The organism is Ramlibacter sp. (assembly GCF_029866045.1).
Taxonomy (GTDB): Bacteria; Pseudomonadota; Gammaproteobacteria; order Burkholderiales; family Burkholderiaceae_C; genus Ramlibacter.
Genome location: NZ_JARXAB010000027.1, coordinates 1 through 55814 on the forward strand (window position 1 = coordinate 1; position 55814 = coordinate 55814).

The 55814-nt window shown below is 63.7% G+C and carries 53 protein-coding genes and 1 tRNA gene (1 of these 54 running past the window's edge); 34 read left to right on the forward strand and 20 right to left on the reverse strand.

Going from position 1 to position 55814, the window contains the following annotated elements:
* Nucleotides 1–22: 22 nt before the first annotated feature.
* The 3 genes from QE494_RS02940 to QE494_RS02950 are packed head-to-tail and all read left to right on the forward strand — an operon-like array spanning nucleotide 23 to nucleotide 3489.
* Nucleotides 23–1111: an aminopeptidase P family N-terminal domain-containing protein gene (locus QE494_RS02940; protein ID WP_300041392.1), complete on the forward strand. Its 1089-nt coding sequence runs from the start codon at nucleotides 23–25 to the stop codon at nucleotides 1109–1111.
* Nucleotides 1112–1117: 6 nt separating this feature from the next.
* The gene (locus tag QE494_RS02945) at nucleotides 1118–2461 is read left to right on the forward strand and encodes an MmgE/PrpD family protein (protein ID WP_300041394.1); all 1344 of its coding nucleotides are present in this window, start codon (nucleotides 1118–1120) and stop codon (nucleotides 2459–2461) included.
* A gap of 29 nt (nucleotides 2462–2490) precedes the next feature.
* Entirely contained in the window at nucleotides 2491–3489 is a 999-nt protein-coding gene (locus QE494_RS02950; RefSeq protein WP_300041396.1) for an amidohydrolase family protein, read from the forward strand.
* On the opposite strand, the gene QE494_RS02955 is transcribed toward QE494_RS02950, so the two are convergent.
* The gene (locus QE494_RS02955) at nucleotides 3490–4518 is read right to left on the reverse strand and encodes a tripartite tricarboxylate transporter substrate binding protein (protein ID WP_300041398.1); all 1029 of its coding nucleotides are present in this window, start codon (nucleotides 4516–4518) and stop codon (nucleotides 3490–3492) included. It lies immediately after the preceding gene.
* 233 nt (nucleotides 4519–4751) lie between these two features.
* On the opposite strand from QE494_RS02955, the gene QE494_RS02960 reads away from it, so the two are divergent.
* Nucleotides 4752–4842 (forward strand) — tRNA-Ser (locus tag QE494_RS02960).
* A 60-nt stretch (nucleotides 4843–4902) separates the two neighbouring features.
* Here QE494_RS02960 and QE494_RS02965 read toward each other — a convergent pair.
* The 6 genes from QE494_RS02965 to QE494_RS02990 all read right to left on the reverse strand — a co-directional run bounded on the left by QE494_RS02965 (nucleotide 4903) and on the right by QE494_RS02990 (nucleotide 12597).
* Complete coding sequence (locus tag QE494_RS02965; protein ID WP_300041400.1) at nucleotides 4903–5922, reverse strand: tripartite tricarboxylate transporter substrate binding protein; 1020 nt, start codon at nucleotides 5920–5922, stop codon at nucleotides 4903–4905.
* A gap of 70 nt (nucleotides 5923–5992) precedes the next feature.
* The gene (locus tag QE494_RS02970) at nucleotides 5993–7354 is read right to left on the reverse strand and encodes an MmgE/PrpD family protein (protein WP_300041402.1); all 1362 of its coding nucleotides are present in this window, start codon (nucleotides 7352–7354) and stop codon (nucleotides 5993–5995) included.
* The gene (locus QE494_RS02975; RefSeq protein ID WP_300041404.1) at nucleotides 7348–8118 is read right to left on the reverse strand and encodes an SDR family NAD(P)-dependent oxidoreductase; all 771 of its coding nucleotides are present in this window, start codon (nucleotides 8116–8118) and stop codon (nucleotides 7348–7350) included. The genes QE494_RS02970 and QE494_RS02975 overlap by 7 nt, the downstream gene beginning before the upstream one ends.
* Nucleotides 8119–8361: 243 nt before the next feature.
* Entirely contained in the window at nucleotides 8362–10299 is a 1938-nt protein-coding gene (cysN, locus tag QE494_RS02980; RefSeq protein ID WP_300041406.1) for a sulfate adenylyltransferase subunit CysN, read from the reverse strand.
* On the reverse strand, nucleotides 10299–11294 hold the full coding sequence (gene cysD / locus QE494_RS02985) for a sulfate adenylyltransferase subunit CysD (protein ID WP_300041408.1): 996 nt from the start codon (nucleotides 11292–11294) through the stop codon (nucleotides 10299–10301). Before cysD ends, cysN begins: the two co-directional genes overlap by 1 nt.
* A gap of 115 nt (nucleotides 11295–11409) precedes the next feature.
* The gene (locus QE494_RS02990) at nucleotides 11410–12597 is read right to left on the reverse strand and encodes a serine hydrolase (protein ID WP_300041410.1); all 1188 of its coding nucleotides are present in this window, start codon (nucleotides 12595–12597) and stop codon (nucleotides 11410–11412) included.
* A 726-nt stretch (nucleotides 12598–13323) separates the two neighbouring features.
* Between QE494_RS02990 and QE494_RS02995 the strand changes: the two genes are divergently transcribed.
* The 3 genes from QE494_RS02995 to QE494_RS03005 all read left to right on the forward strand — a co-directional run bounded on the left by QE494_RS02995 (nucleotide 13324) and on the right by QE494_RS03005 (nucleotide 17620).
* Nucleotides 13324–13647: a high-potential iron-sulfur protein gene (locus tag QE494_RS02995; RefSeq protein ID WP_300041412.1), complete on the forward strand. Its 324-nt coding sequence runs from the start codon at nucleotides 13324–13326 to the stop codon at nucleotides 13645–13647.
* A 147-nt stretch (nucleotides 13648–13794) separates the two neighbouring features.
* A complete protein-coding gene (locus QE494_RS03000) occupies nucleotides 13795–15228 on the forward strand; it encodes a hypothetical protein (protein ID WP_300041414.1) in 1434 nt (477 codons plus the stop codon).
* Between the two features lie 127 nt (nucleotides 15229–15355).
* Complete coding sequence (locus QE494_RS03005) at nucleotides 15356–17620, forward strand: arginine/lysine/ornithine decarboxylase (RefSeq protein ID WP_300041416.1); 2265 nt, start codon at nucleotides 15356–15358, stop codon at nucleotides 17618–17620.
* A gap of 126 nt (nucleotides 17621–17746) precedes the next feature.
* Here QE494_RS03005 and fabI read toward each other — a convergent pair whose 3' ends face one another.
* The gene (gene fabI / locus QE494_RS03010; protein ID WP_300041418.1) at nucleotides 17747–18541 is read right to left on the reverse strand and encodes an enoyl-ACP reductase FabI; all 795 of its coding nucleotides are present in this window, start codon (nucleotides 18539–18541) and stop codon (nucleotides 17747–17749) included.
* A 38-nt stretch (nucleotides 18542–18579) separates the two neighbouring features.
* Between fabI and QE494_RS03015 the strand changes: the two genes are divergently transcribed.
* From QE494_RS03015 to QE494_RS03030, 4 genes are read left to right on the forward strand one after another with little or no spacing between them, the layout of a single operon-like run.
* Entirely contained in the window at nucleotides 18580–20424 is a 1845-nt protein-coding gene (locus QE494_RS03015) for an extracellular solute-binding protein (RefSeq protein ID WP_300041420.1), read from the forward strand.
* Nucleotides 20425–20432: 8 nt separating this feature from the next.
* Complete coding sequence (locus tag QE494_RS03020; protein WP_300041422.1) at nucleotides 20433–21467, forward strand: microcin C ABC transporter permease YejB; 1035 nt, start codon at nucleotides 20433–20435, stop codon at nucleotides 21465–21467.
* On the forward strand, nucleotides 21451–22521 hold the full coding sequence (locus tag QE494_RS03025) for an ABC transporter permease (protein ID WP_300041423.1): 1071 nt from the start codon (nucleotides 21451–21453) through the stop codon (nucleotides 22519–22521). Before QE494_RS03020 ends, QE494_RS03025 begins: the two co-directional genes overlap by 17 nt.
* Nucleotides 22522–22544: 23 nt before the next feature.
* Nucleotides 22545–24188, forward strand: a complete 1644-nt coding sequence (locus QE494_RS03030) for an ABC transporter ATP-binding protein (protein WP_300041482.1) — start codon at nucleotides 22545–22547, stop codon at nucleotides 24186–24188.
* 49 nt (nucleotides 24189–24237) lie between these two features.
* Here QE494_RS03030 and QE494_RS03035 read toward each other — a convergent pair whose 3' ends face one another.
* A complete protein-coding gene (locus QE494_RS03035) occupies nucleotides 24238–24987 on the reverse strand; it encodes a hypothetical protein (RefSeq protein ID WP_300041424.1) in 750 nt (249 codons plus the stop codon).
* Nucleotides 24988–25656: 669 nt separating this feature from the next.
* Between QE494_RS03035 and rimP the strand changes: the two genes are divergently transcribed.
* From rimP to QE494_RS03075, 8 genes are read left to right on the forward strand one after another with little or no spacing between them, the layout of a single operon-like run.
* Nucleotides 25657–26229 (forward strand): ribosome maturation factor RimP, encoded by a 573-nt coding sequence (gene rimP, locus QE494_RS03040; protein WP_300041425.1) that lies wholly within the window; start codon nucleotides 25657–25659, stop codon nucleotides 26227–26229.
* A 2-nt stretch (nucleotides 26230–26231) separates the two neighbouring features.
* Entirely contained in the window at nucleotides 26232–27722 is a 1491-nt protein-coding gene (gene nusA, locus QE494_RS03045) for a transcription termination factor NusA (protein ID WP_300041426.1), read from the forward strand.
* 23 nt (nucleotides 27723–27745) lie between these two features.
* Nucleotides 27746–30583, forward strand: a complete 2838-nt coding sequence (gene infB, locus QE494_RS03050) for a translation initiation factor IF-2 (RefSeq protein WP_300041427.1) — start codon at nucleotides 27746–27748, stop codon at nucleotides 30581–30583.
* A gap of 28 nt (nucleotides 30584–30611) precedes the next feature.
* Complete coding sequence (rbfA, locus tag QE494_RS03055; RefSeq protein ID WP_300041428.1) at nucleotides 30612–30983, forward strand: 30S ribosome-binding factor RbfA; 372 nt, start codon at nucleotides 30612–30614, stop codon at nucleotides 30981–30983.
* Nucleotides 30984–30985: 2 nt separating this feature from the next.
* Nucleotides 30986–31972: a tRNA pseudouridine(55) synthase TruB gene (truB, locus tag QE494_RS03060; RefSeq protein ID WP_300041429.1), complete on the forward strand. Its 987-nt coding sequence runs from the start codon at nucleotides 30986–30988 to the stop codon at nucleotides 31970–31972.
* On the forward strand, nucleotides 31969–33798 hold the full coding sequence (gene typA / locus QE494_RS03065) for a translational GTPase TypA (protein WP_300041430.1): 1830 nt from the start codon (nucleotides 31969–31971) through the stop codon (nucleotides 33796–33798). Before truB ends, typA begins: the two co-directional genes overlap by 4 nt.
* A gap of 20 nt (nucleotides 33799–33818) precedes the next feature.
* Entirely contained in the window at nucleotides 33819–34700 is an 882-nt protein-coding gene (locus QE494_RS03070) for a DMT family transporter (RefSeq protein WP_300041431.1), read from the forward strand.
* Nucleotides 34697–35863 carry an enoyl-CoA hydratase/isomerase family protein gene (locus tag QE494_RS03075; RefSeq protein ID WP_300041432.1) on the forward strand — a complete coding sequence of 389 codons (1167 nt, stop codon included), beginning with the start codon at nucleotides 34697–34699 and terminating at the stop codon, nucleotides 35861–35863. Before QE494_RS03070 ends, QE494_RS03075 begins: the two co-directional genes overlap by 4 nt.
* A 23-nt stretch (nucleotides 35864–35886) precedes the next feature.
* On the opposite strand, the gene smpB is transcribed toward QE494_RS03075, so the two are convergent.
* Nucleotides 35887–36360 (reverse strand): SsrA-binding protein SmpB, encoded by a 474-nt coding sequence (gene smpB, locus QE494_RS03080; protein WP_300041433.1) that lies wholly within the window; start codon nucleotides 36358–36360, stop codon nucleotides 35887–35889.
* Nucleotides 36361–36491: 131 nt separating this feature from the next.
* Here smpB and QE494_RS03085 point away from each other — a divergent pair, with 131 nt between their 5' ends.
* Together QE494_RS03085 and QE494_RS03090 are read left to right on the forward strand one after the other, a co-directional pair.
* Nucleotides 36492–36935 carry a type II toxin-antitoxin system RatA family toxin gene (locus tag QE494_RS03085; RefSeq protein WP_300041434.1) on the forward strand — a complete coding sequence of 148 codons (444 nt, stop codon included), beginning with the start codon at nucleotides 36492–36494 and terminating at the stop codon, nucleotides 36933–36935.
* A gap of 75 nt (nucleotides 36936–37010) precedes the next feature.
* The gene (locus QE494_RS03090; RefSeq protein ID WP_300041435.1) at nucleotides 37011–37364 is read left to right on the forward strand and encodes an RnfH family protein; all 354 of its coding nucleotides are present in this window, start codon (nucleotides 37011–37013) and stop codon (nucleotides 37362–37364) included.
* A 26-nt stretch (nucleotides 37365–37390) separates the two neighbouring features.
* On the opposite strand, the gene QE494_RS03095 is transcribed toward QE494_RS03090, so the two are convergent.
* A complete protein-coding gene (locus tag QE494_RS03095; RefSeq protein WP_300041436.1) occupies nucleotides 37391–37969 on the reverse strand; it encodes a DUF4124 domain-containing protein in 579 nt (192 codons plus the stop codon).
* Between the two features lie 150 nt (nucleotides 37970–38119).
* Between QE494_RS03095 and guaB the strand changes: the two genes are divergently transcribed.
* From guaB to QE494_RS03125, 6 genes are read left to right on the forward strand one after another with little or no spacing between them, the layout of a single operon-like run.
* Nucleotides 38120–39595, forward strand: a complete 1476-nt coding sequence (gene guaB, locus QE494_RS03100) for an IMP dehydrogenase (RefSeq protein WP_300041437.1) — start codon at nucleotides 38120–38122, stop codon at nucleotides 39593–39595.
* Nucleotides 39596–39641: 46 nt separating this feature from the next.
* A complete protein-coding gene (locus QE494_RS03105; RefSeq protein ID WP_300041438.1) occupies nucleotides 39642–39863 on the forward strand; it encodes an AbrB/MazE/SpoVT family DNA-binding domain-containing protein in 222 nt (73 codons plus the stop codon).
* Nucleotides 39856–40308, forward strand: a complete 453-nt coding sequence (locus QE494_RS03110) for a putative toxin-antitoxin system toxin component, PIN family (RefSeq protein WP_300041439.1) — start codon at nucleotides 39856–39858, stop codon at nucleotides 40306–40308. Before QE494_RS03105 ends, QE494_RS03110 begins: the two co-directional genes overlap by 8 nt.
* Before the next feature lies 1 nt (nucleotide 40309).
* Nucleotides 40310–41959, forward strand: a complete 1650-nt coding sequence (gene guaA, locus QE494_RS03115) for a glutamine-hydrolyzing GMP synthase (protein ID WP_300041440.1) — start codon at nucleotides 40310–40312, stop codon at nucleotides 41957–41959.
* Nucleotides 41960–41966: 7 nt separating this feature from the next.
* Entirely contained in the window at nucleotides 41967–42785 is an 819-nt protein-coding gene (locus QE494_RS03120; RefSeq protein ID WP_300041441.1) for a dienelactone hydrolase family protein, read from the forward strand.
* A gap of 52 nt (nucleotides 42786–42837) precedes the next feature.
* Nucleotides 42838–43638, forward strand: a complete 801-nt coding sequence (locus QE494_RS03125; protein ID WP_300041442.1) for an outer membrane protein — start codon at nucleotides 42838–42840, stop codon at nucleotides 43636–43638.
* A gap of 203 nt (nucleotides 43639–43841) precedes the next feature.
* Here QE494_RS03125 and QE494_RS03130 read toward each other — a convergent pair whose 3' ends face one another.
* Nucleotides 43842–44552, reverse strand: coding sequence for a 2OG-Fe(II) oxygenase (locus tag QE494_RS03130; protein ID WP_300041443.1), 711 nt, complete (start codon nucleotides 44550–44552; stop codon nucleotides 43842–43844).
* On the reverse strand, nucleotides 44545–45033 hold the full coding sequence (locus tag QE494_RS03135) for a hypothetical protein (protein WP_300041444.1): 489 nt from the start codon (nucleotides 45031–45033) through the stop codon (nucleotides 44545–44547). The genes QE494_RS03130 and QE494_RS03135 overlap by 8 nt, the downstream gene beginning before the upstream one ends.
* A gap of 137 nt (nucleotides 45034–45170) precedes the next feature.
* Here QE494_RS03135 and QE494_RS03140 point away from each other — a divergent pair, with 137 nt between their 5' ends.
* Nucleotides 45171–46121, forward strand: a complete 951-nt coding sequence (locus QE494_RS03140; RefSeq protein ID WP_300041445.1) for an alpha/beta fold hydrolase — start codon at nucleotides 45171–45173, stop codon at nucleotides 46119–46121.
* Nucleotides 46122–46208: 87 nt separating this feature from the next.
* Here the strand turns inward: QE494_RS03140 and QE494_RS03145 are convergent, their stop codons facing one another.
* Nucleotides 46209–47195 carry a tripartite tricarboxylate transporter substrate binding protein gene (locus QE494_RS03145; protein WP_300041446.1) on the reverse strand — a complete coding sequence of 329 codons (987 nt, stop codon included), beginning with the start codon at nucleotides 47193–47195 and terminating at the stop codon, nucleotides 46209–46211.
* 254 nt (nucleotides 47196–47449) lie between these two features.
* Here QE494_RS03145 and QE494_RS03150 point away from each other — a divergent pair, with 254 nt between their 5' ends.
* Nucleotides 47450–48310: an alpha/beta fold hydrolase gene (locus QE494_RS03150; RefSeq protein ID WP_300041447.1), complete on the forward strand. Its 861-nt coding sequence runs from the start codon at nucleotides 47450–47452 to the stop codon at nucleotides 48308–48310.
* Nucleotides 48311–48496: 186 nt separating this feature from the next.
* Here QE494_RS03150 and QE494_RS03155 read toward each other — a convergent pair whose 3' ends face one another.
* Nucleotides 48497–48709 (reverse strand): heme-binding protein, encoded by a 213-nt coding sequence (locus QE494_RS03155; protein ID WP_300041448.1) that lies wholly within the window; start codon nucleotides 48707–48709, stop codon nucleotides 48497–48499.
* 412 nt (nucleotides 48710–49121) lie between these two features.
* On the opposite strand from QE494_RS03155, the gene QE494_RS03160 reads away from it, so the two are divergent.
* A complete protein-coding gene (locus tag QE494_RS03160) occupies nucleotides 49122–49391 on the forward strand; it encodes a hypothetical protein (protein WP_300041449.1) in 270 nt (89 codons plus the stop codon).
* Entirely contained in the window at nucleotides 49391–49669 is a 279-nt protein-coding gene (locus QE494_RS03165; RefSeq protein WP_300041450.1) for a hypothetical protein, read from the forward strand. Before QE494_RS03160 ends, QE494_RS03165 begins: the two co-directional genes overlap by 1 nt.
* A 2-nt stretch (nucleotides 49670–49671) precedes the next feature.
* On the opposite strand, the gene QE494_RS03170 is transcribed toward QE494_RS03165, so the two are convergent.
* Nucleotides 49672–50277, reverse strand: coding sequence for a heme-binding protein (locus QE494_RS03170; RefSeq protein ID WP_300041451.1), 606 nt, complete (start codon nucleotides 50275–50277; stop codon nucleotides 49672–49674).
* Between the two features lie 349 nt (nucleotides 50278–50626).
* Here QE494_RS03170 and QE494_RS03175 point away from each other — a divergent pair, with 349 nt between their 5' ends.
* The 3 genes from QE494_RS03175 to QE494_RS03185 all read left to right on the forward strand — a co-directional run bounded on the left by QE494_RS03175 (nucleotide 50627) and on the right by QE494_RS03185 (nucleotide 51785).
* Nucleotides 50627–50788 carry a hypothetical protein gene (locus QE494_RS03175; RefSeq protein WP_300041452.1) on the forward strand — a complete coding sequence of 54 codons (162 nt, stop codon included), beginning with the start codon at nucleotides 50627–50629 and terminating at the stop codon, nucleotides 50786–50788.
* Nucleotides 50785–51228: a DUF3429 domain-containing protein gene (locus QE494_RS03180; protein ID WP_300041453.1), complete on the forward strand. Its 444-nt coding sequence runs from the start codon at nucleotides 50785–50787 to the stop codon at nucleotides 51226–51228. The genes QE494_RS03175 and QE494_RS03180 overlap by 4 nt, the downstream gene beginning before the upstream one ends.
* A gap of 206 nt (nucleotides 51229–51434) precedes the next feature.
* Nucleotides 51435–51785, forward strand: coding sequence for a hypothetical protein (locus QE494_RS03185; RefSeq protein WP_300041454.1), 351 nt, complete (start codon nucleotides 51435–51437; stop codon nucleotides 51783–51785).
* Nucleotides 51786–51866: 81 nt separating this feature from the next.
* Here the strand turns inward: QE494_RS03185 and QE494_RS03190 are convergent, their stop codons facing one another.
* The 4 genes from QE494_RS03190 to QE494_RS03205 form a co-directional block, all read right to left on the reverse strand.
* Nucleotides 51867–52760: a dienelactone hydrolase family protein gene (locus QE494_RS03190; protein WP_300041455.1), complete on the reverse strand. Its 894-nt coding sequence runs from the start codon at nucleotides 52758–52760 to the stop codon at nucleotides 51867–51869.
* A 234-nt stretch (nucleotides 52761–52994) separates the two neighbouring features.
* Entirely contained in the window at nucleotides 52995–53774 is a 780-nt protein-coding gene (locus tag QE494_RS03195) for an SDR family oxidoreductase (protein WP_300041456.1), read from the reverse strand.
* Between the two features lie 16 nt (nucleotides 53775–53790).
* Nucleotides 53791–55158: a 3-hydroxyacyl-CoA dehydrogenase gene (locus QE494_RS03200; RefSeq protein WP_300041457.1), complete on the reverse strand. Its 1368-nt coding sequence runs from the start codon at nucleotides 55156–55158 to the stop codon at nucleotides 53791–53793.
* 8 nt (nucleotides 55159–55166) lie between these two features.
* On the reverse strand, nucleotides 55167–55814 hold the 3' portion of the coding sequence (locus tag QE494_RS03205) for a crotonase/enoyl-CoA hydratase family protein (protein WP_300041458.1). The gene runs 144 nt beyond the window's last position; 648 of the gene's 792 nt are visible here — the last part of the coding sequence; its start codon lies beyond the right edge, outside the window; it ends in the stop codon at nucleotides 55167–55169.

A 55814-nucleotide genomic window follows, 5' to 3' on the forward strand; every position in this document is an offset into this window, starting at 1 on the left:
CTGAAATAAGGAACACTGCTTTATGCGTCGCGGACTCATTCATTGGTCTCTAGAGGAATTGCCCGCCGCCGCGCTCGAAGCGCGGGTGGCGCGTCTGCAAGCAGGCATGCGTGCCGAAGGTTTGGGGGCGGTGCTGGTTTACTCCTCATTTGCGCAACCGGCGCCGCTGCAGTGGCTGTGTAACTACGTCCCGTACTGGAGCGAGGCGCTCCTCGTGGTGTGGGCTGAGGGTGCCCCCACGATGCTCGTGGCAGGCACGCCGCGTACGCACAGCTGGATCCGCTCGGTGTCGCATATGGGTGAACTGGTCGCCGCGCCCAAGCCCGGCGCGCAGGCGGCCGACCTGCTGACCAAGATGCTGCCGGCCGATGCGCGTGTCGGGGTGATCGCGCTCGATGCGCTGCCCTGGACCGTGGCCGAGCCCCTTCTCAAGGGTGGTTGGGGCGCCCGTTTGATTGATGCCACCGCCTTGTATGTCGCTGCGCGGCACCCGGGTGACGACGCCGAACACGGCATGGCACGCACGGCGCTGGGCATCGCCGAACGCGCCATCGCTGGTGTGCCGGCGGCTGCGCGCAAGGTGTCCGAGGTGCTTGCGGCGATCGATGGCGCGGCGCGTCTGGCCGGTGCCGAAGAGGTTTTGCTGCGCATGGCACCGGACCTGGCGCGAGACGCCACGCTGCTGCGCATGGAAGGCGACCCCGACCTGGGCGCCCGTTACGCGATCGAATGCTCTGTGGCGTACAAGGGCGTGTGGGTGCGCGTGGGGCGTAACGTCACGAACGCTGCGCCGCCGTCCTCATGGGCGGCTGCCGATGCCTGGTTTGACCACGCCCTGCAGCAAATCGGTGGCCCCCAGGCGGTGGCCGACCTCGCTGCAACAGCGCCGGGCAAACTGACGGGCTGGACTCTGGAGGCTAGCATCGGCCCGGCGCCGCTGTCTGTGGTGGCAAGCCATGACCAGCCTGCTGCGCGCGCCCTGCCAAAGAGCAGCCTGGTGGTGTTCTCGATGCATCTGGTGCTGGAGGGCGGAGCCTGGCAGCGCAGCGCACCGCTACGACTGGGCGCCGGTGCACTTGCCCCCGCGACAGCGATTGCGGTGGCGGCCTGAGCTACCATGACAAATTCTCCGGTGGCCCCGGCCATCGACGCACTCGCGCAGTTCGCCGCCACCGCGTCGGCAGCCGATTGCATGTCCCATCTGGCCCTGCACACAGCCGACGCCATGGTTGCCCTGCGGGCCGGCGCTGCTACGGCGGAAGGCCAAGCGCTGCTGCGTTTTGTCGCGGGTGCGGATGCCAGCCCGCTCGGCCGCGTGGTGGCCAACGCCTCGGTCATGCGCCTGACCGAAATCGATGACATCCATCGCGCGTCCTGCGTGACCGTGAGTGCATTGACGGTGCCTGTGGCGGTGGCGTTTGCCACCGACGACACGTCACCCGCCCAGTTCTTCGACGCGCTGCACGTTGGCCATGAACTCGCGCTGCGCCTCGCGCTGGCAGCGGGCGGCGCCCGCTTGTTGACCCGCGGCCAGTGGCCCAGCCTGATCGTCGCGCCGTTTGGCGCAGCCGCCACGGCCGGCCGCCTGCTGGGCCTCTCGCCCGCGCGCATCCGCCACGCCTTGGCCCTTGCCGTGTCCTCTGCGCCTCGCCAACCCGGGCGCTTCCAGGGCACGCGCTCAGGCCGCTGGTGGCTGGTTGGCGAGGCGGTGCGCAGCGGTTGCATGGCTGCCCTGGCGGCCGCCGATGGCATCGACGGTGACCCGGAAATGCTCAGCGCTGAGTGGTTGAAAAGTGTGGGCGGCGACCTGGCCGCACCTGACCAACTGACGCCCACCGGGCTGCTGACCCAGGGCCTCAGCATCAAGCCCCACGCATCGGCCAAGCAGGCGCTGGCAGCCATCCACGGACTGCGTCAGTTGATTGCGCAGCATCAACTCGTGCCCGAACAGATCGATGCCATCGAGGTTCAGGTGCCACCGCCGTATGCCGCGATGCTCGATCGCGATCCGCCACGCACCAACCGTCTGGCCACGCTGGTCAACGCGCCCTGGCAACTGGCGCTGGCGGCCTTGCACCCTGCGCTGCTCGACGACGTTGGCCGCGAGGTGTGGCCCGAAGATCCCCGCTTGCCGGCACTGGCTGCACGGATACGGGTGGTGGCCGACCCGACGCTCGACGCCCTGTACCCAGTCGCCTTTCCTGCACGCGTGATCGTGCGCGTCGGCGGCACCCACCACGAGATCCTAGTAACCGACAGCCCAGGGGACCCGGCGCTCGCCTACGACGCTGCCCAGTTAATCGACAAGGCGCGCCGCATGCTTGGCACTGGGGCCGAACTCGACTCGGTGCGCTCTGTCCTGGGCCTGCCCGGGAACGCGTCTGCCATGGCCAGCTTGCGCGCCGTCTTCGGCTATGCTGCGAATGAGCACATTGACCGGGGTCTTTCCATTCATCCTTAGCCCTGTAGCAAATAAGAGAAGTCACAACCATGCGCATCATCGATTCCCACTTCCACTGGTGGCCACGCTCGGTGTTCGAGGAAGCCCTTCGCGCCGAGCGCACCAGCTACCCGCGTATTGAGCGCAATGCCAATGGCGGCTATGACCTGTGCCGCAACCCTGGCACCACCGGGCGCTCCCGTCAGAACGCTGAGTGGTTTGACCTCGATGAGCAGTTCGCCCACATGGCGACACTGGGACACGATGTGGACGTGATCTGTTCCATCGGGCCGTTTTCGCTCTATTTTTCCGAGGTGCCCGTGGAAGAGGGCAGGGCGCTCGCGATGCGCTGGAACGAAGAGATGGCTGCCGCCCAGCGTCGTTACCCCGGTCGCCTGTGGGCCAGCGCCGCGCTCCCCCTGCAGGACACGCAGGTGGCGCTCGAGGTGCTCGAGCATGCAGTGGGCCTGGGCCTGATGGGCGTCAACATCCCCGGCAGCGTCGGCCCCCATGAGAACATCGATGCCCCGCGCCTGGAGCCGCTGTACGCCCGCATCGAGGCCCTGGGCCTGCCGATCTTCATGCACCCAACCGACGCCCAGTTCCCGGACATCCTGGAGGGCTATAACGGCGCGCTCTATTCAAGCGTGGGGCGCGTGGTCGATGTGACCGTGTCTGCCTACCGGCTGGTGCTGTCGGGGATCATGGAGCGCCATCCGGACCTCAAGGTGGTAATTTCCCATACCGGCGGCGCCTTGCCTTATCAGGCCGGCCGCATGGACAAGAACTCTGGCAGGGCCAACCTGCCCAAGTCGCCCACGACGTACCTCAAGCGCATGGTCACCGACACCGTGTCGCCGCACGCGATGGGTGTGCGGTTCGCGCTCGAGTTCTATGGCGTCGACCACGTCATGTACGGCACCGACTACCCGTGCTGGAGTCCTGCGGCCTGCCTCCAAGTGCTGGAGGAGGTCGGCATGTCGGCTGAGGACCGCCAGAAGGTGATGTACGACAACGCGCGCAGGTTTTTCAACCTCGACAAGTACTGATCACTCCGGCGTCACGCCCGCCTTCAGCAGCACTTTCGACAGTTGGGGCGTCTCGACCTTGATCTGATTCGTCAGTGCGGCCGGCGTGCTGGTCACGATCTCGACACCCATCTGTGTGGCCCGCTCTTTCATCGCCGGCGACTTGAGCACGGCAACGAACTCGCGGTTCAGACGGTCGACCAGAGGCCGCGGCATGCCCGCCGGGCCAAACAGCCCGAACCAGGGCAGCAGGTCCACACCGGGCACACCTGCCTCGGCGATCGTCGCCAGATCCGGACGCTCTTCGGAGCGTTTGACCCCGGCCGAGGCAATCACACGGGCCTTGCCCTGCTTGACCTGCGCCATGCTGTTGTTGCCGTTGAAGAAGATGTCGACCTGCCCCGAAATCAGTGCGTTGGTCGCCTCGGGACCGCCCTTGAAGGGCACGTGCAGCATGTCCACACCAGCTTCGGACTTGAACATCTCGCCGAGCACATGCGCAGCGGTGACGGGACCAATCGAAGCAAAGGTCAGTTTACCCGGCTTTGATTTGGCCAGCGCGATCAGTTCTGCCGTGTTCTTGGCGGGCACCGAAGGATTGACATACAGGTACATCGGTGTCACGAACATCATGGTGATCGGGGAGAAGTCCGCGATCGGGTCATAGGGCAGCTTCTTGCGCACGACCGCGTTCAGCACCAAGCCGCCCTGTGTGCCAAGGTACAGCGTGTAGCCGTCCGGCGCAGCCCGCGCCGCGAGTTCGGCGCCAATGACCTGGCTGGCGCCCGGCTTGTTATCGACCACGATCGGTTGACCCAACTGCACGGTCATCAGCTGCGCAACGGAGCGAACGAACAGGTCACCGATGCTGCCCGGCGTGAACCCGACGATGATCTTCAACGGGCGGCTGGGATAGGCGTCCGCTGCTGTTTGCGCCCCGGCGCTGGAAAGCATCCACGGTGCAGCCGAAGCACCCAGCAGGAGGGCGCGCCGACTCATCCGCTCGTTGGCGTGCTGAATGTGCGGACTCTGTTTGGTGGGTGCAGGCATGGTGTCTCCTCGGTTTGTATAGGGCGGTATTTCACGGGTTGCCCTGGCGTTTGGCAATGGTGCAATGCCCTATGGCACGATAACAATGTGGTTATGACTCCGGCCACTGCAGGCGTTTCGACAACAAAGACAGGTGTCACGGCGAATTGCAGGGATGGCGAAATGCCGCGGATCCCGGCGTGTTGGGCCCCTGAGTCAGGGCCCCCACCTGGCCTGCTACACTCGCAGGCTCCGGAGAGGTGGATGAGCGGTTTAAGTCGCACGCCTGGAAAGCGTGTGAGGGTTAATAGCCCTCCGCGGGTTCGAATCCCGCCCTCTCCGCCAGACCGCCAGAAAAAAAGCGCCCCAAAGGGCGCTTTTTTTGTCCCTTTCAGGGCAGCACCTTCAGCTCGCTGTGATGCCGCGGGCCCTTACCACCTGCCGCCACTTGGTGATTTCGGCGGTGAGGAAGGCGCGCAGTTCCGCCGGAGTGCCCGTGGAGGGCTCCAGTCCCTCGGCCTTGAGCAACTTGAGTGCTTCCGGCGAGTTCATGGCGCGCCGGATCTCCGTGTTGAGGCGGTTCACGATAGGAGCCGGCGTGCCCGCTGGCGCCAAGAAGCAGGCCCAGCCGCTTGCATCAAAGCCGGGGAGCCCCGACTCGGCCATGGTGGGCACGTCGGGCATGACGCTGATGCGCTTGCGCGTCGACACCGCAAGGGCCCGCAATTTCCCGCTGGCGACCTGGGGCAGTGCCGTGGTCGACGAGGCAAAAGCGAACTGGATGTGGCCAGCGAGCAGGTCCGCCATCATGGGGCCGCCGCCCTTGTACGGAACGTGCACAAACTGCACATCCTCCATGCTGGCCGCCAACTCGGCCGCCAGGTGGCCCGCCGTGCCGCTGCCGGACGAGCCGTAGGCCAGCGTCGCTGGCTTGGCTCGGGCCTGCGCAATCAGTTCGCCAACGGTGCGAGCAGACATACTCGGGTGCACCACCAGAACGTTGCTCGCTTCCAGCGCCAAGGTGATCGGCTCGAAGTCCTTCAAGCTGTCGTAGGGCGTCGATTTGACAAGGATGGGCGCCATCGCGATGGGCGCGATCGCACCCACCAGGAGGGTGTAGCCATCTGCCGGGGCGCGCGCCACAAACTCTGACGCAATCGCCCCGTTCGCGCCGGCCTTGTTGTCGACGACGACCGACTGGCCCAGGCTCTCCGCGAGCCGGGCTGCCACCAAGCGCCCGAGCAGATCTGCCGTCCCGCCGGGGCTGGAAGGAATCACCATGCGCAAGGGCCGTGACGGGTACCCGGCTTGGGCCTGGGCCACGCCATGCAGGCCCAGGCCCACTGTGATGATCGCCTCGCGGCGGGAAATCATGGATCCCTGAGGACGGGTGGCAACGGCAGATTTCTGATCGTGTGTCGGCATGGTCGTTCCTTGGTGTTGGAAATGGGTGAGAAGGGCAGAGTTTTGAATGGGAAATAGCAGCGCCTGATCCTCAGGCGTGGACGCTGTTCGGGGTCAACAGACCATCAAGCTCTCGCACGTTGGCGACGTGCTCTAAGCCCAGGATCCGGTCAGCCAGTGTCTGTGCCCGCTGTGCGCCCAGGATAGGCTGCATGAGGTCCACCGCCTTGTGAGTGACCTCCGACGTGCTCATCGGGTTATCGGGCGTGCCGCGCACATGTTGCACACGCTGTGTCAGGACGCGACCACCTCGCAGATGTACGTGGACGATGGCCTGCCGCGGGTGGCTTTCAAACTCAGCGTTGTCTTGCGGGTCGATGGAGATCCGGCGACGCAGAGAAATCACGGCTTCCTCGTTGAACCGCTGTAGGTCGTGGGTCGAGTGGAACGTCACGTCGCCATCGAGCAGCATGAGTGACAGCTGGTGCTGCAGGTTCACGGCGGGCATGGCCCGGTTATCCACCACCGGAGCAGCCGCGCGCGGCAGCGCCACGACGATGCGTTCGACTTCACTCGCGGTAAAGCGGTACTCCTGCAGAAGCAGCTCCAGCGCGTCGAGTGCCGCCTGGATCGGCGAGCCCACGCACCATTTTTTGATCGCCGTGCGCATGACCTCGTAGCGCTCGCCGAGCAGCTCAATGGCCAGCTCCGGCCGCGTCGTGGCCGGATGGGCGGCGAACAAACCCGGTTTTCCTTCGAGAGCGTCGGCGACACCGGTGAAGCCTTGGGAGGCCATGATGGCAGCCAGGACGCCGTTGTGCGCCGGCATGCCGCCGAAGTCGAAGGCCTTCTCGATGTGGTCGGGGTCGCGCCGCCAACAGGTATTGCCTGACGCGAGCTGCACGGCATAGGCCAGCGCCCAGACGGCCTGGCGCGTATCAGGGCGCAACAGGGCAGTGGCGGCGGCGACCGCTCCGAAGACGCCCCCGATGGCATGGGAGCTGTGGTGGCGGTCGAAGATCTCGACACCGCCCAGCGCCTCGGCGATGCGCGGCCCCACGTCGTAACCCGCGACCACCGCACGCAGCAAGGCCTGCCCGTGGGCGTTTTCACGGGACGCCACCGCCAGAGCCGCCGGCACGATGGCACAACCCGGGTGCGTGAGGGAGGGCGCATGGGAGTCGTCGGTTTCGTCGGCGTGCGCCAGCATGCCGTTGGCAAGTGCCGCGTGCAGGACGCCAACGCGGGTGTTCGTACCAATGACCAGTGCGTCCGGGTTCCCTCCGAAAGACAAGGCCAAGGGAATTGCCTTCGCAGCGGCCTCCAGCTGCGTGCCGGAGACCATCGCAGCGACGGTGTCCAGAATGTGTAGCTTGGCCTTCTCCCTCACTTCCGGCGGCAGCTCGCGTTGCTGCGCCGTCGCCATGTGCTCGGCGATTCGCTGAGTCAGCACAGGAAGATTCCGCCGTTGACGTGAACGGTCTGTCCGGTGACCCAGGAGAACTGATCGCTGCACAGAGCAGCAATGACGCCAGAGAGGTCCTGAGGGACGCCGGTGCGGCCCATGGGGATGGATTCGGGCGGGAAGTGGTTGCGGCGAAACCGGGTGGCATCGGCATCGTCGGCCGGATCCTCGATCAGGCCTGGCGCGACGCAGTTGACGGTAACCCGAGGCCCAAGCTCGAGCGCCAGTGCCTTGGTCAAACCGACCAGCCCCGCTTTCGCCGCCACGACGTGCACGCGGTCGCGGGCGCCCACGTGGGCGGTGACGCCGCCGATATTGATGATGCGACCGGCTGCGCTTTGAACCAGGTGCGGGTAGGCCGCGTGGGCGCAGAAAAAAGCGCCGTCCAGAATGACGCCCATGGCCTCTCGCCATTCCCGGGGGCCCAATTGGTCCAGCTTGACCGTACGTCGGACAGCTGCGTTATTGACCAGAATGTCGAGACCGCCGAACTCGGCGACGGCGAAGTCAACGAGCCGCTGCGCCTCCTCAGGTATGGAGATGTCTGCCAGTTGCAGCATCGCGCGGCCTCCCGCAGCATGGATCAATTCGACGGTTTGCTCGCAATTGGCCCGATCGCTGCGTGCATGCACCACCACCGCGGCGCCTCGGGACGCCAGTTCTAGCGCAATCGCCCGTCCAATTCGCCTGGCGCTACCGGTCACCAGCGCTACGCGCCCGATCAGATTCTTTTCATGTGAGACGGTTGTCATCGGTTCCTTCAACGGGATGAGGTGGACTGAAGCGAGCCCTTAAATTCCGCTCACCGGATTCAGTTTCTGCTCTTTCGGAAAAAGTATAGCCCTCACAGGACCGGAATGCCCTGCAGCCAAGACCCGGCAGCTTTCCGTTGGGACACTTCGTGACCTCGCGCAAGCGCGTCTGCCTGCGCGCTGCTCAGAAAGGAGGAACTGGGGGTCTGGTGCTGGCGAGCACTGCACCCGCCATGCGATTCCTCAAAGCACAGCCTTTTCACTGGCCACCAACGCGGCAAGCCTTCTGACGATTTCCTCGACCGACTCGCTGCCTGCATTGGCTTCAAATTCGGCAGCATCTGGCACTTCGTACGGGCTGTTGACGCCGGTCAGGTTCGGGATCTTGCCGGCCCTCGCCTGTTTGTAGAGCCCCTTCACATCGCGCTGCTCGCATACCTCCAGGGGCGTGCTGACATAGACCTCCAGAAAATGCGCGTCCCCGATGAGCTCTCTTGACATTTCTCGATCGCGTTTGAAGGGCGAAATGAACGCAGTGATCACAATAAGACCTGCATCCATCATGAGCTTGGCAACCTCAGCAACCCGCCTGATGTTTTCAACACGGTCTGCCTCTGTGAACCCCAAATCTTTGTTGAGCCCTTGGCGCACGTTGTCGCCGTCCAGAACGTAGGTCCTTTTGCCCTGGGTGTGGAATTCTTTTTCAAGGGCATTTGCAATGGTTGATTTGCCAGAGCCGGAGAGTCCTGTGAACCAGATGACCTTCGCTCTGTGACCATTGAGCCGTTCCCGATCGACCTGAGTGATGCTGAGTGCCTGCCGGTGCACATTCCGGGCGCGCCTCAAGCTGTGTCTGATCATGCCGGCGCCTACCGTCGCGTGAGAGAACCTGTCGACCAGAATGAAGCCACCCAGACAAACACTCTCGTCATAGGGTGCGCATGCCAGAGGCTTGCTCAGGGCCAGATTGGCGACAGAAATGTCGTTCAAGGCCAGCTGGCCACATGATTCATGCGCCTGCGTGTTCACATCGATACGGTATTTCAGCCTGGTGATGCTGGCGCTCGCCCACTGGCTGGCCAGTTTCAACTCATAGGTGCGCCCGACCAAGCCTGGTTCATCGTGCAGCCACACCAGCGTAGCCTCGAATTGGTCGGTCATCTCGACGGGCGCGTCTGCCAGGGCAATGACATCTCCCCGCGAGACGTCAACCTCCTTGTCCAATACCAGGGTCAAGGCCGCACCAGCCTCGGCAGTCTCCAATTGACCTTCGGCGGTCACGATCTGCGCGAGTGTGGCGGTCTGCCCGGATGCCGTCACCCGAAGTGCGTCACCGACCGTCAAGCGTCCCGTTGCCAGGGTGCCGCTGAACCCGCGGAAATTGGCATTCGGCCGGTTCACCCATTGGACGGGGAACACTGTGGCGTTCTGGCTTGGTTTTGCAACCGGCAAGGTCTCCAGGCAACCCATCAGGGTTGGGCCGTGATGCCAGGCGATGCGTGCCGATCGCTCAGTGATGTTGTCACCTTTGAGGGCAGACACCGGGACGGGTGTGATGCTCGCGAGCGCCAGCGACTTCGCGACGTTGGTGAAATCGGCAACGATGGTGTCAAAAACCTTTTTGTCATAGCCCACCAAGTCCATTTTGTTCACGGCCAGAACGACATGGCGGATGCCCACCAAAGAGGCTAAAAAGGCATGCCTCCGGGTCTGCGTGACAACGCCCTGGCGGGCATCAACAAGCAGTACCGCCGCGTCGGCTGTTGAGGCCCCAGTGACCATGTTGCGGGTGTACTGCTCATGGCCAGGCGTATCGGCCACGATGAACTTTCGTCGGGGCGTGGAGAAGAAACGGTATGCCACATCGATCGTGATGCCTTGCTCACGCTCCGCAGCCAATCCATCGACGAGCAGCGCAAAGTCGATGTCTCGCCCCTGTGTACCGTGCTGTCTGGAGTCAGCCTGCAAAGCCGCCAGTTGGTCATCAAAGACTTGTTGCGACTCCCAAAGCAATCTGCCAATGAGCGTGCTTTTTCCGTCGTCCACACTGCCGCAGGTAATGAATCGCAGCAATTGCTGCCGGGCTTGATGGTCCAGCCAATCCTGGATCGTTTCAAATCTTGGCGCGGAGTAAGTGGCGCTTCCCGCATCAGTCAAGGTTATTGGGGAGTGGCTGAGCATCAGAAGTAGCCCTCCTGCTTTTTCTTCTCCATGGAGCTTGCGCTGTCAGTGTCAATCTTGCGACCCTGGCGTTCGGACTGCCGGGCACGAATGGTTTCCAGCAAGATGTCCTCCAAAGTTTCGGCCTCCGACTCGACAGCGCCTGTCAACGGGTAGCAACCCAGCGTTCGGAAGCGGACTTTCTTGACCTGGATTTCTTCGCCGGGCAGGAGTCGACAGCGGTCGTCATCGACCATCATGATCATCTCTGGCCGCACCACCACCGGCCGAGGCTTGGCGAAGTACAACGGCACTACGGGGATCGCCTCTTGATAGATGTATTGCCAGATGTCCAGTTCTGTCCAGTTGCTCAAGGGAAAGACCCTGATACTTTCTCCAGGGCTTGTTCGGGTGTTGTAGAGGTTCCATAGCTCTGGGCGCTGGTTCTTCGGGTCCCAGCGGTGAGAAGCGGTCCGGAAAGAAAACACCCGTTCCTTGGCTCTGGCTTTTTCCTCATCGCGGCGGGCACCACCAAAGACCAAGTCGAACTTGTGATGATCCAGCGCCTGCTTAAGCCCTTCCGTCTTGGTCACATCGGTGTGCAGCGCAGACCCGTGATCAAAGGGGTTGATGTTTTTCTCAATCGCTTCCGGATTGGTGTGAACGAGCAGATCCATCCCACATTCCCGAGCCATGAAATCCCGAAACGCATACATCTCCCGAAACTTCCATCGCGTATCAATGTGGAGCAGAGGAAACGGCGGCGGCGTTGGGTAAAAGGCTTTGCGTGCCAAGTGCAGCATGACACCGCTGTCCTTGCCAATCGAGTACAGCATCACCGGATTTCGGGCCTCGGCCACCGCCTCGCGCAACACATGAATACTCTCGGCTTCGAGCAGTCGCAGGTGCGGGGAGGGCGTCAGATCAGGCTTGCGAATTCCGCTGCGGTACAACCCTTCGGTCGACCCTTCGAATGAGGCGGGTTGGCATGCGGGCAGAGAGTGTTGGCTGTTCATTGCGGTCGGATTTGCTCGAAGGTGGCACGCGTGCGCGCGAAGAGGTAAACATGGCTATATCGGGTGAGAAATCCGACCGCTCCGAGACCAGCCAAACAAAGGACAAAGACCGCCCTCAGGGAAGCCTGGACCAGTCCCGATAAAGGTTGCCCAGGTCATTGGCCGGCGCGTCGTTTGAAAACGCTACCAGGATTCGCTTGTTTCTTTTGTTCCAGGCCACGATCTGGCCACCGACCCCGTGGGCATAGAAGGAATTCGGAACGAGCTTGTGTTCAACCCAAGTGAAGAAACCGAAATGGCTGAACAAGTTGAACGGCCCGTTGGGCCCGCGCGTGGCGATCTGTGGCTTGGCCGCCTCCCGCAAAAATTTTCCCAGACAGGTCTCTTCGTCGTAGGACTCGCGGACCCACACTGCAAAACGCGCCCAGTCGTTCAAAGTCATCTGGAGCGCACCGGATGCAAATGCGAAGTTACGTCGATCGGTCCGCAAAATGGCTGGGCCTGCGATCGAAGCCGCCTTGAGGACAGATTGATCCACCCAGTCCGAGAAGTGCATACCAGCGACCTTCGACACCATTAGGGCGACCATTTCCGGATCTGAATTTCGGTAGGCAAACACAGATCCCGGCTGACGTGGCCGGCCTGAGAGATCCTTTTCGGCCGTGTGGACCTTTGGCGTGAGCATCAGATCCTTGATCGTCATCCGACCAGACCAGATTTCTCGAAACTGATCGGGTGTCGCCACATTGGAGTCTCGCAAGCCGACCCAGGTTCCCGAGCCCATGGTCAGCAGGTCCTTCAAGGAAGCACCGCCCATATCAGTGCCTGAAAACTCGGGCAATACCTCGCTAACCTTTGATTCCATCGTGATCAGATTTCGACAAACAGCCTGTCCAGCAGCGATGGCTGTGACGGTCTTGCCGATGCTCAGGCCATAAAACAGCGCGTCCTGAGGGATACCGTCCTTCCAACTCGCATGAATGACCTTGTCGCCATGAATGAGCGCCAGCCCCCTGATGCTTGAGGCGCTAAATACGCGCTTGGCTGCGTCAACGACGGACTGCTCCTGCGGGTCTGGTGCTCGAGCATTGAGGGCACGGGGGGTTCCGTTAACGCCCACTTGGTAATCCCAGGGTCGCCCCTTGTTGATCAAGAGAGCGTCACAGGCACCGCTGCTGCCCTCGCATGGGTTTTGGGCCGCCACAGTGCTTGCCAGGAGGATGGCCCCAAAAAACAGTAACGACCGGATCAGGCCGGCGGCTACCGACTGCATGCGCCTTGTTTGATTGAAGGGTGTTGACATCAGAAAGCTCATTGGGTGAAGGACTAGATGAGCTCACTTTAGCCTGTTTGGATTACCTGGAAACCCATAAACGACCCATAGAGAAACCACTCGCGAACGCGCAATAGAGAAAGCAAATCACTGGGTAGCGCCGGGGCCAGAGCCGAAGGCGCTGTCGCTGATGCGTTGATGCGTGGCGAGTTCTCAATCCACTTTGCGATGGCCTCACGATGGCCGGATGCAGGAGACAGCTGGCTGCCGATAAAGATCAACCTCATCGCAATTCATTTCTTTGTATTAATTTATCCTTTGAACAGATTGATAAGAACTCAATCAGCTTCTCGGCGATGGAGGAAACGGCAGTCTACTGGATCAATCAGTGAGCCATTGCTAGTTGAAACCACTAGTTGTTTTTGAAAACGTATCCAATTTCGGATTTGTATCGGCCCCTTCTGATCCACTCTCTTCACCCCACCGGGTCAGGTTTCAGGACCCACTTTTTTTCTCGGGGGCTGGCGCATGCGCACTGCGCGGTTTATCCACTCGTGCCTCGGCCCCCACAGGGGTCCGACGCACGAGGCCCGAGGCAAGCTACGGGAAATTAGTTCAAAAGAGTCCATGGGCGTGCGAATGCATCGAACGACCCCTGAACTTCGCAAATCAGGTCAACCGGCTGCGTCGGAAATCCGTTTGAGTACCATCAGGCTTGGTCTCTCATCTTTCAATCATCACTACAAGGGAAACACCATGAACGGTTCATCTAGCACCTCCAACCGCCGCACCTTCATCCTTCACTCCATCGCCGCCACCGGCCTCGTCGCCGCCGCTGGCGCCGCACAGGCCCAGCCCATGGCCTCCGAGAAGGACCCGGCCGCCGCCGGACTGGGCTACAAGGAAGACGCGACCAAGGTCGACAAGGCCAAGTTCCCCAAGTACGCCCCAGGCCAGAACTGTGCCAACTGCGCTCTGTATCAGGCCAAGGCCGGCGCTCCCGCCGGTGGCTGCCCACTGTTCGCCGGCAAGCAGGTTTCTGCCAAAGCCTGGTGCAACTCCTGGGTCAAGAAGGGCTGATCCACTTTTCGATGTAAGCCCAAGGGCTGGCCAGGGTGACCTGGCCAGCCCTTCTTCATTGGGGCGTGGCTCGGCTTGGGCCGCTGTCCGACATGCCTTTGGTGGGCGTATTCCTATCGTCGGGCCTTCCGACTTCAGGAGCGCCCCATGCAGATTCCCGCCGACCCCCATGCCCCACTTGACCACTCCCCACTGGCCCATTCTCCAGGGCTGGCAAGGCGCCAGTTCAATGCCTTCGGGCTTGCCGCCCTTTCCGGGCTCGGAACCGGCCTAGCAGGCTGTGGGGGCGGCACGCCGGGCCAGGCAAACCTCGCAGGAGCGGGCGAGGGCGGCCAGGCGCAGGAAGAGGCACACCCCCGGGCTTTGAGCACGGTCGGTGCCGGCATGCAGGGCCTGACCGAGTGGACGGTGGCGAGCCCGGAAGGCCAAGTCCTGGCCCTCAAGTCCCTGAACCGCCTTGCCAATGGCGAGGTCGCACTGACCTGGACCGAGTCGCCGCTACCAGGCGCCGAGGGGCCCCGCAGGCTGCGGCTGCAGCGCTTGTCCTGCCAAGGAGGCTGTGCAATTTCTGAGCGGCTTCTGGTCGAGGGCCTCGTGGATCCCGGCGCAGCGCTGACCGTCTTGCCCGACGGCAGCACCCTGGTTGCCTGGCGCGACACCCTCGAGCGGGTGCCGAACCATGCGCTGTCGGTGCAATGTCGGCTCTTTCTGCAACGCTTCACGTCCGCCGGCACACCGGCAAGCCCGCCGGAGTTGGTCGATGCCTTCCTCTTCAGCAACCGCCTCGAGGGAGGCGGTCGAGCGATGGGGCCGCCTGCCATCGGTCATTGGGAGGACGGCAGCTTCGTCGTCACCTGGGCCGACCTGCGGACGTTCGGTAGCTTCCCAGGCCTGGGCACCTCGGTCCGGGCCCGCCGCTACCACACCAACGGCTGGCCGGTGGCACCGGCCCAGACCGTGGCCACCAGCAACCGGGAGGAGACCTACAGCCTCGACCTGCCGCCTGCCAGCGGCGGGTATGTCATCAGCCATGTCCAGGAGCCGCGAGCGCCATTTCATCAGGCCATCTTGCCCCTGGATTTCTGGAACCCCCTCCCGGCCCCACGCTTCACAGGCCTGCTGCCTGGCTCTTTCTACCTTTCGATGGGCATTTACGGTAGCTTGCTCTTTGCCGGGCGCGCCGATGCGGCCACGGGCCGGCCGGTCTACACCCGCGACCGCTTCGATTACAGCGGCCACCCGGTGGGCTCGCCTGCGCCGCTGGCCAGCCTGCCGATGGGAGGGGTAGCCCTCAAGAATGTGGAGTTCCTTGCCCTGCGCGCATCTGCCCATGCAGGACAGCGCCAAGCCCAGCGGATGGACAAATACGGCCGGATGATCGGCACCCCGTTCGACCTGCCACAGGGAATGACCTTGCTGCTGGGCGACGGTTCACTGCTGGTGGCTTGGACCATTGCCGGCTCCACCAGTTCTGCCAGTCCTGCAAGCTCGACAAGCCCCGCAACCGGGCCCACAGGCAGCCGCTTGATGCTCCAGCGCTTCGTTCCCAATGCGCTCTCGCCAGGTTTGGCCAGCGTTTGAGTCCCCGCACAAGCAGGGCCGCCTGACCCGATGATCTGAGCCTGCCTGGTCGGACTGTCACAGGTTTTGCATACACTTCGGGCCTGACTCAATTAATGCGCCCGCCCGGGCGCCTCTGGCTGCGCCCATGAAATTTCGCTTTCCCATCGTCATCATCGACGAAGACTACCGCTCGGAAAACACCTCCGGCCTGGGCATTCGCGCCTTGGCGCAAGCGATCGAGGCCGAGGGCTTTGAGGTGCTGGGTGTGACCAGCTACGGTGATCTGTCGCAGTTCGCGCAGCAGCAAAGCCGGGCCAGCGCTTTCATTCTGTCGATTGACGACGAGGAGTTCACCCCCGGGCCGGATCTCGATCCGGCGGTGGTGAGCCTGCGCAACTTCATCGACGAAGTGCGGCGCAAGAATGCCGAAGTGCCGCTGTACGTGTACGGCGAAACCAAGACCAGCCGGCACCTGCCCAATGACGTGCTGCGCGAGTTGCACGGCTTCATTCACATGTTCGAGGACACGCCGGAGTTCGTGGCCCGCCACATCATTCGCGAGGCCAAGAGCTACCTAGAGAGCGTGCAGCCGCCTTTCTTCAAGGCCCTGCTTGATTACGCCGAAGACGGCTCCTACTCCTGGCACTGCCCGGGGCACTCTGGCGGGGTGGCCTTTCTCAAGAGCCCCATCGGCCAGATGTTCCACCAGTTCTTCGGCGAGAACATGCTGCGCGCCGACGTCTGCAATGCGGTGGACGAGTTGGGCCAACTGCTTGACCACACCGGCCCGGTGGCCGCCAGCGAGCGCAACGCGGCGCGCATCTTCAACGCCGACCATTGCTTCTTCGTCACCAATGGCACCTCCACCTCCAACAAGATGGTGTGGCACCACACGGTAGCGCCGGGTGACGTGGTGGTGGTAGACCGCAACTGCCACAAGTCCATCTTGCATTCGATCATCATGACCGGGGCGATCCCTGTGTTCATGAAGCCCACGCGCAACCACTTTGGCATCATCGGTCCGATCCCGCAGAGCGAATTCACGCCCGAGGCGATCAAGGCCAAGATCCGCGCCAACCCGTTGCTGGCGGGGGTGGATGCAGATAAGGTCAAGCCCCGTGTGATGACGCTCACCCAGTCGACCTACGACGGCGTTCTGTACAACACCGAGACCATCAAGAGCATGCTCGATGGTTACGTCGACACCCTGCACTTCGACGAGGCCTGGCTGCCGCACGCAGCCTTCCATCCGTTCTACGGCTCTTACCATGCCATGGGCAAACACCGCACGCGGCCCAAGGAGGCGCTGACCTTTGCCACCCAATCGACCCACAAGTTGCTGGCGGGCATCAGCCAGGCCAGCCACGTTCTGGTGCAGGACTCGCAGAACCGCAAGCTGGACAGGCACCTGTTCAACGAGGCCTACCTGATGCACACCTCGACCAGTCCGCAGTATGCGATCATCGCCAGCTGCGACGTGGCCGCAGCGATGATGGAGCCACCCGGCGGCACTGCCTTGGTTGAAGAAAGCATCCTTGAGGCCCTCGATTTCCGCCGCGCCATGCGCAAGGTAGACGAGGAGTACGGCAAGGACTGGTGGTTCAAGGTCTGGGGTCCGGACAAGCTGGCCGAGGACGGCATCGGCCGCGCCGACAACTGGATCATCAAGGGCGAATCGCGGGCTGCCAAATGGCACGGCTTCGGCAACCTGGCCGAAGGCTTCAACATGCTGGACCCGATCAAGTCCACCATCGTCACGCCTGGCATGGACCTCAATGGCAAGTTTGCCAAGACCGGCATTCCGGCGTCCATCGTGACCCGGTTTCTCGCCGAGCACGGCATCATCGTGGAGAAGACCGGCCTCTACAGCTTCTTCATCATGTTCACCATCGGCATCACCAAGGGCCGCTGGAACACCCTGCTCACGGCGCTACAGCAGTTCAAGGACGACTACGCGCGCAACCAGCCGATGTGGCGCATCCTGCCCGAGTTCTGCCAGCAGCACCCACGCTATGAGCGCATGGGCCTGGCCGACCTGTGCCAGCACCTTCACGAGCTCTACGCCAAGCATGACATCGCTCGCCTGACCACCGACATGTATCTGTCGGACCTCACGCCGGCGATGAAGCCCAGCGATGCCTTCGCTCATATCGCGCACCGCAAGACCGAGCGGGTGCCGATCGATGACCTCGAAGGTCGCATCACCACCAGCCTGATCACCCCTTACCCGCCGGGCATTCCGCTCTTGGTGCCGGGTGAAGTGTTCAACAAGAAAATTGTTGACTACCTCAAGTTCTCACGCGAATTCAACGCCCAGTGCCCGGGCTTTGAAACCGACATTCACGGCCTGGTCGAGGAGACCAACGCCGAAGGCAAGCCAGCCTACTTCGCCGACTGCGTCGCAAAGTAACGAAAAAACGCTGCGGGGGTTTTATTCCGCGTGGACCAAATGAAGAAGGCCGGGGAGACCCCGGCCTTCGTCTTTGGGTGTCCCGTCGTCGGGTTGCTTCGAAGGGGCGGTGGCGAATAGCCGCGCTTAGGCGCCGGCCGACTCGGCGATGCCGCCGACGACCTGGCTGAAGCCCCCATCGACATAGGTGATCTCAGCGCTGACGCCAGCCGCGAGGTCGGACAGCAGGAAGGCAGCCACATTGCCCACGTCGTCGATGGTCACATTGCGTCGGATCGGGGAGGTTTCGGCAACCACGCTCAGAATCTTGCCGAAGCCCTTGATACCGCTGGCTGCCAGCGTCTTGATCGGGCCGGCGCTGATGCCGTTGACCCGCATGCCCTTGGGTCCCAGGGACTCGGCCAGGTAGCGCACCGAGGCCTCGAGCGAGGCCTTGGCCAGGCCCATGGTGTTGTAGTTGGGAACGGTGCGGATGGCGCCCAGGTAGGTGAGGGTGAGCAGCGCCGACTTGTCGTTCAGGTGGGGCAGGGCGGCCTTGGCCATCGCCGGAAAGCTGTAGGCGCTGATGTCGTGGGCGATCTTGAAGCCCTCGCGTGAGAGGCCGTCCAAAAAGTCGCCGGCGATGGCCTCGCGCGGGGCGTAGCCGATAGCATGTACAAAACCGTCGAATTTCGGCCAGTGGGCCGTGAGATCGGTGAACAGCCTCTCGATCTGGGCGTCGTCCCCCACATCACAGTCGAACACCAGCTTGGAGCCAAAGTCGGCGGCGAATTCGGTGATTCGGTCCTTGAAGCGCTCGCCCACGTAGCTGAAAGCCAGCTCGGCACCCTGGGCGTGGCAGGCCCGGGCAATGCCGTAGGCGATGGATCGGTTGGACAGAACGCCCGTGATCAGCAGTTTCTTTCCTGTGAGGAAGCCCATGTTCTGTTCCGGTTGAAAAAAGTCGGCAGAATTGTCGCATGCGAGCCTGGTACGTCCCGCCCACAGTGTCCCGACTTCTGACGGGTGTGCTCGTCGTCTGCCTCGTGTACTTGGGGGCATGGTCTGGCAACGCTCTGGCCGCCCATGCCTACGGCCAGTTCGGCGACATCAAATACCCGGCCGATTTCAGCCACTTCAGCTACGTCAACCCTCAAGCTCCCAAGGGTGGAGAGATCCGCCTGGTGCCGCCCACCCGGCCGACCAACTTCGACAAGTTCAATCCCTTCACCTTGAAGGGCACCGCTCCCTTCGGCATGGGTGACCTGATTTTCGAGACCCTCCTCATCGGGAACTCCGACGAGCCCACCACCGGCTACGGCCTGCTGGCCGAGGATGTGAACGTGGCCGCCGACCGGCGCTCGGTCACTTTCCGGCTAAACCCGGCCGCACGCTTTCACGACGGCAAGGCGGTCTTGGCGGCTGACGTGGTGCACACCTTCAAGACCCTCACCAGCAAGCTGGCGGCGCCTCAATTCCGGTCGATTTACGCCGAGGTGAAGGAGGCTGTGCTGGTGGACGAACGCACGGTGCGTTTTGACTTCGCCAGCCCCAACCCGGAATTGCCGCTGGTCGTGGGCAGCATGCCAGTGTTCAGCCGCGACTGGGGCGGGGGCAAGCCCTTCGACCAAATCGTGACCGAGCTGCCCATCGCCTCCGGTCCCTACCGCCTGGCCAGCCCCCGGATGGGGCGCGACGTGACTTACGTGCGCGACCCCCAGTATTGGGGCCGCGACCTGGCAGTGCGTCGCGGTCTGTACAACTTTGACCGGGTCACTTACCGCATTTACCTGGACGAAACCTCCCGCTTCGAGGGATTGAAGGCTGGCGAGTTCGACTTCATGCGGGAGTTCATCTCCCGCAACTGGGCACGGCAGTACACCGGCCGGGCCTTCGAGTCCGGCGAGCTGACCAAGCGCGCTTTCGAGAATCGCAACCCGGGTGACTTCCAGGGATATGTGTTCAACCTGCGTAAGCCCAAGCTGCAAGACCGGCGGGTGCGCGAGGCAATCGCCCTGGCCTTCGACTTCGAGTGGATGAACCGGCAGCTTTTTTATGGCCTGTATAAGCGGGCAGACAGCTACTTTCCGAACAGCGAGTTCAAAGCCGAAGGCCTGCCGGAGGGCGAGGAGCTGGCCCTGCTCGAGCCCTTGCGCGCCCAGCTTGCACCTGAGGTGTTAGGGCCTCTGCCCAAGGTCGCCTCCACTGCGCCACCGGCGAGCCTGCGGGACAACCTGCGCCGCGCCCAGACCTTGCTCGGCGAGGCCGGCTGGACCTACCGGGACGGTGCGTTGCGCAATGCCAAGGGCGAGGCCCTCACCCTCGAGTTTCTCTCTGATCAGCCCTCGCTGGTGCGGGTGGTGACGCCCTTCCAGAAGGCCCTGGAAAAACTCGGCATCCGGCTCACTTTCCGCTCGGTGGACTTCTCCCTCGCCAAGCAGAAGATGGACGCCTTCGACTTTGAGCTGACCTCGCTGCGCATTCCCGGCAGCAACTCGCCGGGCACGGAACTGGTTGAGCGCTGGGGGTCTGAGGCTGCGCGCACGCCAGGCTCGTCCAATATCTGGGGCATCGCCGACCCGGCAGTGGACGCCCTGATCCGCCAAGCCACCGCCGCCACCACCCGGGCGCAGCTGCGCACCACCTTGCGGGCGCTCGACCGGGTGCTGATGCACGGTCAATACTCGGTACCGCACTACTACGGCAGCACCTTCCTCATCGGCTATCGGCCTGGCCGCTTTCAGCTGCCGCAGGGGGTGCCACCCTTTTACGACGCGCACCAGTGGGCAGTAGCCACCTGGTGGGCCGCGCCGGGCAATCGCTGAATTTCGCCATGGCCAGTTACATCTTCAAACGTCTGCTGCTGATGATTCCCACCCTACTGGGGGTGCTGCTGCTGACCTTCATCGTGATCCAGTTCGTCCCCGGCGGGCCCGTTGAGCAAATGGTGGCCCAGCTGCAGGGGCGTGATGCAGGCGGGGAGGGCGCAGCCTCGTCGGGCGCGGGTTATCGCGGGCGGCAGGGCGTCGACGAGAAACGCATTGCCGAAATCCGCGCGCTCTACGGCTTTGACAAGCCGGCGCACGAGCGCTTTATCCAAATGCTGGGTCAGTTCGCGCGCTTCGACCTGGGCAAGAGTTTTTACCAACACAAGGATGTGTGGACCTTGGTCAAGGAGAAACTGCCGGTCTCGGTCAGCCTAGGCCTGTGGACCTTTTTCCTTTCCTACCTGGTGGCCGTGCCCCTGGGCGTGGCCAAGGCGGTGCGGGCCGGCTCGCGCTTCGACCTGGTCACCACACTGATGGTGCTGGTGGGGTATGCCATCCCGGGCTTTGTGCTGGGCGTGGCCCTCCTGGTGGTGTTTGGCGGGCAGCTGCAGTGGTTCCCGCTGCGGGGCCTCACCTCGTCAAACTGGGAACAGCTCTCGCTTTTGGGGAAGGTGGTCGACTACCTGTGGCACATCGCGCTGCCAGTGACCGCCATGGTCTTTGGCAGCTTCGCGGTGACTGCCATGCTGACCAAGAATGCCTTTTTGGAGGAGATCCGCAAGCAGTACGTGCTGACCGCCCGCGCCAAGGGCCTCGACGAGCGCCGTGTGCTCTGGAAGCACGTGATGCGCAACGCACTCATTCCCATCGTCACCGGCTTTCCTGCCGCCTTCATCGGCGCCTTCTTCACCGGTTCGCTGCTGATCGAAACCCTGTTCTCGCTCGACGGCTTGGGCCTTCTGAGCTACGAGAGCGTGATCCGGCGCGACTATCCGGTGGTACTGGGTACCCTGTACCTGTTCACGCTGATCGGCCTGGTGACCAAGCTGATCAGCGACCTTTGCTACGTGTGGGTGGATCCGCGTGTCAAATTTGACTGAGCCCATCTCCGCTGCCGCCTTGCCCCCCGTGCCGTTGAGCCCGGGGAGACGGGCATGGCAACGCTTCAGGCGAAATCGCCTGGGCTTTTTCAGCCTGCTGATTTTCAGCGTGATGGTGGTGGGCTGCCTGTTTGCCGAAGTGCTCTCCAACGACAAGCCACTGGTGGTGCACTACCAAGGCCAGTGGTACTTCCCGCTGGTGCAGGACTACCCGGAGTCCACCTTCGGCGGCGACTTTCCCACCCCGGCCGACTACCTCGACCCGTTCATCCGCGACCGCATCACCGGCGGTGACAACTGGGCGATCTATCCGCCCAACCCCTACGGACCCAAGACACTCAACTACTTCGCCGACCTCCCTAACCCAGCCCGGCCCACCGCGGCGAATGTGTTCGGCACCGACGACCGCGGCCGGGACCTTCTGGCGCAGCTCATTTATGGCTTTCGGGTGAGTGTGCTGTTTGGCCTGGCGCTCACCGCCATCGGCGTGTTGCTGGGGGTGCTCACTGGCGCCATCCAGGGATTTTTCGGCGGCAAGACGGATCTGGCCTTTCAGCGCTTCATCGAGATCTGGGGCTCGATGCCCGAGCTTTATTTGCTGATCATCTTCAGCGCGGTATTTGCGCCCAGCGTGGCCTTGCTGCTGGTGCTGCTCTCGCTCTTTGGCTGGATGGGGCTGTCCGACTATGTGCGGGCCGAGTTTCTCCGCAACCGGCAGATGGACTATGTACGCGCCGCGAGGGCGCTGGGCGTGAGCAATCTGCGCATCATGGTTCGGCACATCCTGCCCAACTCGATGACGCCAGTGGTGACCTTCCTGCCGTTTCGCATGAGTGCCGCCATCCTGGCCCTGACCTCGCTCGATTTTCTGGGTCTCGGGGTGCCGCCCGGCACGCCTTCGCTGGGTGAGCTCTTGAGTCAGGGCAAGGCCAACATCGATGCCTGGTGGATCTCGCTGTCCACCTTCGCGGTGCTGGTGATGACGCTGCTCCTTCTGACCTTCATGGGCGATGCGCTGCGCGACGCGCTCGACCCGCGAAAGGACCCGTCATGAGCCCGCCGCGCGCCGAAACCCGCATGGCGTCCGCCCCAGGCGAGTGGGTCGCTGGCGAGGAGCCGCTTCTGCAGGTGCGCGGCCTGACGGTGGCCTTCGGCGGCAAGTCGGTGGTGCAGGGGATCGACTTCACCATCGCCGCTGGCGAGAAGTTGGCCCTGGTGGGCGAATCAGGCTCTGGAAAGACGGTGAGCGCCCTGGCCCTGCTGCGACTCGCGCAGGGCGCCCAGCTTGGCGGTCAGGCCTGGCTGGCTGGACGCGGGCCGGGCGCAGCCCCCTGCGACCTGCTCCAGTGCACCGAGCACGACATGCTGGGCCTGCGCGGTGGTGACATCGCGATGATCTTCCAGGAGCCGATGACCGCGCTCAACCCGCTGTTTTCCATTGGCGACCAGGTGGCCGAAGTGCTCGAGCTCAAGCAGGGTCTGTCACGCCGGCAGGCCTGGAGCGATGCGGTGGCCATGCTCGCAGCCACCGGCATCCCTGATCCCGCACAGCGCGCCCAATCCTTCCCACACCAACTCTCCGGCGGGCAGCGCCAGCGGGCCATGATCGCCATGGCCCTCGCCTGCCGCCCACGCCTGCTGCTGGCGGACGAACCGACCACCGCCTTGGATGTCTCCTTGCGCGGGCAGATTCTGGACCTGCTATCCGACCTGCAGCGTCAAACCGGCATGGCGGTGCTGCTCATCACCCACGACTTGAACCTGGTGCGCCGCTTTGCCGACCGGGTGGCGGTGATGGAGCAAGGGCATCTAGTGGAGCAAGGTCCGGTCGGCGATATGCTGGCCTGGCCCCAGCACCCCTACACCCAGCGGCTGGTGGCCAGCCGTCCGAGCCGCGAGCTCGACGAGACCCCGCTGCCGGCGGGAGCACCCTCGCTGGTAAAGGGGCAAGACTTGTCCGTCGCCTATCCGGTACGCCTGCCCGGCCTGCGCGGCTGGTTTCGCAAAGGCGAGTTCGTGGCGGTGACGGGGGCCTCCTTTCGGGTCATGCCCGGACGGACCTTGGGCCTGGTGGGCGAGTCGGGCTCGGGCAAGTCCACCCTGGCCCTGGCGGCCTTGGGCCTGCAGCCTTACCGGGGTGAGCTGCACCTGGGGGAGGCCCATTGGGGGCGGGGCCGCGCTTCTGACCTGGCCCTGCGCCGGCGGGTGCAGGTGGTGTTTCAGGACCCGTTCTCTTCGCTGTCACCGCGGATGACGGTGGAGGAGATCGTGGGCGAGGGCCTGCGGGTGCATGAGCCCGCTCTGGACGCCGAAGGCCGCCGTACCCGGGTGCGCGATGCGCTGGCCGAGGTGGGTCTGGACGAGGCCCGCTTTCCGGGCCTGCTCGGTCGCTACCCGCATGAGTTTTCAGGCGGCCAACGGCAACGCCTGGCGATTGCCCGCGCGCTCATCGTGCAGCCGGAGCTGCTGGTGCTCGATGAGCCGACCAGCGCGCTGGACGTCACCATCCAGCAGCAGGTGCTGGCGCTGCTGCAGCGCCTTCAACGCGAAAAAGGCCTCGCCTACCTGCTGATCACCCACGATGTGGAGGTGGTCCGCGCCATGGCGCATGAGGTGCTCGTGATGAAAGACGGCCACATCGTCGAGAGCGGCCCGGTGGGCGAGGTGCTGGGCGCACCGCGGGAGGCGTACACCCGCGCGCTGGTGGCGGCGGCCAGCTGAAAAACGGGCGAGCGATTCATCCGCGTGAATGCACGCCTCGCTCCAGTCCTTAGTCAACCTTGAGCAGGGTGTAATCGAAGCGAACATCCGCGGGATCGACGGTGGCCCGGCCGGTGGGGCTGATACGGGCTTCGACCTGCCAGTGAACAAAGCTTTGCTCGGTATCCAGGAAGACCGGGTCATACCCTCCCGAGGGGTCGGTGACTGCGACGGACGTGAAGCCCTTGCCCTCGCGCATGCAATTGAGGTCAATGCGGTCGTCTTCTCCCTCTGCGCCGAGCAGAACTAGAACGCCCACGCGTTCCCCGCCCACGGGCGACACGCGCGACCCGTTGCTGAAGGACCGGGACAAGGTGGAGTCGCCCCCGATCACCGTTTCCGCGTAGGCCAGTTCGGTTTGGGCCATGAGACTGCAAAGCCGCAGCAGACGTGCTGGAGAGGTCCCCAGGGCCTGGGCGAGCTGGGCCACCGGGGCCGCGTTTTGGCCGCGCCGCAGGTCAAACGTCCGCGCTTCGCCCGTCGCCTGCTCAATCAGCCGGGCGTGGCCGTCAGAGGCCACGCGCAATTTGTGCATCACACCGGTGGGGGACTGGAAGCTGATATCCCATGCGCGATGCCAGTCCTTCATGGCTTGGACGGGCAAGTCGGCGGTGGAGGCGGGCTGGCTGACCATCGCAACATTGCATTGGGACAGGGTGAGGTTGAGCCCTCGCTCCATGGCTGCGCCGATGTTCGCGCGGTCCCGGGCCAAGGCCTGCTCCCCCATCAAGCGGGCTTCATGACGCTGGGGAGCCGTCACCTGCCGCGTGGCAAATGTGGCGAATTCGATGGCGCTCGACGCCGTAGAGTTTGACGCCGTGGCTCGCGAGGGGGATGGGCTGGCAGGGGTGGACCTGGCTGGAGAGAGGGTCTGAAGGAGGCGGCTCCAATGACTCGAGGAGGAGGGGGATCGACTGGCGGACGGCTCGGCGGTGGCTGCGGGGGCGGTCTGGACCTGGCGAGTGCCCAAGCGGCTAAATTTCGCGGACATCCACGCTTTTGCGCTGGCGAAGATGCCCAGGCTGTGCCGGCTGGGGGCTGTGGGTGGCGGGGGAGAGGAGGCTTTGTCTGCCTGTGGGGTGGCCTCGTGCCAACGGACGGGGGTTTTGTTGCGGCTGTGGGATGTCTTGGGTTGCATGTGAGCTCCTTGGAAAACGTGGCCAGTTCGTGGCTGCCGGTACGGGGCGGTTCCAGGACCGCTGGGGCGAAAAAATGCATACAAAGGAATTGCCCGAGACACCCTGCGCCACCCGAGCCAGCGGACGCGGCCCAGCCCTCACACGGCTTGACATCGCGGGTTGCGATGGGAAAACAGGCCAAAACGCATTACAATGCGGCTCTTCGACCAAAACGGGCGGGTACCAACCGCCCGTTTTTTTTGGCCGATCGCTTTTGAACCGACAGACAACAGACACACTCGATCCAACGGATGGCCCTACAGGACCTCGCCCTTTCTACCGTGACCGGTCTCGGTTACGAACTCGTGGAGCTTGAGCGCTCTGCAGGGGGCCTGCTTCGCGTGACCATCGACCTGCCCTGGACACCGGGCAGTGAGGCCCTGGTGACGGTGGAAGATTGTGAGAAGGTCAACCGCCAGCTGCAGTTCGCGCTGGAAGTCGAAGGCATTGAATACAAGCGCCTGGAGATTTCGTCTCCAGGTATTGACCGGCCCCTGCGTAGCGAACGCGAGTTCGAGCGCTTCGCAGGCGAGCTGGTAGACATCACCCTCAAGGCGCCTTTGGGCGCTGCGGCCGCCGGCTCCTCGGTGTCTGCCAACCGCAAGAAGTTTCGCGGCACGCTCGAGCGTGCAGAGGCTGGCGGCTGGCAAATCACCTGGAGCGACGAGCCGCCGCCCAAGCCGGGTCAGAAGGTGAGCAAAAAGAAGGCGCCGGTGCCGCTTCAGGTCTTGGGGTTCCAGCTCGACGAGCTGCGAGAGGCCCGCCTGGCGCCGGTGGTCGATTTCAAAGGGCGTGCGCCCAAGTCAGTTGCAGGAGAGTCGTGAACATGAACCGCGAAATGTTGATGCTGGTCGATGCCATCTCGCGCGAGAAGAACGTCGAGCGTGACGTCGTCTTCGGCGCTGTCGAACTGGCACTGGCCCAGGCCACCAAAAAGCTGTACCAGGGTGAAGTAGATATCCGTGTGTCGATGGACCGCGACAGCGGCGACTACGAAACTTTCCGCCGCTGGCTGGTGGTGCCCGACGATCAGGGCCTGCAAAATCCCGACGCCGAAGAGTTGCTGATGGATGCCAGCGACCGTGTGGCCGATGTCGAGGTGGGTGACTTCATCGAAGAGCCGATCGAATCGCTGCCCATCGGCCGCATCGGCGCCATGGCCGCCAAGCAGGTCATCTTGCAGAAGATCCGCGACGCCGAGCGCGAAATGCTGCTGAACGACTTCATGTCGCGTGGCGAGAAGATTTTTGTCGGTACCGTCAAGCGCCTCGACAAGGGCGACATCATCGTCGAGAGCGGCCGCGTCGAAGGCCGGCTGCGCCGCTCCGAGATGATCGCCAAGGAAAACCTGCGCAGCGGCGACCGGGTCCGCGCCATGATCATGGAGGTGGACCTCACCCTTCGCGGCGCGCCCATCATCCTTTCGCGCTCCGCCCCCGAGTTCATGATCGAGTTGTTCCGCCAGGAAGTGCCCGAAATCGAGCAGGGCCTGCTCGAGATCAAGAGCTGCGCCCGTGATTCCGGCAGCCGCGCCAAGATCGCGGTACTGTCCCACGACAAGCGAGTCGACCCGATCGGCACCTGCGTGGGCGTGCGTGGCTCGCGCGTCAACGCGGTGACCAACGAGCTCGCCGGTGAGCGGGTCGACATCGTGCTGTGGTCCGAAGACCCGGCCCAATTTGTGATCGGCGCCCTGGCGCCGGCCAACGTAAGCTCCATCGTGGTGGACGAAGAAAAGCATGCGATGGACGTGGTGGTTGACGAGGAAAACCTCGCCATCGCCATCGGTCGCGGCGGTCAGAACGTGCGCCTGGCGTCCGAGCTAACCGGCTGGAAGATCAACATCATGGACGCCAATGAGTCGGCGCAAAAGCAGGCGGAAGAAACCACCACCCTGCGCGCCCTCTTCATGGAAAAGCTCGACGTCGACGAGGAAATCTCCGACATCCTGATTTCCGAAGGCTTCACCAGCCTGGAAGAAGTAGCCTACGTGCCCATTCAGGAAATGCTCGAGATCGAATCCTTCGACGAAGACACCGTCAATGAGCTGCGCGCCCGCGCCAAAGACGCCTTGCTCACGATGGAGATCGCCCGCGAGGAGAGCGTCGAGGAAGTGTCGCAAGACCTGCGCACCCTCGAAGGTCTGAGCCCGGAGCTCATCGCACAGCTCGCCGATGGCGGTGTGCACACCCGAGACGAGCTGGCCGATTTGGCTGTCGACGAACTCACCGAAATCACCGGCCAGTCCACTGAGGACGCCACGGCCCTGATCATGAAGGCCCGCGAACACTGGTTCACCAGTGCGGCCTCGCAATGACATGATGGGAGGCCACAAAACATATGTCCAGTACGACCGTCGCCGAGCTCGCCAGTGAGCTCAAGAAAACTTCAGACCAGCTGCTCGAGCAGCTGCGTAGCGCGGGGGTGGCCAAGGCCGCACCCAGCGACACGGTTTCCGAGACCGACAAGCAGAAGCTCCTAGGCTATCTGCAGGCGGCCCACGGAACCGCGTCGCCCGAGCGTAAGAAGATCACGCTCACCAAGAAGTCCACCTCCGAGATCAAGCAGGCCGACGCCACCGGGCGGGCTCGCACCATCCAGGTCGAAGTCCGCAAGAAGCGGACCTTCATCAAGCGCGATGAAACCGAGGGTGTCGCCGAGCCTCAGGCTACCGCCCCAGCCGCTTCCATCCTGGATCAGAGCGAGCTGGCTCGCCGCGAGGAAGAGGCCCGCCGCCAAGCCGAGCTGATTCGACGGCAAGAGGAAGACCTCGCCGAGAAGCGTCGTCAACGCGAGGAGGCCGAGCAGCGTGAGCGCGACGCTGAGGTCCGTGCCGCCGCCTACCAGGCTGCCGAGCAAGCCAAGAAGTCCGAGGTCAGCGCGCTCAAGGAAGAGGCCGCTGCTGAGGCCGCCGCCAGTGCCGAGGCTCGCGCAGCTGCCCAAGCCGAGGCTCGCGCCAAAGCCGACGCCGAGTCCAAGGCGCGCTCTGACGAGGACGCTGCACGCGCCCGCGACCTGGACGAACGTCGACGCAAAGCCCTGGCGGAAGCCGAGGCCATCCGCGCCATGATGGCCACGCCCAAAAAGGTACTGGTGGCCAAAAAGCCCGAGGAGCCCAAGCCAGCGGAAGCAGCGAAGGTTGCCAAGGGCACGCTGCACAAACCCGCTGTCGGGACCGGCACCGGTCGGCCCGCTCCCGCCAGCCCGGCTCCCGCTGGCGCAGGCAAGGAACTCAAGTCTGCCAAGCTGTCCTCCAGCTGGGCGGGTGATCCGGCCAAGAAGAAAGCCATCCCGACCCGGGGCGACGCCTCCGGCGGCGTCGGCCGCAACAACTGGCGCGGAGGCCCGCGCGGTGGTGGCGGTCGCCGCGGTGGTCGTGGCGACTCCCGCGAGGAGATGCAGGCCCAGCCGACCGAGCTGCGCGTGCTGGAAGTGCACGTGCCGGAAACCATCACCGTGGCCGAATTGGCGCACAAGATGGCGGTCAAGGCCTCCGAGGTCATCAAGGTGCTGATGAAGATGGGCCAGATGGTCACCATCAACCAGCCGCTAGACCAGGACACGGCCATGATCGTGGTCGAGGAAATGGGCCATACCGCGGTGGTCGCTGCGCTCGATGATCCGGAAGCCTTCACCGACGAGGACGTGGGCGCCGTTGAAGGTCCCGCCATGCCGCGCGCCCCTGTGGTGACCGTCATGGGCCACGTCGACCACGGCAAGACCTCGCTGCTGGACTTCATCCGCCGCTCCAAGGTGGCTGCGGGCGAAGCCGGTGGCATCACCCAGCACATTGGCGCTTATCACGTCGAGACGCCGCGCGGCATGGTGTCCTTCCTGGATACCCCTGGCCACGAAGCCTTTACCGCCATGCGTGCTCGCGGCGCCAAAGCCACGGACATCGTCATCTTGGTGGTGGCAGCCGACGACGGCGTCATGCCCCAGACCAAAGAGGCGATCAAGCACGCCAAGGCGGCGGGCGTGCCTATCGTCGTGGCGGTCAACAAGATCGACAAGCCCGAAGCCAACCCAGACCGCGTCAAGCAGGAACTGGTGGTCGAGGAAGTCGTCCCCGAAGAATATGGCGGTGAATCGCCCTTCGTGAATGTGTCCGCGCGTACCGGCGAGGGGGTGGACGCCCTGCTCGAGCAAGTGCTGCTCCAGGCCGAGGTGCTGGAGTTGAAGGCGCCGGTCGAAGCGGCCGCCAAGGGTCTCGTCATCGAAGCCCAACTCGACAAGGGACGTGGTCCGGTGGCCACCGTGCTGGTCCAGTCGGGCACCCTCAAGACGGGCGATGTGGTCCTCGCTGGCCAAACCTTTGGCCGCGTGCGCGCCATGCTGGACGAAGACGGTAAGAGCATCAAGTCGGCCGGTCCTTCCATTCCGGTGGAAATCCAGGGCTTGACCGAGGTGCCCCAGGCGGGTGACGAGTTCATGGTGCTCGGTGACGAGCGGCGTGCCCGCGAAATCGCCACCTACCGCGCTGGCAAGTTCCGCAACACCAAGCTGGCCAAGTTGCAAGCGGCCAAGCTGGAAAACATGTTTGCCGACATTGGCGCCGGCGAGGTCAAGACGCTGCCGATCATCATCAAGGCCGACGTGCAAGGCTCGCAGGAGGCCCTGGCCACCTCGCTGCTCAAGCTCTCGACCGATGAGGTCAAGGTGCAAATGGTCTACACCGGTGTCGGTGGAATCAGCGAGTCCGACGTCAACCTGGCCATTGCTTCCAAGGCAGTGATCATCGGCTTCAATGTGCGCGCTGATTCTGGCGCCCGGAAGCTGGCCGAGGGCAACGGCGTGGATCTGCGCTACTACAGCATCATCTACGACGCGGTCGACGAGTTGAAGGTCGCCATGTCCGGCATGCTGGCCCCCGAGCAACGTGAAGAAGCGCTGGGTACCGCCGAGATCCGCACCGTGTTCGTGGCTTCCAAGATCGGTACCGTGGCGGGCTCCTACATCACCTCCGGCCAGGTCACCCGTGGTTGCAAGTTCCGCCTGCTGCGGGACAACGTGGTGGTCTACAGCGGCGACATTGAGTCGGTTCGCCGGCTCAAGGACGACGTGCGCGAAGTCAAGGACGGCTTCGAGTGCGGTATCAAGCTGCGCAACTACAACGACATCAAAGAAGGCGATCAACTCGAGTTCTACGAGGTCAAGGAGATCGCGCGGACGCTGTAAGGCGCGCGCTGTCCCCCCGTTCCGCGCGATGCCCAAAAGAGCAGCTCCGAACCGTAACTTCAAGGTAGCGGACCAGATCCAGCGCGATCTGGCGGACCTGATCGCCCGCGAATTGAAGGACCCGCGCGTGGGCATGGTCACCATCCAGGGCATCGAGCTCACGCCAGACTACGCCCACGCCAAGGTTTTCTTCAGCGTGCTCAATGGCGATGTCGAGGAAACGGCGCAGGGTCTCAACCAGGCCGCCGGCTTTTTGCGCAGTGGGCTGTTCAAGCGCCTGCATATCCATACGGTGCCGACGCTGCACTTCGTCTATGACCGCACGCCCGAGCGCGCGGCCGACATGAACGCGCTGATCGCCCGAGCGGTGGCCTCCCGTTCCAAGGACACCGAGACCTGAGCATGAACGCACCACGAGCACGGGTCGTGAGGCGCCCCGTGCATGGGGTGCTGGTACTCGACAAATCACGCGGTATTTCCAGCAATAACGCACTGCAAAAGGCCAAATGGCTGCTGCGGGCGGAAAAAGCCGGCCATACCGGCACGCTGGATCCGCTGGCCACTGGGGCCTTGCCCCTGTGTTTCGGCGCGGCCACCAAATTCAGCGGGCTCCAATTGGAGGCCGACAAAACCTACGAGGCGGTTGCGGTGCTGGGCGTTCGAACCGCCAGCGGTGACGCCGAGGGCGACGTGATCGAGTCGCTGGATCCACGGGCCGTCTCCCTACCCACCCCGGCGGAGCTGGCGGTGGTTCAGGCGCAATTTACCGGCCCCATCCGTCAGATGCCGCCGATGCACAGCGCCCTCAAGAAGAACGGCAAGCCGCTGTACGAATACGCCAGGGCAGGGGAGGAGGTCGAGCGCGAGCCGCGTGAGGTCACCATCCACGCCCTGACCATCACCCCGCATGCGCCCGCGGCCACCGGGCACCCGACCTTGCACATTCGGGCCACGGTGAGCAAAGGGACCTACATCCGCACCCTCGGCGAGGACATTGGCGCCGCCCTCGGTTGGGGCGCGCACCTGTCTGCATTGCGCCGAACCGACACCGGCGGCTTGTCGGTGCAGGACTCGATCACGCTCGAAGCCCTGGAGGCCCTGCCCGAGGGCGAGCGCCTCGCGCAACTGCTGCCGCCCGAGGCCCTGTTGGCCGGACATACCCGCGTCACGCTCGGCACAGATGATGCGGGTCGTTTTCTTTCCGGCCTGCGCCGGCGCGGTGCGTGGCCAGATGCCAGTGCCGTGGCGGTGTTCGGCGACGCGCCGCCGGCCCTCCTGGGCACGGCGCATGTCAAAGCCAGTGAATTGATCCCGGGGCGTCTGCTGAGCCCCATCGAAATACAGCAAATCCTGGAATCCAGAGCATCCCAAGAGGTAACCATCCCATGAGCACTCCCATTCGCAACATCGCCATCATCGCCCACGTGGACCATGGCAAGACCACCATGGTCGACCAACTGCTGCGGCAGTCGGGCACCTTTGCCGACCACGAGAAGGTGGTCGACACGGTGATGGACAACAACGCCATCGAGCGCGAGCGCGGCATCACCATCCTGGCCAAAAACTGCGCGGTGAGCTGGCAGGGCACCCACATCAACATCGTCGATACCCCCGGCCACGCGGACTTCGGCGGCGAGGTCGAGCGGGCCCTGTCCATGGTCGACGGCGTGGTGTTGCTGATCGACGCCCAAGAGGGCCCCATGCCCCAGACCCGATTCGTGACCAAAAAGGCGCTGGCCCTGGGCCTGCGCCCCATTCTGGTGGTGAACAAGGTCGACAAGCCCGGCGCCAACCCCGACAAGGTGATCAACGCCGCTTTTGACCTGTTCGACAAGCTCGGCGCCACCGACGAACAGCTTGATTTCCCGGTGGTCTATGCCTCGGGCATCAATGGCTGGTCCTCGATGACCGAAGGGGCGCCCGGCGAGCAGTGGGGTCCCGACATGTCGGCCCTGTTCGACACCATCCTCAAGCACGTTCCCGCCAACTCGGGTGATGCCTCGGCGCCGCTGCAATTGCAGATCTCTGCGCTCGACTTTTCCACCTTCGTGGGCCGCATCGGTGTGGGCCGCATCAGCCAGGGCACGATCAAGCCCTCGATGGACGTTCTGGTCATGGAAGGCCCGGACGGCAAGGCGGTCAAGGGCCGCATTAACCAGGTGTTGACCTTCCAGGGCCTGGATCGCGTGCAGGTGACCGAGGCTGGTCCCGGCCACATTGTCCTGATCAACGGCATCGACGAAGTAGGCATCGGCGTCACCATCACGGAGCCCGCCAACCCGGCGCCGCTGCCGATGCTCAAGGTCGACGAGCCCACCCTGACCATGAACTTCTGCGTCAACACCAGTCCGCTGGCCGGCCGTGAAGGCAAGTACGTCACCAGCCGCCAACTCTGGGACCGCCTGCAAAAGGAACTCCAGCACAACGTGGCGCTGCGCGTGTCTGAGACCAAGGAGGAGGGCGTGTTCGAAGTGATGGGCCGAGGCGAACTACACCTGACCATCTTGCTGGAAAACATGCGCCGTGAAGGCTATGAGATGGCCGTGTCCAAGCCGCGCGTGGTCTTTCGCATGGTCGACGGCGAGCGTCACGAGCCGATCGAGCTGGTGACAGCCGACATTGAAGAACAACATCAGGGCGGCGTCATGCAGGCCTTGGGCGAGCGCAAGGGCGAGCTGGTGAACATGGAGCCCGATGGGCGTGGCCGCGTGCGCCTCGAGTACCGCATTCCGGCGCGTGGCCTCATTGGCTTCTCGAACGAGTTCTTGAACCTGACCCGTGGCTCTGGCCTCATCTCCAACATCTTTGACGGCTACGAGCCGCACAAGGGCGACATCGGCGGCCGTAAGAACGGCGTGCTGATCTCCATGGACGACGGCGAAATCTTCACCTACGCCCTGGGCAAGCTCGATGATCGCGGTCGCATGTTCGTCCGGGCCAACGACCCGGTGTACGAGGGCATGATCGTCGGCATCCACAGCCGCGACAACGACTTGGTGGTCAACGCCACTCGCACCAAGCAGCTGACCAACTTCCGCGTTTCCGGCAAGGAAGACGCGATCAAGATCACACCCCCGATCGAGCTGACCCTGGAGTACGGCGTCGAGTTCATCGAGGACGACGAGCTGGTCGAAATCACGCCCAAGAGCGTGCGCCTGCGCAAGCGTTACCTCAAGGAACACGACCGCAAGCGCGCGTCCCGCGAAGCCGCGTAATCCAGTAGCGGGGCGCCTTGATGCGGCTCACCCATGGACGTGCCGTGCTGGCGATGGTGGGGGTGACCCTGCTGTGGTCCACCGCCGGCGTCGTCACCCGTCACCTCGAGCAGGCGGCCCGCTTCGAGGTGACCTTCTGGCGTAGCTTCTTCACCCTGGTATCGCTGGCAGTGATCTTGCCCCTGCTGCGGGGCCCTGGCGTTTTTGCGCGCCTGCGGCATGCGCCAAAAGCCCTGTGGGTCTCGGGCCTGTGCTGGAGCGTGATGTTCACCGCCTTCATGTTGGCGATGACCTTGACCACGGTGGCCCATGTGCTGGTGACCATGTCCATCGGCCCGCTGCTCACGGCGCTGGGCGCGCGAATCTTTCTGCGCCATCGCATTGCGCTGCGAACCTGGGTTGCCATTGCGGTGGCCGGAGGCGCCATTGCCTGGATCTACGGCAGCCAGATCGGACAGGTTGGCCCGGCGGGGTGGCTGGGGATCGCGGTCGCCTTTGCGGTGCCCGTCGCAGGCGCTACCAACTGGACGCTGAACCAGCGCGCCCAAGCCCGCGGTGAGCAGGTCGACCTGGTACCGGCGGTGGCCGTGGGCGCCCTGGTGTCCTGCCTGGCGATGCTGCCGTTGGCGCTGCCTTTTCAGGCAACGGCCCATGACCTGAGCCTGCTGGCATTTTTGGGCTTGTTCCAACTGGCCATTCCTTGCGTGGGCGCCGTGCTGTGTGCCCGTGTCCTGAGCGCGCCAGAGTTGTCACTGCTGGCATTGCTCGAGGTGGTGTTTGGCATCTTGCTGGCGTGGGTGGGTGCGGGGGAAGTGCCCGAGGCCCGTGTGCTGGTGGGCGGGTTGCTGGTGCTGGCGGCCTTGCTAGGCAATGAGATTCTTGGATGGAGACAAGCGCGATGAGCCCCTCTCACCCCGACATACTGACCGAGCGGCGCGGCCGCTTTGGCCTCATCACCCTCAACCGGCCGAAGGCGCTCAATGCCCTGTCTCTGGCGATGGTGCGCGCCCTGACCGCGACGCTTCGTGACTGGGCCGACGACGACCAGATCAACGCCGTGGCCCTGCGCGGCATGGGCCGGGAAGGGCCGTTTGGCGCCTTCTGCGCGGGCGGCGACATCCGTTTTTTCCACCGGGCCGCACTGGCTGGCGACCCGCGGCTGGAGGATTTTTTCACCGAGGAATACGCCCTCAACCACTTGGTACACCGCTATCCCAAGCCCTATGTGGTGTTGATGGACGGCATCGTGATGGGCGGCGGCATGGGCATCGCCGGCCACGGCGCGGCGCAGTCGCTGCGGGTGGCGACCGAGCGCACGAAGATGGCCATGCCCGAAACCCACATCGGGCTCTTTCCCGATGTGGGCGGTGGTTGGTTCCTGGCGCGTTGCCCCGGCCATGTCGGCGAGTACCTCGCGCTCACCGGGCAGGTGATCGGGGGAGCGGACGCCCGTGACGCGGGCCTGGCCGATACGGTGGTGGCCAGTACCGAGTTGCCAGCGCTGTGGGAGCGAATGGCCGATGGTGACACCGCTGCCTTGCACACACTGCCCGCAACGACCGCTGCTGCCGACACTTCGGTAGCGTCGGTAGCGTCTGCTGGGTCCGCTGCGGCCTTAGCGGCGGGAACGGTACTCCCCGCCGCGCGGGCTTCGATCGACCGCGTCTTCGGTTTGCCGACGGTGCCGGAGATAGCCCAGGCCCTGGCCTCCGAGGCCGCGGCGGGCGACGCCTGGGCCGCACAAACCCTGGCCGCGCTGCGCCAGCGCTCGCCGATGATGCTGCACGTGGTGCTGGCCCAGATCCGGCGCGCCCGCAGCATGAGCCTGACGCAAGACCTGCGCATGGAACGCGACATGGTGCGCCATTGCTTCCATACCGAACACCTGGCCCGCAGCGGCGCCGCGAGCGAAACAGTGGAGGGGATTCGTGCTCTGGCGGTCGACAAGGACCACAGCCCCAAGTGGAACCCTGCGCGCATCGAAGATGTCACACCCGAGATGGTCGAGCCGTTCTTCGAGAGTCCCTGGCCGGCCTGGGCGCATCCGCTGCGGGACCTCGCCTGATCGAGGCCGCCTGAAAAAGGCCCTCAGCGATTGCGCTGCTTCATCGCCCGCTCGACCTCGCGCTTGCCCTCACGATCGGCGATCGTGGCGCGCTTGTCGTGCTCACCCTTGCCTTTGGCCAACGCAATCTCGCACTTGGCGCGGCCTGCCTTCCAGTGCAGGTTGAGCGGCACCAGGGTGTAGCCTTTTTGCTCGACCTTGCCGATCAGACGGCGGATTTCATCCTTGTGCAGCAAGAGCTTCTTGGTGCGCACCGAGTCTGGCGTCACATGGGTCGACGCGGTCTTGAGTGGGTTGATCTGGCAACCGATCAGGAACAGCTCGCCCTGCTTGATGACCACGTAGCCGTCGGTCAACTGCACCTTGCCCTCACGCAAGGCCTTCACCTCCCACCCCTGCAGCACCATGCCGGCCTCGTACCTCTCTTCGAAGAAGTAGTTGAAGGCCGCTTTCTTGTTGTCGGCAATGCGCGCGGGGGCTTCGGGCTTCTTGGACATGGGATGGAGGGAGGGGCCGGTCCGGCTCAATACAATCGATGCCTGACCCGCGCAATGGCGGGAGTTGCCGGAGACGGCTCGCGGGCCGCCCGGGACCCTGCAAGGGCGCGCGGCAGGCCCCACGATTGTCCATGAAAACCGTCCACAAATCCGTCCTGATCTGGTACAGCGCCGAGGAGATGTTCGCGCTGGTTCGGGACGTGGCCGTGTATCCGCAGTTTCTGCCCTGGTGTGACACCACCCGCGTGTTGGAGGAGGATGAGGCTGGCATGCAGGCACAGGTGGGCATTGCCTTCGCCGGCATCCGGCAGACCTTCACCACCCGCAACAGCCATGTGCCTGGACGCCAGATTGACCTGGCCTTGGTGGACGGACCGTTCTCGCATCTGGCGGGCCACTGGCGCTTCACTCCCGTGGGCGCAGCCGGTGAGCGCGCCTGCAAGGTAGAGCTCTCGCTGGACTACGCCTTTCGCAGCGCCACACTGGCGGGCCTGGTGGGGCCGGTGTTCGACAAGATTGCCGGCAGCCTGGTCGATGCCTTCGTGAAGCGGGCGGAGCAGGTCTATGGGGGCTGAGTTCCGAGTCGCAGTAGCCGCAGAAGGCGCACATAGCGCAGATGGCGCAGATGGCGCGGTAGACGCCGCTTGCTTATGCGAGTGACCGTGGTCTACAGCCCAGCGCCGCGGCTGACACGGGAGTGGTCGCTGGAGTTGGCCGACAGTGCCACGCTGGCCATGGCGCTGCTGGCGTCTGGCCTGCACGCCGAGTTCCCGGACGCGGACGATGCACTGGTGAAGGGCGAGTTGACGGTGGCGGTGTGGGGGAGGGCCCAGGCGCCTGGCCACCCACTGCGTGACCAGGACCGGGTCGAGGTGCTGCGCGCCTTGCGTGTGGACCCGAAGGTGGCACGGCGCGAGCGCTTCACACAGCAGGGTTCCCGTGCGGCTGGCCTCTTTGCCAGGCGCCGCAAGGGAGACGGAAAAAACGGAGACGGAAAAGTCTGAAGGGGTTGCGGCCTGCACCTGCCTGCTCAGGGTGCCGCGCAATCACTTGCCATGATCTCGCGCAAACGCCGGGCCTCGGCGGCGCGGGCGGCCTCGCCCAGAATCTCGCGTTCGCCCTTGTCGTTGGTGGTGGCGAGGCGTATCCCGGAATCCAGCGTGGCCAGCGCGCCTCGGGCCCGGCGGCAGTTCTCTGCCCGCAGCGCTGTCACCCGGTCTCGTTCGGTCTGCTCGGCGCGCTCGGCCAGAAGCCGTGCCGAAGCTGCAGACTGGGGCGGGCTGGCGGGCCGCTGTGCGGTGGATCCGGGCCCTGCAGGGAGTGTGGCGGGGGCCGACGCAGGGCTCTGTGGCACGGCCAGCGCGTCGACCCGGGGCAGGGCGTCGGGCCAGGCGGCGGAGGGTTGGCGCAGGATGCGCCGGTCAGGCACGTCGGCCGGTGGCGGCCGATCGCTGAAGACGCGCCGCCCATTGGCGTCGGTCCACACCCAGGCAGCGCCAGAGGCGCTGCTGGTGCCGGAGGAGGGCGTGGGCTGCGCCAGGCTGAGGGGCACCCCACTGAGGAGCGCGCCTGCCAGGCAGACTAGTCGAAAAGTATGTATGAGCGCCATGGGTCGCAGTGTAGCGCCCTGGCCCCGGCAGGGGCCATCCCAAGGCCGCCGATGATTGAACAGGTCGGCTGGAACATGTCGGGCAGTACCGCTTGGCGAGTGGGGCAGGGAAACCCCCTGGGTACAATTCGTCTTTTGGAGCTTCCACCCATGCGCCTACTTGGCAAAGCGCTCACCTTCGACGATGTGTTGCTGGTGCCCGCCTTCTCCGAGGTCCTGCCCAAGGACACCTCCCTGGCCACGCGGCTGACCCGCAACATCGCCCTGAATCTGCCCCTGGTGTCCGCGGCCATGGACACGGTGACTGAGAGCCGTCTGGCCATCGCCATCGCTCAGGAGGGGGGCATCGGCATCGTCCACAAGAACCTCACCCCGCAGCAGCAGGCGGCCGAAGTGTCGCGCGTCAAGCGCTACGAGTCTGGCGTGCTGCGTGACCCGGTGGTGATCACCCCCACCCACACGGTGCGCGACGTGATGGCACTGTCCGAGCAATTAGGCATCTCCGGTTTCCCGGTGGTCGATGGTGGCAAGGTGGTGGGCATTGTCAGTGGCCGTGACCTGCGCTTTGAGACCCGCTACGAAGTGCCGGTCAGCCAGATCATGACCCCGCGCGAGCGCCTGATCACCGTCAACGACAAGGACAGCACCAGGCCTGAACAGGCCAAGGCGCTGCTCAACAAGCACAAGCTCGAGCGTATCTTGGTGGTCAACGACGCCTTCGAACTCAAGGGCCTGATCACCGTCAAGGACATCACCAAGCAGACCAGCTTTCCCAATGCGGCCCGCGACAGCGCCGGCCGCCTGCGGGTGGGGGCAGCGGTGGGCGTGGGCGTGGGTACAGAGGAGCGCGTCGAGGCGCTGGTCAAGGCCGGCGTCGACGTGATCGTGGTGGACACCGCGCATGGACACAGCAAGGGCGTGATCGAACGCGTGCGCTGGGTCAAGCAAAACTACCCGCATATCGACGTGATCGGCGGCAACATCGCCACGGGCGCCGCGGCGCTGGCGTTGGTGGAGGCGGGTGCCGACGGCGTGAAGGTAGGCATTGGCCCAGGCTCCATCTGTACCACTCGTATCGTGGCGGGGGTGGGTGTGCCCCAGATCACCGCCATTGACAACGTCTGCCAAGCCCTGGCTGGCACCGGTGTTCCGCTGATTGCCGACGGTGGCGTGCGCTACTCCGGCGACATCGCCAAGGCCATTGCTGCAGGCGCCAGCACCGTGATGATGGGCGGCATGTTCGCAGGCACTGAAGAGGCGCCGGGCGAGATCGTGCTGTACCAGGGCCGCAGCTACAAGAGCTATCGCGGCATGGGCTCCATCGGCGCCATGCAGCAGGGCAGTGCGGACCGCTACTTCCAGGAAGCGTCCACCAGCAACCCCAACGCCGAAAAACTGGTGCCTGAGGGCATCGAGGGCCGGGTACCGTACAAGGGTTCGATGGTCTCCATCGTCTACCAGTTGGCCGGTGGAGTGCGCGCGTCCATGGGCTACTGCGGCTGCGCCACCATCGAGCAAATGCGCAATGAGGCCGAGTTCGTGCAGATCACCGCCGCGGGCATGCGCGAGAGCCATGTGCACGACGTGCAGATCACCAAGGAAGCGCCCAACTACCGGGCGGACTGATTCCGGGATGTTGTAAAGTAAGGAATCCTTACTTAAGGGAGATCCCATGCTGGCCAAGATGACCTCCAAGAACCAGATCACCCTGCCCAAGGCGGTCGTGTCAAGCGTGGCTGCGGCCGAGTACTTCGACATCGAAGTTGTCGAGGGGCGTATCGTGCTGACGCCTGTACGGATCAGTAAGGCCGATGCCCTGCGCAACAAACTGGCGGAATTGAATCTCACCGAGCAAGACATCCAAGACGCCGTCCAGTGGGCCCGTCGTGACTGACTCTGGGCTGCGGCGCGTTGTCCTCGATACCAACGTCGTCGTTTCGGCCTTGCTGTTCAGGCAGGGCGAGGCGAGTCAGATCCGGCGCTTTTGGCAAGAGCGTTTGGTGCAGCCCCTGGTGTCTGCGCAAACCACGATGGAGCTGGTGCGGGTGCTGGCCTACCCGAAATTCCGCTTGTCTCAAGAAGACCGGGAGGATTTGCTCTCGGAGTACCTTCCCTACGCCCGCGTGGTGAAGCCCGAGGAGCGTCTCAGTCAGATCCAGCGTGTTCCCCGCTGCCGCGACCCGTTTCATGACATGTTTCTTGAATTGGCGCAGGCAGGGGAAGCGGTCGATCTGGTGACAGGGGACCGAGACCTGCTGGAACTGAACGACCCTGCCTTGCGCCGCATGTGCTTTTTGATCATTACTCCCGCCCAGGCGCTCAAGGCTTGGGGCCACTGATATGCAACACGACAAGATCCTCATCCTCGACTTCGGCAGCCAGGTCACCCAGCTGATCGCTCGCCGCGTGCGCGAGGCCCATGTTTATTCTGAAGTACACCCCTGTGACGTGAGCGACGAGTGGGTGCGCCAGTACGCCGCCGACGGCAAGTTGAAGGGCGTCATCCTCTCCGGCAGCCATGCCAGCGTGTACGAAGAGACCACCGACAAGGCACCGCAGGCGGTGTTTGAGCTGGGTGTGCCGGTGCTGGGCATCTGCTACGGCATGCAGACCATGGCCCACCAACTCGGTGGCAAAGTCGAAAGCGGCCAAACGCGCGAATTCGGCTTTGCCGCGGTGCGCGCCCATGGCCACACGAAGCTGCTGGAGAACATTGCCGACTTCACGACGCCCGAGGGGCACGGCATGCTCAATGTGTGGATGTCACACGGCGACAAGGTCACCGCGCTGCCGCCGGGCTTCAAGACCATGGCCTCCACCCCCAGCTGCCCCATCGCCGGCATGGCCGACGAGGCCCGGCGTTTTTACGCGGTGCAGTTTCACCCCGAGGTCACGCACACGGTGCAGGGCCACGCCATTCTCGAGCGATTCGTACTGAACATCTGCCAGGCCAGCCCCGACTGGGTGATGACGGGTCATGTTGAAGAGGCGGTGCGCAAGATCCGTGAGCAGGTGGGCGATGAAGAAGTGATTTTGGGTCTGTCTGGCGGCGTCGACTCCTCGGTGGCGGCGGCCCTGATTCACCGCGCCATCGGCGACCAACTCACCTGCGTGTTCGTCGACCATGGCCTCTTGCGCCTGAACGAGGGCGACCTGGTGATGGACATGTTTGCCGGCAAGCTGCACGCCAAGGTGATTCGCGTCGACGCCAGCGACCTGTTTCTGGGCAATCTGGCCGGCGTGAGCGAGCCGGAGCAAAAGCGCAAGATCATCGGTGGTTTGTTTGTCGACGTGTTCAAGGCGGAGGCGGCCAAGCTCAAGGCGGGCTCGGGCGGCAAGGCATCGGAAGTTGACGGCCAACCGGCCGTCAAAGGGGCGACGTTCCTGGCCCAGGGCACCATCTACCCGGACGTGATCGAAAGTGGCGGTGCCAAGAGCAAGAAGGCCGTCACCATCAAGAGCCACCACAACGTAGGCGGCCTGCCTGAGCAACTGGGGCTCAAGCTCCTGGAGCCGCTGCGAGACCTGTTCAAAGACGAAGTGCGCGAGCTCGGCGTGGCTTTGGGCCTGCCGCCTGAGATGGTGTATCGCCACCCTTTCCCGGGCCCTGGCCTGGGCGTGCGCATTCTGGGCGAGGTCAAGAAGGAATACGCCGACCTGCTGCGGCGGGCCGACGCCATCTTCATCGAAGAGCTCCGCAACCATGTCGACGCCGCGACCGGCAAGAGCTGGTACGACCTCACCAGCCAGGCCTTCACCGTTTTCCTGCCCGTGAAAAGCGTGGGCGTGATGGGCGACGGCCGCACCTACGACTACGTGGTGGCCCTGCGCGCAGTGCAAACTAGCGACTTCATGACCGCCGACTGGGCGGAACTGCCCTATGCGCTATTGAAGAAAGTGTCGGGGCGGATCATCAACGAAGTGCGGGGCATCAACCGCGTGACCTATGACGTGAGCTCTAAGCCGCCGGCGACGATTGAGTGGGAGTAGAGCCCCGATGAGCCAAGCCCATCGCCTCAACCTCCAGCCGCTCAGGGCCAGCCTTGGGCTGATCGTTTTGCTCGCCGTGCTCTGGATGGCTTCTAGTAAGTCCGTCGCACAACAGGCGTTCGACGTGTCGAAAGCCTGGGACTATGCAGAGGTCTACCTTCCCGGCAATCTCATGATGCGGCGACCGGATTCCGTGACGTCAGACAAAGCTTTCCCGGCGGTGGTATTCCTGCATGGTTGCGGCGGCATCACGGACCACGAGCGCAGATGGGCCCAGCACCTCAAGTCGGAAGGCTTTGTGGCCGTGTTTCCGGACTCGCTGAGGATTCCAGGCCGGAGGCGCAATTGCACGCAAGATCCATCGTTTGATGGTGAGTTTTCCAATGTCCTGATGTCGCAGCTCAGGCCCGCTGAATTCGCCCACACGATGAGCAAATTGAGAAATTCATCTTGGGTGGATCAGAAGAACATTTTCCTGATGGGGCATAGCGAGGGCGCGATGGCCGCCTACCTGATTCGCGATGATTCGCTTCAGGGCGTGGTCATTTCCGGGTTCCCGTGTAGCGAGGGGGGCGCGCTTCGCGGCCCACTTCGGGCGCCCCTCGACACCGCCACCTTGGTGGTCAACTGGGAGCTCGACACATCTTTTGCCCGCCCTGATCGCCCCAACCTGCAATGCGCAGACAGACCGTTTTGGCGTCTTCGCACGAGCGCTGCGCAGGTGCTGCTGCCGGGCCAAGGGCACCCTACCGGGTTTTCACCGCTGGCCCGCGATGCGGTCACGCAGTTTCTTCGGCAGTCGATGAACAGAGACAAACCGAATTAAATTCAACGGCAACGACAGGTAGCGACAACGCCGCCATGAACTGAGAGTAGAAATGCCTGATAACCAAAGAACAAATCACGCGCGCGCCATCAGCCATGGGGCGCTCCTCGCCCTGGCCGCCATGTGCACAGGCCAAGCCCGCGCCGAGGACCCTTGGGCAGGCCCCTACGCTGGCGTGACGGCAGTGGCTTCTCGCAGCGTCATCAGCGGGGCCACCACGAGAGCAGACGGCACGGCGGGGAATAATTCACGGGGCGAGTCGGCACAAAACCTGCGCGATGACGCCAGCGGCTTGGGTGTCCACATGGGTATTCGCAAGCGCCTCGAATCTGGCCTGATCGTAGGTCTTGAGGCCGATCTTGCAAGGCTTGGCCACCAGGCCCGCAACGGCAACTACATTGATTCCGGCGTCTTTCTGGGCCAGCCCAGTGCGACGCTTCAATACGACGCACCCTGGCTGGCCACGACGCGGCTGCTTGCCGGATGGCCGTTGGGTGACGTATTGATCTATGGCACGGGTGGTCTGGCGTTTTCGTCCGAGAAGGTTGCGCGCACCCAGTACCAGGCCAATGCGCTGACAAGCCTCACGGAGTTCAGGTTCAGCGAAACCGACCGCCAGAACCGCATTGGCCACGCCCTGGGCGCGGGCGTGCAGTGGCGGCTTGGACGGCTGTGGTCATTGCGCGCGGAATACCTACACACGCGATTTCGCGATGAGACGTTTCGCTTCGCGGATGCCCGGGGCGGCGCTCAGGGCAGCTACACCGACGTTCAGGGCCGCCTGGTAGAAAACGGCTTGCATATGAACACGGTGCGCGTCGGCGTGACCTACGCCTTCGGCCAGGGCCGCTGAGCAGCCGAGCTACAGTCCGCTCAACACTTGGGTGGCCCCTTGGCTCACGGGCATCCGGGTGCCCTACGGCGAATACGGTGACGCCATCGTGCGGGCCCTCCATGCAGACGGGCCGGTGGAGATATTGCTCCCATACCAGTGGGACGGCGCTTAGGCAGGTGTTTAAGAGGCCTGATCAGGCTCCGCTCTGCCCTTCTTCGAGCTTAGTTCTTGCCCTTGTTGACCAGGTTTTTGCCTCGTCCGACCTTGAAGGTTTTAGAGACAAGGTTTCTCAAGGCATTGTCTGCAACGCCCACGGCTCTTTTTATTTTTTCGTCCGGCCTGCCTGTGAATGAGGTCACGTGGAAATATTCAGTTGAATCAGGGGAGTCCACTGAAAAATAGTAGTTGGACACGCAGCACCGCGGCCTGTCCACTTCAACTTGACTCACCGAGTGCCAACTTGTTTTGTTGGTCTCCATGACCAGCAGTCGGTTGGTATGTGCCGTGAGAGTTTTTTGCTTTTCCCGCTCTTCGTCCCAGAGTTCAAAGTTGCCGCCGTTTTCAATCTTCCAGTCTGGCGAAACATAATATAAAAGATTGAGTCGGCGGTATCTCTCCCTATCGCCATCGTGGCTGTTGTCGATGTGCGGATTCAGGAAGTCTCCGGGGAACATCATGGAGAGCCCACCCGCATAAAGCTTCGGATCCGGCTCGATTCGCTCAAACCCGACGGTCTTGGATATCAAATCTACTACGCGGGCATCCTGGAATGCGTATGTGATGTCGGCCAGTATTTTGTCGTATGCGCCCAAATCGGCAGATGTTCTCTTCTTTTCGCGAAATGACTCACGATTGAAAAAGCCGTTTCCGTCTTTGGGAAAAGCCTCATAAATGGATTGACAAATCGCTGGGTCAAGCAATTCGTCAATCACAAAATGGCGTGTCTTTGTCCCGACCGGATTCGCCCATTGCGTCTGTATCGAAGCCGCTGAGGCTTGGATTTTCTCCAGAAGCAATACGGTAAGTTTTTCTTGGTTTGTCATTGTTGCAAATGAAAATAACTCTGCTCGAAAAAAACTGCTGGCCGACACCCTCGGGAAGAGTACCGCTGCGGTGCAGCCAACGCTTTGCGTGGCAGCACCGCCCGGGGCCCCAGCGCCAGGGCTCGGGCACTGGGACGCTCTGGTCAGTTTCCGCCATTGTGCCGACGGTTTGGTCGTCCATAGCGACCGCACAGCCCAGGCCCCAGAATCGAGGAATCGTGCCGAACCCAAACAATCGCGCAGAGCCGTTTCTGGCGCCGCCGTCGCCGACCTTGACGCCCAGGTCTGAGGCGTTGCGCGGCGGGTCCCTCCAGCGCCGCGCCGAGGGGCTCTGCGGTGCTTCGATGATGCGGGCGATCGTGTGGCGCATGCAACATTGCGGCGCTCAAGACTCGCGCCAGCAAGCGCAGCCAAGGTCATGGGCCAGTGATCCGCTGGACTTCAGCCAATGCCTCGCCGGGTTGGCCTGAGGACGGCTCGGTGGCCATTTCGCGAAAGACTTCAACCATGTCCATCCTTGCACTGGCAAGCGGCCTGTTCTTGTTGGCCCTGCTTGCATTGGGGATCTGGCTGTGGACGCCCGATCGCGACCGGGCGCAGTTGGAAGCCACTTACCTGAGTACGCCAGGCGACATGCGCCAAGTGGGCCCGTGGCGGCTTCACCTGCGGGACACCGGGCCCCGCGATGCGCAGGCCGTTTTATTCATCCACGGCTTTGGCTCAAGCCTTCACACCTGGGAGGCGTGGGCCTTGGCGCTGGAGTCAATGCACCGCATCGTGCGGTTTGACTTGCCCGGCAACGGCCTGAGCGATCCGGACCCGACCGCCGACTACAGCGATGAACGCAGCCACCAACTGATCGTGGCGGTGATGGACAGCCTGGGCTTGGCCAAGGCCGGCATCGCCGGCCACTCGATCGGGGGCCGACTGGCATGGACTTTTGCGGCCCGCCATCCGCAACGCGCCGAACGCCTGGTGCTGGTCGCCCCGGATGGTTTCGCGAGCCCCGGTTTCGCGTACGGGCGCGCGGCCGAAGTCCCCGCATCGATGGCACTCATGCGCTACGCGCTGCCAAAGCCTCTCCTCAAGATGAGTCTGGCCCCGGCCTACGCTGACCTGAGCGTGATGACCCCTGCGCTCATGACGCGTTACCACGAGATGATGCTGGCGCCGGGCGCACGGCAGGCCATGCTCGCTCGCATGCGCCAGACGGTGCTGACGGACCCCGTTCCGCAGTTGCGGGCCATCGTGGTTCCGACGCTTCTGATTTGGGGAGAGCAGGACGCGATGATTCCGTTCGCCAATTCCAGCGACTATCTGCGGACGCTCCCGAACGCTCGCCTGGCCGCCATCCCTGGCGTGGGTCACCTCCCGCAGGAAGAGCGTGCAGCGGAAGGGCTACAGGCCCTCAGCGGCTTTTTGCAGGCCACGCAGGCTGGTCTAAAAACGGCGCCTTGAGCGACTACAAGAGAGGGCGCATCGGCCGCCATCGACATGCCCGACAAGCTGCGCGAAGCGGACGTCGCGCACTTGGCCTAGGCTTCCTCACTCCGCCGTGATGCCCGCTTTGCGAACGACCTCGCCGAGCCGCTTCGAATCCTTGGCCATCAGGTCGCCGAGTTCCTTGGGCGAACTGCTTAGCGGATCGAGGCCTTGCTCGACGAGCTTCTTTTGCATCGCCGGGTTGGCCAGGGTGGTGCGGATAGCTTCGTTGAGCTTGTCGATGATCGGCTTGGGCGTACGGGCCGGCACGAAGACCGAGTACCAGAAGTTGGCCTCATAGTCCTTGATGCCGGCTTCCTCCATGGTGGGCACCTCGGGTGCCGCCGGTGACCTTGACTTGGATGTGACCGCCAGCGCCCTCAGCTTGCCGGCCTTCACTTGCGACAGGAGGGGCGGCAGCGGGTTGAACGTCATTTGGACTTGCCCGGCGATGACGTCGGTCATGGCCGGGCCTGCGCCCTTGTACGGCACATGGGTGATGTCCGTCCCGGTCATCATCTTGAACGTCTCGGTGGCAATGTGGTTGGGCGCACCAGGGCCGACAGATGCGTAATTGAGTTTGCGCGGATTGCGCCGCGCGTAGTCGACCAGCTCGCCGACCGTGCGTACTGGCAGGTCGATGTTGACGACCAGCATCTGCGGAGCCATTGCCAGCAAGGAGACCGGCTCGAAGTCGGCTGTGGCGTCGTACGGAAGCGTCTTTCGCAGCAAGGGGTTGATGACCATGCCTGCCGTGGTTCCGAACAGCAGGGTGTAGCCATCGGGTGCAGACTTTGCAACGTGCTCGGTACCGATCACCCCGCCGGCCCCCCCGCGGTTGTCCACAATGACGGGTTGCTTGAGCAAGCGCGCGAGTTCATTGCCGACCTCTCGGGCCACGAAGTCGGTGCCTCCCCCCGGGGGATAGGTGACCACGAAACGTATGGGGCGCGACGGATACCCCGCAGCGGAATCAGCAGGGCGGGGCGCTGGCTGGGCAATCACGGCAGATGCCGCGCACGCCAGCATGAAGGCGGCCAATCGTTTCATGAGATCGTTCTCCTCGTTTTTTATGGGCGGCGATGCCAAGCTTCAAAGCGTCGCCGAAGTCTCCGGAAAGTGCTGCAAGGGGAGTCGCGGCAAATCAGCATATCACTATCAAAATGCCTAATTGTTCGCCTTGCTGGCGCGCCCGACGCCAGACCGGACTCACACCCAGCGACGAGTACATCAGCGAATCTTGTTTGAAAAGGTGCTCAGACTTATGCTTGATCAATCAAAATCACAACAGACGTCCTGAGACCATGAACGCTTCAACCCCTGCGCTGCCGCCTCGTGTCAGCCGACGTCTTGTCGATACCCGATTCGGGCAGATTCATTGCCGAATCGCAGGCCCTGCACAGGACGCGAATGCACCCGCGCTGATTCTTTTCCATATCAACCAACAGTCGTCTGCACTGGGGATCGAGCTTCTGGAAGCACTGGCCGGCGACGTCCACGCGGTAGCGATGGACTACCCCGGGTGCGGGATGTCCGACCACATTCCCTTCCAACCGAGCATCGCCGATTACGCCGACTGCGGCGCCGAGGTGATGCAGGCGCTGGGGTTTGCTCGCTATGTGGCGATGGGCGAGGCTACAGGCGCCGCCGTCGCGGCCGAGATGAGCGCGCGGCACCGTGCCGCAGTCCAAGCCGCCGTACTCGTGAACTGCCCGATCTACAAGGACAACCAACAGGCGCATGAAGTGCACCGCCCGCTGAAGGACACGCTGCGGCCTGCAGATGCGTCCGGCTTTCCGACCACGCGTACGCTGGAGTTCATGCGCGAGAAGGACCCGACGCACGCGCCCATGCATCCCGACCAGTCATGGATGGACCGCATCAACGTGGCACAGCTCGAAACAGGTCGGGACCGCTGGCAGGCCCTGGACGCCCTCAATGCCTACGACATCAAAGCGGGCCTGGAGGCCATCCCATGCCCCACGCTACTGCTGATGGGAGAGCATTTCCACTACACCGCGCTGCTGGAGCAGTACACCTCGCGGTTGCAGCATCTGGCACAGGCCCACGTGATCCAGAACGCACGCTTTTGCATGGTCTGGGAGAAAGCGGGGGAACTCGCGGGCCATGTCAGGCCCTTCCTGACCCAACACAGGCCGACCTGAAACTTCTCCGCCAAACACAGTGATGCCATCGAATTTTGGCGATACGAACGGGCAGGGGATTCGCTGAAGGGTCGGACGTGACCAACAAGCCACCCGCTTTCAGCGCCTTGAAGGCGCCAACTTGCCAAGGTCCCAAAAATTGGGATGGGCCCACCCGCCAAAACGCCTGCAGGATGACCGCAGGGCTCATTGCAGCGCCAGCCAGATCGCGTTGCGACGCATGAACCACGGCGTCATCGGGCCGTTGTAGCGCGCCAGCACCGGCTTCATCGAGCCGGCCATGCTGCTATCAGCGCCAAGGGCGCTGGTGGTCAGAGCAGTGTCAATGCCTATGCAACGGTTTTCGAGGGGCTGATGTCCCACACGGGCAACCCGCTGGCCGATGGCCAGTTGATGCATTCGGCTAGGCTACTAGTCCGCCATCTTGCCGCCCCCCCTCCACCCACGACGACCCGGAGGTGCGGGGCGAGCTCGTGCTGGCCACCATTCTGTGCAGGCAGGGTGGTGACTACACCGGTGCTGGCGTCACCACGGCGATCGGCCACGCTGCCGGCAATCGCCCGCCACGCCATGGGGGACTGGTTCTTGCGTGGCAATCCGAGACGTTTCGACAATGCTGCCGAGATTGAGCAGCTGCTTGAGTTGGCTTGGTGATCTCACAAGGGGACTGAGACCACAGGCAGTGGTTGGAGTGCTGCGCTTGGTCCCCGCACACTGAGCCCTGGGTCTTCAGTTTCAGAGCCGCTTCATTTGCATTGCCTTAGAGCACCCCGCGATCTACAATACTGCAAATCGTACGATTAGGAGTGTGATGATGCAGCCGATTTCAGCCAATGACCTCAAGACCAAGGGCGTCGGAGCGATTGATCAAGCCTTGCTGTCCGATCCCGAGGCCAGCGTCACCGTGCGTGGCGAAGTCAAGTATGTGGTCATGAGCAAGGACCACTATGACTACCTTCGTGAGTGCGAATTGGAGGCTGCACTGGCTGAGTCGAAGGCAGACCTAGATGCGGGGAGATTCGTCAAGGAGACGGTGGCCCAGCATATGCGGCGTATTGCGAAGATCAACAAGGCTGCCTGATGGCTTGGCAGCTCGTTTTCACCGAGCAGTACACCCGGCGCGCCGCCCGTTTTCTGAAGCGCCACCCTGAGGCGGTAGCCGTCTACACCAAGGCGCTGAGCCTTCTAGAGGCCAATCCGCATCACCCCTCGCTGCGATTGCACGCACTAAAGGGCAAGCTCTCAGGTCTGCACAGTGTTTCCATCACGATGGCCTACCGCATCACGCTGGAATTGATCGTGACGGAGAAGGGCATCATCTTGATCCATGTCGGCGACCATGACGATGTGTATCGCTGATCTCACCGCAGCGACAGCCAGATTTCATTGCGCCGCATAAACCACGGTGTCATGGGGCCGTTGTAGCGCGCCAGCACCGGCTCGCCTTGCGTGGCGAGCCCGGCAGAGGCCAGCGACGCTTTCAACTTGGCCAAGTGCTCGTCGTAGTTGGCCTGCGACCATGTGCCCGAGTAGCGAATGGCAGCCAGCTGGCTGGCCGGCACCAGGCGCAATTTCACCCGCGGGTCCAGCGGCTCAGGGGCGGACTCCAGCGTCACGTTGGCGGGCAAGACGAACTGCACCTGCATACCGCCGGGCACTGCAGCCTGCGTCACCGGTGCCGTCATCTCCAGCTTCACGGGCGCGGCCGATTGCGTGACAGGGGCGGTCATCGCAAACTTCTTCTCGCCCTTGTTCTTGCCGAATATGTAGCCGGCCAGAATCGGGAAAGCCCGGTTCCCGGCCTCTTCGGCCTTGGCGTCGAGCACCACCTCGGCAACGACGTAGGGTGCGTACTGGCGCAACTCCACGTTGTCGATTTTCCTGATGACCTCGTACTTGGGTTCTTCGATGGCGTGACTGAGCAAGGGCATGGCGACGAGTGTGAAGAGAAGCAGAAGACGATGCATGGGCAGGGTCCTGGTTGAAGTGCGGTGGCGGGTCAGCACACGGCGGTGGGTGCATGACAAGTTGCCCTGCATACTGCCGAGCCTACGCCTCGTTTGAACTCGGTGCGAATCGTACAGGTCGTACGCTGCCCTGGGGGCGGGGCATTGGACTGAACGAGTCTGCACCGAAATGGCCACCTCGTTGAGAGGGGAACTCATGGTCATAATTACCTTTTGCTAAAAGATGGCGCCGCGCGCATGAAAGGCGCAGCTGCTTGCCATCGATGCCAGCTTCACCACCAGGGGGCCGCTCGCGAAGTGAACTGAATTTCAGCGCGAGGCCCATCGACTTGAACCCCAGGAGTTGCGAATGAACGATGACCCACGCTGCTGCGGCACCGGCACCTGCATCATTGACCCCGAAGGCCGTTGCTGGTGTGGCCAGCAATGGGACGGCGAAAAAATGTGCCACCCCGCCCCGAGCAGCCCCGCAGCCCCCGGCACGCCGGAGAGCGGTGCCGCAGACGAATGAAGGCTGATCCGGCAGCCCCTTCGCTCTGGGCCCGCAGACTGGGCTTTGGCGGGCTGATTCCGTTTGTTGGCCTGGCTGCAACGCTTTGGCTGGCGCCGCCGGGCACCTGGCCGCTGGCCGGGCCAGCCCTTGTGGGCTACGGCGCCACCATCTGCAGCTTTCTGGGGGCCATCCACTGGGGCCTGGTGATGCGAGATGCGCAACCCGCGCCAGTTGCTTCATTGAGTTGGGGTGTTCTGCCCAGCCTCGTGAGCTGGGTGGCATTGCTGCTGGCCCCTGCGCTGGGGCTGGTGTTGATCGCGGCCTTGCTCTGGGCCTGCTATGCGGTCGACCGAGTTCGGTACGCGCGCCTTCAGCTGCAGGCCTGGCTGCCCCTGCGACTGCAGCTGACGCTGGTGGCCAGTGTCAGTTGTCTGGCCGGGGCGGCGGCGCTGGCCTGAGCGGGGGTCATGCGGACCCCACGGGCGGGAGATGCCTAAACCGCCTTGGGGTTGATGGATTCAGGTGGCAGTCCCAAGACAGCTTGGCCATCGCGGCGTCGAAACGCCAAGCCGGTTCGAGCCCGTGAGGCCAAACGTCAGCTCTGCCCCATCTTCAGGGCTGGCGGGTCGATAAGGTGCGTGTCTTCCACAACAGCGCCTACGACATGATGGACAAGCTGCCGCCCACTTCGCCTCTCTTCACCAGGCAAACCCGATTCATCCTGATCTGCCTCCTGGGCAGCCTTCACTGGCTTGTGCATGCCTTCGCTGTGATCGCGCAGAAGCTCTGGCCCTTGAGCGATGCTGGATGGCTGTGGCTATCAGCCCTGGGTTTTATTCCTGCTTGGCTGCTTGCCGTTTCCGGCACGTTATGTGTCTACCGGGCAGACCGCACGGCCCCTTTGGAGCAGCGGACAGACACCCGGGCATTCATCATCGCAGCCGTGGGTATTGCGTCTGCTATGCCTTGGGTCCTGCCTTGGCTGCCCCTTTTCTTCCGGGATTTTGTCGACTAGTCTGGTGACTAGGTCTGCGGCAACCGGATCGGGTCGGACGATGAAAACGCAGGCCGCTCCATCGCCCTTCGCCCATTCACCTCAACCCAGGTTGGCCTTGAAAAAGGCCAGGGTCCGGTCCCACGACAGCTTGGCCGCCGGTGCATCAAAACGCGGGGTGGTGTCGTTGTTGAAGCCGTGCTGGGTGTTCGCGTACTGGTGGGTGGTGACCCGCACGCCTGCCGCCTTCAGCGCCGCTTCATAAGCCGGCCAGGGGGCGTTGATGCGGTCGTCGATGCCCGCCAGATGCACCAGCAGGGGCGTCTTCACCTTGGCGGCCTCTGATACGGCTGGCACATTGCCGTAAAACGGCACACCGGCGGTGAGGTCTGGCAGGCGGGTGGCCAGGTTATGGACCATGCCACCGCCCCAGCAAAAACCGACCGCCCCCATCTTGCCAGTGCCGTCTGCGCGTGCTTTGAGCCAAGCAGCGCTGGCCACGAAGTCCTGCAGGGTCTTGGGCTGCTCCAGGCGGCCGAAGGCCTCGCGGGCCTTGTCTTCGTCACCGGGGTAGCCGCCCAGCGGGGTGAGGGCATCAGGGGCGAAGGCCATGAAGCCGTCCAGCGCCAAGCGGCGGGTGATGTCTTCTATGTGGGGGTTGAGACCGCGGTTCTCGTGAATCACCAAAATTGCCGGCAACTTGGCCGTGCCGGCCGACGCGGGCCGCGCGAGGTAGCCCTTGATGCTTCCAGAGCCTTGCGGGGAGGGCACAGAAACCGTCTCGGTCTTGACCCGCGCGTCATCGGGCTTGATCTGCTGGCCGGCGGCAAAGTTGGGGCTGAGAGCGGCCAGAAGGCCGGCTGCGGTGACGCCCGCCTTGGCGTAGCGCTGGGCCTGGTCGAGGAAGCCGCGGCGGGACAAGGTGCCATGCACATAAGCGTCAAAGAGAACCAAAAGTTCCTGGTCAAAATCCTGGGCGGTCAGTCGCTGCGGCATGGCGTCTCCTTGGGTTAGGCCGGCTCAAAAAGGCCAGCCTACACCAAGACGAACAAACTGGCAGGGCGTGCAGGATTGCCTGCAGCGGCCCGCAGGACACCGCGCAGCATCGATCGAACCCACTGGAGCAATACGCCTGACTCAAATGCACCCGGGCAAAGTGCACCTGCGTCTGCCGACACGATCAAGCCCGACCCGAGCGTGCGCATCGCGCCCGATACCCAGGGGCCCCCCTTAGACCAGCCCCCAGTAGGACCCGCCGTCGAGTTGCAGGTTTTGCCCGGTCATGAAGCCGGCGTTGGCGCTGCACAGATAGGCGCAGGCCTGGCCAAACTCCTCCGGCCGGCCCAGGCGCCGGGCCGGTAGCGTGTCGGCAATCTTCTGGCGCGCTTCCTCACGCCCGATCCCCAGCTCTCGCATCATGCGCTGGGCCATGAACTCTTGCCGCGGCGTGTCAAAGCGCTCGGGCAACAGGTTGTTCAGGGTCACGTTGTCGACGATGGCTTCGCGCGCCAAGGCCCGGGTGAGAGCGGTGAGGCCCGCGCGGGCAGCTGTCGACAGGCCCATGGCGGCATGCGGCGTCTTGACCATCGCCGAGGTGATGTTCACCACCCGGCCGAACCTGCGCTCGCGCATGCCAGGCAGCACCGCTCGCAGGATCAGGGCCGCTGCGAGGAGGTTGCTCTCTAGTGCACCCATCCAGGCGGCATGGTCCCAATCGGCCAATTGCCCAGGCGGTGGGCCGGCGTTGTTGTTCACGAGAATGTCTGGCGCCGGGCATGCGGCGAGCAGCGCGGCTCGGCCCGCCTCGGTGTTGATGTCGGCTGGGACTCCGGTGACCCTTGCACCAGTTGCTTCTCGCAGGGTCCGCACGGCGGCCTGTAATTTGCCCTCATCACGGCCGTTGATGAAGATCTCGCAGCCCTCCTCGGCCAGGGCCAAGGCGCAGGCGTAACCCAGGCCCTGGGAGGAGGCGCAAATGAGGGCCTTGCGCCCCTTGATGCCGAGGTCCATGCTGTTTCCTGTTTGCTTAAAGGGTGGGCTCAGTCGTCTGCGAGACGGCCAGATCGGCAAAGCAACGCCCCTCGGCCGCCAGCTTCTCCAAGAGGGGCGCTGGCTGCCACCACGCGCCGTGCTCGGCGTGCAAGCGACGGATATCGGCGAGAACTTGCGCCAGGCCGATTCGGTCGGCCAAGTACATCGGCCCTCCCTGGTGGGCAGGAAAGCCGTAGCCGGTGAGGTAGGTGATGTCGATGTCACCAGGGCGCAGGGCGATGCCTTGCTCGAGCAATCGCGCCCCCTCGTTGACCATCCCGTACAGGCAGCGCTTGAGGATTTCGGTTTCGTCCATCGGCCGGCGGGTGATGCCCATGCGCGCAGACTCCTCCACGATGAAGCGCTCAATTTCCGGGTCACGCCGAGGGGTGCGGTCGCCCGACTCGTAGCGGTACCAACCCCGTCCGCTTTTTTGGCCGAAGCGGCCCATGTCGCACAGTTTGAGGATCAGGTCGTTCCAGCGCCGGTCCTTGGCACGGGTGGCCATCTGGGCCTTGCGGGTCTGCCAACCCACGTCATTGCCGGCCATGTCGTGCACCGCAAAGATGCCCATGGCGTAGCCAAAGCGGGTGAGGGCGGCGTCCACTTCGTGTGGCAGGGCGCCGTCTTCCACCAAGAAGTGCGCCTCGCGGTTGTATTGCCGGAAAAGGGCGTTGCCGATGAAGCCCGGGTAGATGCGGGCCAGCACCGAGGTCTTGCCCATTCGCCGGCCCAGGTCCATCAGGGTGGCAATGACGTCAGGCGCAGTTTTCGCGGCCCTCACCACCTCGAGCAGCTTCATCACGTGCGCGGGGCTGAAAAAATGCGCGCCCACGACGTCCTGGGGCCGCTTCGTGACCGCAGCGATCTGGTCGATGTCCAGCCCCGAGGTGTTGGTCGCCAAGATGGCGCCGGGGCGGGCGAGGGTGTCAAGCTGCCGGAAGATGTCTTGCTTGAGGCCCAGGTCTTCGAAGACGGCTTCGATCACCAGGTCGGCAGGGGCCACGGCGGCCATCTCCAGCGAACCGGTGATGAGGGCCAGGCGCTCGGTCATGGTGGCCGCGTCCAACTTGCCGCGCTTCACACTGGTGGCGTAGTTGTCCCGGATCTTGGCCAGGCCCTTGTCCAGTCCCTGTGCGCTGGCGTCGATCAGCGTGACCGGAACGCCGATATTGGCCAGGGCCATGGCGATGCCCCCGCCCATGGTGCCAGCGCCGATGACAGCCACCTGGCGCAGGGGCCGAAGCGCTGTTTCCGCAGGGATGTCCGGGACGCGGGTGGCTGCGGCGGCGCAGCGCTTGGCATGGGCGGCGGCGCGGGCGCGATCTTCGTCGCTGACCTGGAAGAAGTTGAAGTCGCTCATGCTGCGGTTCAACCCTGGTTTTCCTGCAGCCGTTTGGCCTTGCCGTCGACGAATTCACGCAGGCGGGCTTCGGCTTCGGGCGGACGAGCACGGTTGGAATTGAGCTGTTCGACAAACAGGCCATCGTCGTGCGACATGTCCTGGATGCGCGGGAGGACGTTGATGATCATCCAATTGGTCTCGACACTGTTCTTGGCGATACGCTGAGCCAGCTCGGTGGCCTTGGCCAGGGCCTGGCCGGCGGGCACCACGTAGCGCACGACATGTTCTTGCAGGCCCTCGGCCGGGGTGAGCAGTCGGCCGGTGAGCATCATGTCCATCATCACGGTGGTTCCCACCACGCGCTGGATGCGGACTGTGCCGCCGCCACCAACGAAGATGCCGCGTTGGCCCTCAGGCAGGCCGAACAGCGCTGTTTCGTCGCAGACCCTCACATGCGCAGCCGTGGCCAATTCGAGGCCACCGCCCACCACCGCGCCGTGCAGCGCGGCGACGAAGGGAATCGGACCGCGGGCGATCAGGTCAAACACCTCATGCCAGTTGTGGCGACGACGCTTGCGCGGGGGCTTGATCTGACCCGTGGCGCGGGCGAGGGCCTCCGCCAGGTCGAGCCCAGAGCAAAAATTGGTGCCGTGCCCATGCAGCACCGCCACGTC

Excerpts from the sequence above, each read along its gene's own strand:
- QE494_RS03200 (WP_300041457.1), bottom strand. The coding sequence starts at position 55,158 with ATGAGCGACTTCAACTTCTTCCAGGTCAGCGACGAAGATCGCGCCCGC.
- QE494_RS03095 (WP_300041436.1), bottom strand. The coding sequence starts at position 37,969 with ATGGCGCTCATACATACTTTTCGACTAGTCTGCCTGGCAGGCGCGCTC.
- QE494_RS03085 (WP_300041434.1), top strand. The coding sequence starts at position 36,492 with ATGAAAACCGTCCACAAATCCGTCCTGATCTGGTACAGCGCCGAGGAG.
- QE494_RS03180 (WP_300041453.1), top strand. The coding sequence starts at position 50,785 with ATGAAGGCTGATCCGGCAGCCCCTTCGCTCTGGGCCCGCAGACTGGGC.
- QE494_RS03185 (WP_300041454.1), top strand. The coding sequence starts at position 51,435 with ATGATGGACAAGCTGCCGCCCACTTCGCCTCTCTTCACCAGGCAAACC.
- typA (WP_300041430.1), top strand. The coding sequence starts at position 31,969 with ATGAGCACTCCCATTCGCAACATCGCCATCATCGCCCACGTGGACCAT.
- nusA (WP_300041426.1), top strand. The coding sequence starts at position 26,232 with ATGAACCGCGAAATGTTGATGCTGGTCGATGCCATCTCGCGCGAGAAG.
- QE494_RS03145 (WP_300041446.1), bottom strand. The coding sequence starts at position 47,195 with ATGAAACGATTGGCCGCCTTCATGCTGGCGTGCGCGGCATCTGCCGTG.
- cysD (WP_300041408.1), bottom strand. The coding sequence starts at position 11,294 with ATGAACAGCCAACACTCTCTGCCCGCATGCCAACCCGCCTCATTCGAA.
- QE494_RS02965 (WP_300041400.1), bottom strand. The coding sequence starts at position 5,922 with ATGCCGACACACGATCAGAAATCTGCCGTTGCCACCCGTCCTCAGGGA.
- truB (WP_300041429.1), top strand. The coding sequence starts at position 30,986 with ATGAACGCACCACGAGCACGGGTCGTGAGGCGCCCCGTGCATGGGGTG.
- QE494_RS03175 (WP_300041452.1), top strand. The coding sequence starts at position 50,627 with ATGAACGATGACCCACGCTGCTGCGGCACCGGCACCTGCATCATTGAC.
- QE494_RS03075 (WP_300041432.1), top strand. The coding sequence starts at position 34,697 with ATGAGCCCCTCTCACCCCGACATACTGACCGAGCGGCGCGGCCGCTTT.
- QE494_RS03190 (WP_300041455.1), bottom strand. The coding sequence starts at position 52,760 with ATGCCGCAGCGACTGACCGCCCAGGATTTTGACCAGGAACTTTTGGTT.
- QE494_RS03070 (WP_300041431.1), top strand. The coding sequence starts at position 33,819 with ATGCGGCTCACCCATGGACGTGCCGTGCTGGCGATGGTGGGGGTGACC.
- rimP (WP_300041425.1), top strand. The coding sequence starts at position 25,657 with ATGGCCCTACAGGACCTCGCCCTTTCTACCGTGACCGGTCTCGGTTAC.
- QE494_RS02945 (WP_300041394.1), top strand. The coding sequence starts at position 1,118 with ATGACAAATTCTCCGGTGGCCCCGGCCATCGACGCACTCGCGCAGTTC.
- rbfA (WP_300041428.1), top strand. The coding sequence starts at position 30,612 with ATGCCCAAAAGAGCAGCTCCGAACCGTAACTTCAAGGTAGCGGACCAG.
- QE494_RS03135 (WP_300041444.1), bottom strand. The coding sequence starts at position 45,033 with ATGCGCCACACGATCGCCCGCATCATCGAAGCACCGCAGAGCCCCTCG.
- QE494_RS03195 (WP_300041456.1), bottom strand. The coding sequence starts at position 53,774 with ATGGACCTCGGCATCAAGGGGCGCAAGGCCCTCATTTGCGCCTCCTCC.
- QE494_RS02975 (WP_300041404.1), bottom strand. The coding sequence starts at position 8,118 with ATGACAACCGTCTCACATGAAAAGAATCTGATCGGGCGCGTAGCGCTG.
- QE494_RS03150 (WP_300041447.1), top strand. The coding sequence starts at position 47,450 with ATGAACGCTTCAACCCCTGCGCTGCCGCCTCGTGTCAGCCGACGTCTT.
- guaB (WP_300041437.1), top strand. The coding sequence starts at position 38,120 with ATGCGCCTACTTGGCAAAGCGCTCACCTTCGACGATGTGTTGCTGGTG.
- QE494_RS03155 (WP_300041448.1), bottom strand. The coding sequence starts at position 48,709 with ATGCATCAACTGGCCATCGGCCAGCGGGTTGCCCGTGTGGGACATCAG.
- fabI (WP_300041418.1), bottom strand. The coding sequence starts at position 18,541 with ATGGGCTTCCTCACAGGAAAGAAACTGCTGATCACGGGCGTTCTGTCC.
- QE494_RS03125 (WP_300041442.1), top strand. The coding sequence starts at position 42,838 with ATGCCTGATAACCAAAGAACAAATCACGCGCGCGCCATCAGCCATGGG.
- QE494_RS02990 (WP_300041410.1), bottom strand. The coding sequence starts at position 12,597 with ATGTCAACACCCTTCAATCAAACAAGGCGCATGCAGTCGGTAGCCGCC.
- QE494_RS03165 (WP_300041450.1), top strand. The coding sequence starts at position 49,391 with ATGGCTTGGCAGCTCGTTTTCACCGAGCAGTACACCCGGCGCGCCGCC.
- QE494_RS02950 (WP_300041396.1), top strand. The coding sequence starts at position 2,491 with ATGCGCATCATCGATTCCCACTTCCACTGGTGGCCACGCTCGGTGTTC.
- QE494_RS02995 (WP_300041412.1), top strand. The coding sequence starts at position 13,324 with ATGAACGGTTCATCTAGCACCTCCAACCGCCGCACCTTCATCCTTCAC.
- QE494_RS03020 (WP_300041422.1), top strand. The coding sequence starts at position 20,433 with ATGGCCAGTTACATCTTCAAACGTCTGCTGCTGATGATTCCCACCCTA.
- QE494_RS03120 (WP_300041441.1), top strand. The coding sequence starts at position 41,967 with ATGAGCCAAGCCCATCGCCTCAACCTCCAGCCGCTCAGGGCCAGCCTT.
- QE494_RS03140 (WP_300041445.1), top strand. The coding sequence starts at position 45,171 with ATGTCCATCCTTGCACTGGCAAGCGGCCTGTTCTTGTTGGCCCTGCTT.
- QE494_RS03030 (WP_300041482.1), top strand. The coding sequence starts at position 22,545 with ATGGCGTCCGCCCCAGGCGAGTGGGTCGCTGGCGAGGAGCCGCTTCTG.
- infB (WP_300041427.1), top strand. The coding sequence starts at position 27,746 with ATGTCCAGTACGACCGTCGCCGAGCTCGCCAGTGAGCTCAAGAAAACT.
- QE494_RS02955 (WP_300041398.1), bottom strand. The coding sequence starts at position 4,518 with ATGCCTGCACCCACCAAACAGAGTCCGCACATTCAGCACGCCAACGAG.
- QE494_RS03105 (WP_300041438.1), top strand. The coding sequence starts at position 39,642 with ATGCTGGCCAAGATGACCTCCAAGAACCAGATCACCCTGCCCAAGGCG.
- QE494_RS03170 (WP_300041451.1), bottom strand. The coding sequence starts at position 50,277 with ATGCATCGTCTTCTGCTTCTCTTCACACTCGTCGCCATGCCCTTGCTC.
- QE494_RS03015 (WP_300041420.1), top strand. The coding sequence starts at position 18,580 with ATGCGAGCCTGGTACGTCCCGCCCACAGTGTCCCGACTTCTGACGGGT.
- cysN (WP_300041406.1), bottom strand. The coding sequence starts at position 10,299 with ATGCTCAGCCACTCCCCAATAACCTTGACTGATGCGGGAAGCGCCACT.
- QE494_RS03160 (WP_300041449.1), top strand. The coding sequence starts at position 49,122 with ATGATGCAGCCGATTTCAGCCAATGACCTCAAGACCAAGGGCGTCGGA.
- smpB (WP_300041433.1), bottom strand. The coding sequence starts at position 36,360 with ATGTCCAAGAAGCCCGAAGCCCCCGCGCGCATTGCCGACAACAAGAAA.
- guaA (WP_300041440.1), top strand. The coding sequence starts at position 40,310 with ATGCAACACGACAAGATCCTCATCCTCGACTTCGGCAGCCAGGTCACC.
- QE494_RS03000 (WP_300041414.1), top strand. The coding sequence starts at position 13,795 with ATGCAGATTCCCGCCGACCCCCATGCCCCACTTGACCACTCCCCACTG.
- QE494_RS02940 (WP_300041392.1), top strand. The coding sequence starts at position 23 with ATGCGTCGCGGACTCATTCATTGGTCTCTAGAGGAATTGCCCGCCGCC.
- QE494_RS03005 (WP_300041416.1), top strand. The coding sequence starts at position 15,356 with ATGAAATTTCGCTTTCCCATCGTCATCATCGACGAAGACTACCGCTCG.
- QE494_RS03090 (WP_300041435.1), top strand. The coding sequence starts at position 37,011 with ATGCGAGTGACCGTGGTCTACAGCCCAGCGCCGCGGCTGACACGGGAG.